This is a genomic window from Novosphingobium sp. GW835-FHT14H07, assembly GCF_058793515.1.
Map to the genome: position 1 here is coordinate 1 of NZ_JBXAFX010000004.1, position 55257 is coordinate 55257.

Below are 55257 nucleotides of genomic sequence, written 5' to 3' on the forward strand. Positions count from 1 at the left end.
ACTTCCTCGATGCTCTTGGCCAGGCGCACGCCGCCCTTGGCATCGGCAGGCAGTTCCTTGAACTTGCCCTTGCCGCGACCGCCGGCATGGATCTGCGCCTTGACCACATAGAGCGGACCCGGAAGCTGCTTGGCCGCAGCAACCGCTTCCTCAACCGTCAGCGCCGCAATCCCAGCCGGAATGCCGACACCAAACTTCGCAAGCAGTTCCTTCGCCTGGTACTCATGGACGTTCATGCGTTATCCCCGTTTCGAACAGGCGCGCCGCACTGGCGCAAAGGTATACGCCGCCATTGGCGCTTGACTCGGAATGCCTTAAGCACAGAGCGGGGAGCTTGAAAAGGAGCGTAAATGCGAGACTCGAAGCTATTTTTGATAACGTCTCGCAATTGCACATTGTTAGGTTCCCCGCTGTGCACGGAGGCGCAGAATGATCGACTATGACCGCCTCCACCAGATCGTTCGCGCCGCCGGTGAAATGGCGCTGGGCCTGTGGCCGGGCCATGGCCACGCCCCCCAGGTGTGGGAAAAGACGCCGGGCAGCCCGGTTTGCGATGCAGACCTTGCGGTCGATGCCTTCCTGAAGCGTGAACTGGGCGCGCTGCTGCCTTCGGCCGGCTGGCTCTCCGAGGAAACGGTGGATCATCCCGAACGATTGGAGCGCGGTCTGTGCTGGCTCGTCGATCCCGTGGACGGCACGCGCGACTTTGTGCGCGGGCGACCGGGCTGGTCGGTTTCGGTAGCGCTGGTGAGCGAGGGGCGGCCGCTGATCGGGGCGCTGAGCGCGCCTGCCCGGGGCGAATACTGGTCAGCAGTCGCGGGCCAAGGTGCAGAGCGGAATGGCAGCAAGCTTCAAGCCAGCACGCGCACCGTGCTGGCGGGATCGCGCGTGCCCGCCGACAGCCTGCCCAAGGCCGACGCCGATCTCGTGACCGTCGACAAGCCCAACTCTATCGCACTGCGCATCGCCATGGTCGGTGCCAACGAGGCGGATCTTCTGGCGACGCTGCGCTGGGGCTTCGAATGGGACATCGCCGCCGCCACGCTGATCGCCCGCGAGGCGGGAGCGGTGGTATCCGATGCGTTCGGAAAGCCGCTCGACTACAACAAGCGCGATCCGCGCGCGTTCGGGCTGCTGGTAACCGCCCCGGCGATCCATGCCGCTGCGGTTGAGCGGCTGGCGGAGCGTGCGGCGAAGTTGGCTTAATCGAAATCTTCTGTATCGATTGTCGGCAAAATCGCGCCGGCATAGCGATGGCCGGAGACCGTCTGCTGGTTGATCAGCGCGTCGACCTCGGCAGCGACGACAGCGGGGATTTCCCAGTCCCACCGCGCAATGTTCTCTTCGAGATGTGCAATCTTGCCGGTGCCTGGAATGGCAACGACATGTTCGCCACGTGAGAGGACCCAGGCGAGCGACAACTGCGCAGGAGTGACCCCTTCCCTCGCCGCAATTGTGTTGAACGAATCCACCAGCGCAAGATTCTTGTCCCAGTTCTCGCCAATGAAACGCGGCATGGCCTTGCGAATATCGCCATCGGGCAGCGCTTGCGGATCGCGCAGGCCATTGGCGAGCACGCCGCGTGCCACGGGCGAGAAGGCGACGAAAGCGGTACCGAGATCCTTGCACGCCTTGAGCACGGCGATTTCCGCCTGGCGCGTCCATGGCGAATATTCGGTCTGCATCGCGGCGATGGGGTGGACCGAAGCAGCACGGCGGAGGGTCTCGGCCGACATCTCGGACAAACCGATGCCACCGATCTTTCCCTCCTTGACAAGGTCGGCCATCGCCCCGACCGATTCCTCGATCGGCACGTTCCTGTCGCGCCGGTGCATGTAGTAGAGATCGATGTGATCGGTCTGCAGCAGCCTGAGCGAGATCTCGAGTTCGCTGCGGATCGTATCGGGATGGCAATCAACGCCGCGCTTCTCGCCGGTGGCAAAAATGCCCATCTTCGAGGCGAGGAACACCTTGTCGCGACGGCCCTTCAGCGCGTTACCGACCTGCGTTTCATTGTGTCCCAAGCCATAGAGGCGGGCAGTGTCGAAATGGTCGTAGCCTATGTCGACCGCGTGCTGGAGCAGGCGGATGCCCTCTTCTTCGCTTGGGCGGCCAGCGTAGGCCCAGCTTAGCGACATGCAGCCGAGACCGATCGGGTTGGTCTCGCGTCCGTTGATCTTGCGGCGCTGAATGGGCATCGAACTGGTCTCCTTTGTCAGAGCCGATGCCAGTCTCGGCCCGCGCCGGTCAACGCCCAATCGTATGTTCCGCATGGCAAACGGCGCCGCCCGGGTGGGCGACGCCGCTGACATGTGCTTCAGTGCTTACTGGCCCGAGCGTGCCGCGTTCACATCGTCCTGACTGATGGGGACGATCTTGATCTCGACGCGGCGGTTGGCCTGACGGCCCTGCTCGGAATCATTCGAGGCGATCGGCTGCGATTCGCCGAAGCCCTGGCTGCGAATGCGGGCGTAACCCACGCCCCGCGAGATCAGGTAATCGGCAACGGCGCGGGCACGGCGTTCCGAAAGGGCCTGATTGTAGGCGTCCGAACCAGTCGAATCGGTGTGACCATACACGTCGATCAACGAGTTCGGATACTGGACCAGCGACTGGGCGACGCGATCGAGCGTTGTGGCAAAGCCGGGCTTCACGGTCGAGCTGTCGACGTCGAATGTCACGCCATTGGGCAGATTGACGAGAATGGCGTTGCCGCCATCGGTCTCGGTCACGTCAACGCCGGTGCCTGCGGTCTGTTCGCGCAGCTCCTTGATCTGCTTGTCCTTCTGGTAACCGATAACGCCACCGGCCACGCCACCGATGCCGGCGCCGACGATGCGTCCGGTCTTGCCGCCGATCAGCCCACCGAGCAGGGCGCCACCAAGCGCGCCGCCGATGCCGCCGATGGCCGTACGCGAAACCTTCTTTTCGCCGGTGTTGGGATCGGTGACGCAGGCCGACAGACTGACCAGCGAAACCGCGCACAGGCTCGACATAAGAACACGACGGATTTTCATTTCCTGTCCCCTTTTACCAGCATCCGGACACGAGCTTAGCGCCGCAATGCCGCTTTGACAGGGAGAAATACGCCCACTTCGACTGAACGGTTCCCGAACGGGAACTTGAGTTTCGCAATCATCAGGAACAATCCTCGCGCTATTCGCCTTTCCCCCTAAATCTGTTAGGGGCCTTTGCGTGACACCTTTTCCCTGGTCTGACGTCCTCGTGATCCTGGGCCTCGTTGTGCTCAATGGCCTGTTTTCCATGTCGGAACTGGCGATTGTCTCTGCACGACCTGCCCGCCTGAAAGTCGCCGCCGAAGAGGGCAGCAAGGGCGCGAAAGTTGCTTTGGCGCTGGCGGCTGACCCCGGCAAATTTTTATCGACAGTGCAGATCGGCATCACGCTGGTGGGCATCATCGCAGGTGCTTATTCGGGGTCGAGCCTTGGCGGACCGACAGCCGAGCGGCTTCAGGCCTGGGGATTCCCGGCGCAGTATGCCGACGACGCTGGCTTCGTCATCGTCATCGCCATCACCACGTACCTCAGCCTCGTTGTCGGCGAACTGGTGCCAAAGCAACTGGCGTTGCGCGCGGCGGAACCGATTGCCAAACTGGCGGCGCCGTCCATGGCGCTGATGTCGAAGATCACCGCGCCGTTCGTCTGGCTGCTGGACAATTCCTCCAGCGCGATCATCCGCCTGCTTGGCCTGAAGCAGGGCAGCGAGCAGGAAGTGACCGCCGAGGAACTCCACATGATCTTCGCCGAGGCCACGCGCTCGGGCGTGATCGAGGAGGACGAGCGGGCCATCATGACCGGGATCATGCGCCTTGCCGAACGGCCGGTGCGAGAAGTGATGACGCCGCGTACCGAGCTTCACTGGATCGAACGCAAGGCGAGCGAAGCCGAACTGCGCGAAGCGATCGACGATAGTCCCCACTCGCTGCTGCTGGTTGCGGACGGATCTGTCGATCGCATCGTCGGGGTGGTGAAGGTGCGCGACGTGTTCTCGACGCTGCTGCGCGGGCGCAAGGTGCAACTCGGGCGGCTGATGAAGAAGCCGGCGATCGTGCCTGACCAGCTCGACACGATGGATGCACTCGGCATGATCCAGCAAGCTGAAGTGGCGATCGCACTGGTCCATGACGAGTATGGCCACCTCGAAGGCATCGTCACGCCGGCAGACCTGCTGGCAGCGATTGCCGGGAACTTCGTCGGCCACGCCGATGCCGGCGACGAGCCCATGGTGGTCGAGCGCGAGGACGGATCGCTGCTGATCTCGGGCGCCCTGCCCGCCGATGCCCTGGCCGACCGGCTCGGGCTTGACCTGCCTGATGACCGCGAGTTTGCAACCACAGCCGGCTACTGCCTGTCAGTGCTCAAGAAGCTGCCCAACGAGGGCGAGCACTTCCACGACCAGGGATGGCGGTTCGAGGTGGTCGACATGGATGGCCGCAAGATCGACAAGCTGCTGGTGTGCCGGACCAAGGCCATGCCTGCGGTAGCGCCCGATGGCGACGGTTGAAGCTTACGTCGGATGCTTCGACAAGCTCAGCATGAGCGGGCTTATTTGAGACCATCGCGCCACACCTTCGACGTCCGCTCGTCCTGAGCCTGTCGAAGGATGCCAACGAAAAAAGGGGCGCCGCTGCGGACGCCCCTTTCTTGATCGGCTAACGCCTAAAATCAGCGTGGCAGTTCGCTAACGCCCATCAGCGCCTGATCGACGGCGCGGGCGCACTGGCGGCCTTCGCGGATCGCCCAGACGACGAGGCTCTGACCGCGGCGCATGTCACCGCAGGCAAAGACGTTGTCGACGCTGGTCTTGTAGTCGACCACGTTGCCCTTGACGTTGCCACGCGGGTCGAGTTCGACGCCGGCCTGTTCGAGCAGGCCCTGCTTGCGCGGGCCGACGAAGCCCATGGCGAGCAGGATCAGGTCGGCCTTGAGCACGAACTCGCTGCCCGGCACTTCCTGCATCTGGCCATTGACCCATTCGACGCGGACGCATTCGAGTCCCGAGACGTCGTTCTCACCGACGACGCGCTTGGTCAGCACGGCGAACTCGCGCTCGCAGCCTTCCTCGTGGCTCGACGAAGTGCGCAGCTTGAGCGGCCAGTTCGGCCAGCTGAGCGCCTTGTCTTCCTTCTCGGGCGGCTTGGGCATGATTTCGAGCTGGGTGACCGAAGCGGCACCCTGGCGGTTCGAGGTTCCGACGCAGTCCGAACCGGTGTCACCGCCGCCGATCACGACGACGTGCTTGCCGGTGGCGGTGAGTGAGCCGCGCGGGGCAGCGCGCAGTTCGTCATCCCCGGCATTGCGCTTGTTCTGCTGGGTCAGGAATTCCATCGCCATGCGCACGCTGGGAAGTTCGGCGCCGGGGATGTTGAGGCCGCGGGGGTCTTCCGCGCCGCCTGCGAGCACCACGGCATCGAAGTTTTCCTGCAGGCTTGCGAAGGATACGGTCACGCCCACTTCCACGCTGGTGCGGAACTGGACGCCTTCGGCCTCCATCTGCATCGCGCGGCGGTTGATGTGGGTCTTTTCCATCTTGAAGTCAGGGATGCCGTAGCGCAGCAACCCGCCAACACGGTCGTTCTTTTCGAACACCGTCACCGAGTGGCCGGCGCGGGCCAGCTGCTGGGCCGCGGCCATGCCTGCCGGGCCGGAACCGACGACAGCGACAGACTTGCCGGTCTTCTTGGCAGGCACCTGCGGCTCGATCCAGCCTTCCTTCCATCCGCGATCGACGATGGCGCATTCGATCGACTTGATGGTCACCGGCTGGTCCACGATGTTCAGCGTGCACGCCGCCTCGCACGGGGCGGGGCAGATGCGGCCGGTGAACTCGGGGAAGTTGTTGGTCGAGTGGAGATTGGTCAGCGCTTCGCGCCAGTCGTTCTCGTAGACCAGGTGGTTCCAGTCGGGGATCTGGTTGTTCACCGGACAGCCGTTGTGGCAGTACGGTATGCCGCAGTTCATGCAGCGCGATGCCTGGCCCTTGAGGCCGGCATCATCGTGCGGGATCACGAACTCGCGATAGTGCTTCAGGCGTTCGGCAGGCGCATCGTACTTGCGGTCCTGACGATCGATCTCGAGAAAGCCGGTTGCCTTACCCATTGTAATCTAACCCTTACTCAGCCGCGACCGAGGCGGCTTCGAGGCGCTCGGCCTCCATCTGACGGAGCGCCCGCGCATAGTCGCGCGGCATGACCTTGACGAACTTCGCGAGCGATTCACCCCAGTTGTCGAGGATCTCGCGAGCGCGCTTGCTGCCGGTGTAGAGATGGTGGCGTTCCACCAGCACCCGCAGGCGTTCGGCATCGTGACGCAGCATGTCGCCCATGCCGTAGTCGTAGACATCGATCCCGCGCTGCTGCGGACGGCCTGCACCATCGTCTTCGTCGCGCTCTGCCGAGATCGGCAGGACATCGACCATCGCGCCGTTGACGAGCTGTGCGAAGTTGCCGTCGACGTCGTAGACGTAAGCGACGCCGCCCGACATGCCTGCCGCAAAGTTGCGTCCGGTCTTGCCGAGGACGACGACGACGCCGCCGGTCATGTATTCGCAGCCGTGATCGCCAGTGCCTTCGACTACCGCGAGGGCGCCCGAGTTGCGCACCGCGAAGCGCTCACCGCCGACGCCGTTGAAGTAGGCCTCACCGGCGATCGCACCATAGAGCACGGTGTTGCCGACGATGATGTTCTCGGTCGGGTCACGATCGACATGGCTCGGCTGGCGGACGATCACGCGGCCGCCCGACAGGCCCTTGCCGACATAGTCGTTGGCATCGCCGACGAGATCGAGCGTCACGCCATGCGCGAGGAACGCGCCGAACGACTGCCCTGCCACACCCTTGAACGAGATGTGGATGGTGTTGTCCGGCAGGCCCTTGTGCCCGTACTTCTTGGCCACTTCGCCCGAGAGCATCGCGCCGACCGTGCGGTTGACGTTGATGACCTTGCGTTCGAGGCGGACCGGTTCACCCTTGTCCAAGGCCGGAGCGCTGGCAGCGATCAGGTCCTTGTCGAGCGCGGCTTCGAGACCGTGATCCTGCGTCTCGCTCCAGTTCAGAGTCGTGCCTTCGACCGGCTCCACCTTGTGCAGCAGCTTCGACAGATCGACGCCCTGTGCCTTCCAGTGCGACACGGCCTTCTTCACGTCGAGGCGGTCCACGCGGCCGACCATCTCGGCAACCGTGCGGAAGCCCATTTCGGCCATGATCGCGCGCAGCTCTTCGGCGACGAAGAAGAAGTAGTTGATCACGTGTTCAGGCTGGCCGGTGAACCGCGCACGCAGGACCGGGTCCTGGGTGGCGACGCCGACCGGGCAAGTGTTGAGATGGCACTTGCGCATCATGATGCAGCCCGCCGCGATCAGCGGCGCGGTGGCAAAGCCGAACTCGTCAGCGCCGAGCAGCGCGGCAACCGCGACGTCACGGCCCGTGCGCAGGCCACCATCAGCCTGCACGCAGATGCGGCTGCGCAGATTGTTGAGCAGCAGGGTCTGCTGGGTTTCGGCAAGGCCGATTTCCCATGGGCTGCCGGCGTGCGTCAGGGAGGTCAGCGGCGAAGCACCGGTGCCGCCTTCGTAGCCCGAGATCGTCACGTGGTCGGCGCGTGCCTTGGACACGCCCGCTGCCACGGTGCCGACGCCCACTTCGGACACCAGCTTGACCGAGATGCGCGCGCCGGTGTTCACGTTCTTGAGATCGTGAATGAGCTGCGCGAGATCTTCGATCGAGTAGATGTCGTGGTGCGGCGGCGGCGAGATCAGGCCGACGCCCGGGGTCGAGTGACGGGTCTTTCCGATGGTCTTGTCGACCTTGTCACCCGGCAGCTGGCCGCCTTCACCGGGCTTTGCGCCCTGCGCCATCTTGATCTGCACGTCGTCGGCATTGACGAGGTATTCCGCGGTGACACCGAAGCGGCCCGATGCGACCTGCTTGATCGCCGAGCGCATCGAATCGCCATTGGCGAGCGGCTTGAAGCGCGCGGGGTCCTCACCACCTTCGCCGGTGTTCGACTTGCCGCCGATGCGGTTCATCGCCACGGCGAGCGTGGTGTGCGCCTCCCACGAGATCGAGCCGTAGCTCATCGCGCCGGTGGCGAAGCGCTTGACGATTTCGGCAGCTGGTTCAACTTCTTCAAGCGGGACCGGCTGATCAGCCTTCTTCAACTCCATCAACCCGCGGATGGTGAGCATCCGTTCAGACTGGTCGTTGATCGACTCTGCGAACTCACGATACTTTTCAGGCGTGTTGCCACGAACCGCGTGCTGCAGGTTGGCGATGTTCGATGCCGTCCAGGCATGCTCTTCGCCGCGCAGGCGCAGCTGGTACATGCCACCCACATCGAGCATCTTCTTGTAGATCGGATTGTCGCCATAGGCCGTGGCGTGACGGCGCACGGTCTCTTCCGCGATTTCCTTGAGGCCAACGCCTTCGATCGTCGTGGCGGTGCCGGTGAAATAGGCATTCACGAAATCGGTCGACAGGCCGACGGCGTCGAAGATCTGGGCACCGCAGTAGGACTGGTAGGTCGAGATGCCCATCTTGGACATGACCTTGAGGATGCCCTTGCCGATAGCCTTGATATAGTTCTTCTTGACGTCCTTGGCCTCGAGCGGAAGCTCCTTGGCAACGCGGATCTGCTCCAGCGTTTCGAACGCCAGATAGGGGTTGATCGCTTCGGCGCCGTAGCCCGCAAGCACGCAGAAGTGGTGAACTTCGCGCGCTTCGCCCGTTTCGACGACGAGACCGGTCTGCATGCGGAGCCCCTGACGGACGAGGTGCTGGTGCACTGCAGCCGTTGCCAGCGCGGCCGGCATCGGAATGCGCGATTCACACTGGGCGCGGTCAGACAGGATCAGGATGTTCTTGTCGGCGAGAACGGCTTCGGTGGCCGCCCAGCACATTTCCTTGATCGCCATTTCGAGGCCATCGGCCCCGCTGGCGGCATCCCATGTCGTGTCGATGGTACCGGTGCGGAAGGCACCGTCGAGCGCGGCTTCGACCGAGCGGATCTTGGCGACGTCCTCGTTCGTCAGGATCGGCTGGTCGACTTCGAGGCGCTTGTGGGTGCCGGCATCGCGGCCAAGCAGGTTCGGGCGCGGCCCGATCATGCTGACCAGCGACATGACCAGTTCCTCGCGGATCGGGTCGATCGGCGGGTTGGTCACCTGCGCGAAGTTCTGCTTGAAGTAATCAAACAGCAGGCGCGAGCGGTTCGAAAGCACTGCGATCGGCGTGTCGGTGCCCATCGATCCGATCGGATCATCACCAGCAATGCCCATCGGTTCGAGGAACTTGGTGACGTCTTCCTGCGTGTAGCCGAAAGCCTGCTGGCGATCGAGCAGCGAGGTGGTTTCCACCGGCAGCGCCGCCAGCTCGGGCTCGATCACGTCGAGCTCCTTGAGCTTGTACTGCGCCTGGTCGAGCCATTCTTCGTAAGGCTCGGCATTGGCCAGCTCGGCCTTGATTTCCTCGTCCTCGATGATCTTGCCCTGCTCCATGTCGATCAGGAGCATGCGGCCGGGCTGGAGGCGCCACTTGCGGACGATGTCCTCCTCGCGGAAGGGCAGCACACCGCTTTCCGAAGCCATGCAGATCAGGTCATCACGGGTGATCGAGAAGCGTGCGGGGCGCAGGCCGTTGCGATCGAGCGTGGCGCCGATCTGGCGTCCGTCGGTGAACGCGACGGCTGCGGGACCATCCCACGGTTCCATGAGCGCGGCGTGGTATTCGTAGAACGCGCGACGCTTGGAATCCATCAGCGGGTTGCCGGCCCACGCCTCGGGCACGAGCATCATCACGGCGTGGGCAAGGCTGTAGCCACCGGCGAGCAGCAGTTCGAGCGCGTTGTCGAGGCTGGCGGTGTCAGACTGGCCGTGCGGGATCAGCGGCCACATCTTGTCGAGATCCGGGCCGAGCAGCTCGGATTCCATGGTGCGGCGGCGCGCGTTCATCCAGTTCACGTTGCCGCGAACGGTGTTGATCTCACCGTTATGGGCGATGAAGCGGAACGGGTGTGCCAGCTTCCAGCTCGGGAAGGTGTTGGTGCTGAAGCGCTGGTGCACGAGGCCCAAGGCCGAAACGCAGTCCGGATCGCGCAGATCGTCATAGAACGAGCCGACCTGCGTTGCCAGCAGCAGGCCCTTGTAGACAATCGTGCGGGTCGAGAAGCTCGGCATGTAGAGCTGCGTGACGCCGGGAAGATTGTGCTTCTCGGCCATGGCGCTGAGCGGGTTCTGCGTCTGCTTGCGGATGGCGAGCAGCTTGCGCTCGAAAGCGTCCTGATCCGGCGTGTTGGCACCGCGCTTGATGAAGCACTGGCGGATCACCGGCATCGATTCGACGACGGCCTTGCCGAGGCCGTCCTGCGTGGTCGGCACGTCGCGCCAGCCGATCAGTTCCTGGCCTTCCTTGGCGATGAACTTCTCGAAGAATTCGGTCACGAACAGGCGCGCAGCTTCTTCCTGGGGCAGGAAGCACATGGCCACGGCATAATCGCCCGGCTGCGGCAGGTCCTTGCCTTCGGAAGCGGCCCACTTGCGGAACAACTGGTCGGGGATCTGGATCAGGATGCCAGCGCCATCGCCCAGCAGCGGATCGGCGCCGACGGCACCGCGATGGTCAAGATTGTGCAGAATTTCCAGCGCCTGGTCCACAATCGCATGGCTTTTCTGGCCTTTGATGTGGGCAATAAAGCCCACGCCACAGGCGTCATGCTCATTACGCGGATCGTACAGGCCCTGAAGCGGCGGAAATCCCATCTCGATGATCGTCCTACATCCAATAAGGCAATGGCCAAAAAGGCAGCGGCGCGCGAATCACCCTCGCGGAAAAGCGACGAAAATTGCGCGAAGTGCCCCCATGACTGCAGGAAAGTTATTTTGCAACCGCGCAAGGGCATCAAGTGCGCGGTTAATGCCGTAAATACGGTTGCGACATGGCAGAAAGTGCGGCTCCGCCGCGTCTTCCTGCCCGAAAGTGCCGCGAGGGACGTGGAAAACTAGCCCTGCGCGGTCATCCGCTGAAGCGTTGCCAGAGCGGCGCGAAGTGCCCGGTCGGCCTCTTCGGGATCAGCCAGCCCGCCGGGCGCATCTGGTGACGCATCGGGCAGGACTTCTGCCGGAGTCGAGGGCGCTGCCTGTCCAGGTGCTGCCAAGGGCGAACCCTGGACCGGCAGGATCGAGGGCCGTTCGAACCGGCGCAATCCACCCTGCAGCGCGGAAACCTGCCCGGGAAACACCACGGTCGGTTCAACGTCTGCGGGGGCGGGCTCGTCCTCCAGGGCAAGGCCATCGTCGATGCGGGGCGAGTGCTGGCGGAGCGAGGCGGGCCCCATGTCGAGCAGCGAAGGATAGCGCTCTTCCGCGACCTCGGGCTCGGCCGGATCATCGGTGGCGGGTGCGGATGTTTCCGGTGCAGACGCAGCCGGTGCGCGCAGGAAGCGGGCGAGCTGCGCGACTCCCTCCTGCTCGTCATCTTCGTCAAGCGGCGGCGTCAGTTCAACGGCAAGCGGACGCAGCCGGACGACTCGCAGATCGTCGCGGACTTCATCAACCCGTTCGGGCTGAGGGGCTGCCACGGTTTCGACGGGAACAGGGTTTTCCGGCACCACTGGAGCCGCATAGGCGGAGGCCTCAAGCGGCGCGGCATCCCGCACGGGGGGTGCATGGCGGGCAATCGCGACGGCAAGACGTTCGACAAGCTGGACCATGCCCAGACCATCAAGCGGCGCGCGCTCGATCGGGGTCACCTGCGCGGCAGGGGCCTGAAGCAGGGGCTTGGGTGCCAGAACAGAGGCAGCAGGGACCTGCTCTGTCGGCCGAGCGGAATCGTGTTCGACATCGCGAGCCGCAACAGACGGCGCTTCAACTTCCTGCGTGAAGGCGGCCGGAGGCGCAAAGGCTGCGAACTGCTCTTCATCCGAATCGGCAGGGGCGGAAAACGGCCCGGCCCCGAGCGAGCCCTCGGCCGCGCCTGCAGCGGCTTCGAGCAGACCTTCCAGGGCGAGCGGATCTTCATCGCGGGCGACCGGGGGATAGGCTGGGGAAGCATTCTCCCACGGCAGATATCCGGGGAGCGGCGCATCCTCGGCCGGAACCTGCGGCTGACCTTCGTCGGCCAGCGACAATGCGCGCCGACGCAACGGCGCCACCAGATCTTCGGCGGGCGCGTCAAGCGGCTCACCAAGGTCCTCGGCAGGGTTCAAGACACGGCGGGGTTCGTCGGAACGATCAGCAGTCTCGTCACTGCGCTGCCTGCGGGCAGCGGACATGTCACGGCGGCGCACCGGCGCGGCCTCTCTGGGTGCGAGCTTGCGCCCTGCCACAAAGCCGATGATTGCGCCCAGCAGCAGCAGGCCAAGCGCCAGCAGCACGCGCGCGGTAAAGGCGAGTGGTGGAGCGGCCGCAGGGACGATTGCGGGAATCCCCAGCGCGACGACCGGACCTTCGAGCAGGGAGGGTGCCACGGCAAAGCTGCCGAGGCCGAAGAACGCTGCGAACCACAGGGATGTCACGACCGGAAACATCGGATGCGCGGTGATGGGCTTTGGCTTGCGCTTTGTCGCGGTCACGTGGGCGTCGTCCTGTCTGTTTCGGTCATCCTGCCGCCACCGGCGTCGCAGCTCAGGCCGCGACTGATGGCAGTTCGTGATTCGGTAACAGGGCTTGGTAAACAGGTAGATAACGTCTGACGTTGCCAGCCCAGTCGTGGCGTTCACGGACGAACGCCTTGGCAACGTCGCGCCGGGTGTGCCATCCGTCGCGGGATCCGAGCAGATCGGCAAGGGCCGTGGCAAGGCCGGCCGGATCGTCGGGCGGGAACAGGGTGCCGGTCCTGCCGTGCTCGATCAGTTCGCGATGCCCGCCGACGTCCGAGGCGCTGACCAGCTTGCCTTGCGCCATGGCTTCAAGCGGCTTCAAGGGGGTGACGAGATCGGTCAGCCGCATCGCCTTGCGCGGATAGCAGACCACGTCGACCAAGGAGTAATAGCGATCCACCTCGTGATGCGGCACGCGGCCCACAAAGCGGATGGCGTCTGCTACCGCCGAGGCCTGCGCCTGCGCGCGCAAGTCCGCTTCGGCAGGGCCCCCGCCAACCATCAGCAGGCGCGCGTTAGGCACGCGAGCGACGATGGCCGGCATTGCCGCAATCAGGTCGTCGAGGCCTTCGTAAGGGTAGAAGCTGCCAAGGAAGCCGATCACTGGCCCCTCTCCCAGCTCCAGTTCGTTTGCCAGCCCGGCATCGCGCGGCAGCGGTTCGCCGAACAGGTCGAGGTCGACGCCGTTGGGCATGATCGACAGCTTTTCCGGCGCAAAGCCGCGGGCGATCAGATCGGCCCTCAGGCCTTCGCAGATCGTCACGACGCGGTCCGCGCCACTGACGACATCGTTTTCCAGCACCCGCGTCAGCCAGTACTTGGCCGAGCCTTCGCGCCCCGTTCCATTGCCGACGGCGGCGTCCTCCCAGAACGCACGGATCTCATAGACGACCGGGATGCCGAGCTTGCGCCCGGCCCGGAGTGCCGCAAGGCCGCACAGCGCCGGCGAATGGGCGTGAAGCACATCTGGCCGCCATTCGCGCGCGATGGCGACGATGCGCTCGGCCAGCATTGCAACTTCGGACCATTCGCGCACCAGCGGAAGGCCGCCCGCCGTGCCGCCAGCGCGGTAAAAGGTCAGGCCATCGACGACTTCGGGATCGCTCGGCATAGGCGCCGTGTGGCGCTGCCCCGTCACGGCGCGCACCTCCAGCCCCATCGCTGCCTGCGCCTTGAGGATGGCGCGGGTGCGGAAGGTGTAGCCGCTGTGCATCGGCAGCGAATGATCGAGAACGTGGAGCACGCGTGTCATGGTCAACGCTCTGCCATGGAAGGCTTAACGCCGCGTCAACCTCGATCGGCTAGCGCAAGTCCTGCAATGATCGACAAGTTCACGATAATCCTGCCGCACGTGCTGATGGCGATCGCCATCTGGCGCCTGCTGCATCGTGACGATCTCAACGACGACCCTTCCCTGCCGAGCCGCAAGACACCATTCCGCAAAGGCCGCGAGCAGGCGCCGGGCGGTGGCGATGCTTGACCTGTTCCTGCTGTCCTGCGTGCTCGGCTTCATCGGCGCGGGCTTTCGCAAGCCGTTCATCTTCGTGCTGGCCTACAGCTACATCGACATCGTCGCGCCGCAGAAGGTCAGTTGGGGCATCCTCAGCCACATCCCGGTATCTCTGATCGCGTTCCTCTGCGCGTTCGTCTCGTGGTTCGTGGCCGAGGACAAGAACGGCATCCGCATCTCGCTGCGCCAGTTCCTGCTGCTGACCCTGCTGGTCTACTGCGGGCTGACGACGCAGGCCGCCGACTTCCCGGTAGAAGCGGCGGAGAAGTGGGCGTGGGTGTGGAAGGCGCTGCTGTGGGCGCTGTTCCTGCCCCTCACCCTGCGCACCCGCCTGAGAATCGAGGCGATCACGCTGATCCTGGCTCTGTCGATCGGAGTGATCGTGATCGGCGGCGGGATCAAGACTGCGGCAGGCGGCGGGGGCTACGGCGAATTGCGCCTGCTGGTGAACGACAATACCGGGCTCTACGAAGGTTCGATCATCTCGGCCGTCGCCATCGCGGTAATCCCGCTGGCGCTTTGGCTGTCGCGCTATGGCACGATCTTTCCGCCCGACTGGCGGGTGAAGATCTTTGCCTGGGCGCTGTGCTTTGCCTGCGCGCTGATGCCGATCGGCACGGGCGCGCGCACCGGCCTGGTCTGCGTCGTCGTTCTGGCGGCCATGATCCTGCGCACGGCCAAGCGACGCATGCTGATCGTCTCGGTCATGGCGGCCGGTGCCCTGATCGCGGTCCCGCTCCTGCCAAAGGAGTTCACGGACCGGATGAGCACGATCAGGAACCACCAGTCCGACCAATCCGCCTCGACGCGCGTGGCGGTATGGAAGTGGACGATCGAGTTCGCCAAGCGCCATCCCTTCGGCGGCGGGTTCGAGGCCTATCGCCAGAACAAGCTGACGTACGATACCGTCAAGGCCGACTACGCCGGCGACAACAATGCCGCGCTCGAATACCAGCCGATCGTCGAGCAAGGGCGCGCCTACCATTCGAGCTATTTCGAGATGCTGGGCGAGCAGGGCTACCCCGGCCTGGCGCTATGGCTGTCGCTGCACCTTCTGGGCGTATGGCAGATGGAATTGCTGCGACGACGCTATCGCAAGGAGACCTCCGAAGAGTTCCGCTGGGTCGCGCCGCTTGCCGAAGCGTTGCAGCAGGCGCAGGTCATCTACCTGGTCGGCTCGACTTTCGTCGGCATCGCGTTCCAGCCGTTCTGCTACATGCTGGTCGGGCTGCAATGCGGTCTGTGGGCCTATATCAAACGGGTGCGGACGGCACAGCCGCAGCCTTTCCGCAAGGCAGCGCAGCAGCCTGCGCCGCGCCCCGCCACGGCTTAACCACACACTTAAACCCGCTTGCTCCGCGTCCGGCTTGTCGCCATTGTGCCTGCCGAGAGACATCAGCAGGAGAGCGCATCGCCATGACGACATTCCTTCCGCCCGAGGAAATCAAGGCTCGGATCGGCCAGGTGGTCGGCACGTCGAACTGGATCGAGATCACGCAGGAGCGAGTGAACAAGTTTGCCGAGGCGACCGGCGATTTCCAGTTCATCCACGTTGACCCGGAAAAGGCGAAGCTGACCCCGTTCGGTGGCCCCATTGCGCACGGCTTCCTGACGCTGTCGCTGATTCCGCTGCTGACGATGGAAAGCGATTGCCCGCGGCCCGAACATATCAAGATGGGCGTCAACTACGGCGGCAACCGCACGCGCTTCCTTGCGCCGGTGCGCGTCGGCAAGCGTGTGCGCGGCGTCTTCAAGCTGCTCGAGATGGACGAGAAGCGTCCCGGTCAGTGGCAGCAGACCATGGAGATCACCATCGAGATCGAGGGCGAGGCCAAGCCCGCGCTGCAGTGCGAGTGGATCACGCAGTTCTTTGTCTGAGGCCGGCCAGGCTGGCGGAGATTGCGCGCACCAGATGAAATAGCAGGTGCCGCGCAATTGCCGGGGCCTTGGCCAGACCAAGCCCGGGGCGCGCCTTGCAAGCCTGCCACAGCATCCCCAGCCGAGCATCCAGGCGGCTTGCCAGGCCGTGCTCAAGAAGCACCCGCGCCCGCAGTCCGGCATCGTCCACTGCGGCAAGTTCGCGCCGTATGATCTGGCCGACGAGGCGGTGGATCCTGAGCGCGCGCGTGTCAGTCAGGCTCCCCTCATGACGTCGATAGAGATAGAGGTCCTCATCCAGGGTGACAAAACGGAACCTGCGCGCTGCCCGCAGCCAGAAGTCGTAGTCCTCGACGCCGAACAGCGCAGTGTCATACCCCCCAAGCACTTCGGTCACTTTGGCCCGATAGAGAAACGCCGCGCCGATGCGGTTGCCGAACAGTATCTCGGAAGCTGGCCCGACCTTCTGGAAGCCAATGATGCGGCCCTGCCCGTCGATCACGCTGTAGTTGGCGTGGGCAATGGCCGCATCGGGGTTGGCATCAAGCGTCTGGACCAGGCGTTCCAGCATGTGGGGACGCGCGATGTTGTCGTCCGATGTCCAGGTATGCAATGGCCCGCGTGCAGCAGCGAAACCCGTGTTGAGAGCGCCCGGCAGGCCCTTGTTGGGCCGATTGGTGATGATGCGGATGCGCTCGTCGGCTGCGGCATGGCGCGCGAGGATAGCGGGCGTGCTGTCGGTGGAACCGTCGTCGACGCAGATCAGCTCGAAATCCGCAAAGGTCTGGTCGAGGACCGATTGTATCGCTTCATCGAGGAAGGCAGCGCCATTGTGCACCGGCAGCACGATGCTGACGCGGGGCGATGCTCCGCGTCCCGGTCCGCCGATAGAATGCGCTCCCTTGTCCACAAGGCCACCTCTGCCATTTCAAGGCATCCGCGATCTTGCCGGAAAGTTGCGCAATATTGCAGAGAAGTGGAAAGCCGACCTGTGCCGGATTGGCACGGTCGGCTTCGGGATTTGACGCTTCTTGCCGTTATTCAGGCGACGACGCTGAGCTTGCGGCCTTTCGCCTTCTTCTCGAACTGGGCGATCCACTGTTCGACCACCGGGGCGATCGACGAGCGCCAGCGCGAGCCGTTGAAGATGCCGTAATGGCCGACTTCGGGGGCGAGCAGATATTGCTTCATGTCCTCGGGCAGGTTCGGCGTGACCTTGAGAGCAGCCTTGGTCTGGCCGATGCCCGAAATGTCGTCGCGCTCGCCCTCGATGCACAGGATTGCGGTGTCGGTGATCGCGCCAAGGTCCACGGCCTGGCCACGGTGAATGAACTCGCCCTTGGGCAGCGCGTGGCGCTGGAACACGACATCCACCGTCTGCAGGTAGAACTCGGCGGGAAGATCGCAGACCGCGCGATATTCGTCGTAGAAGGCCTTGGTCGCTTCGGCGCTCTCGTCGGCCCCGGCGTTCATGTGCTGGAACAGCTTGTAGTGGCTCATCATGTGACTGCCGAGGTTCATCGACATGAAGCTGGCGAGCTGCACGAAGCCCGGATAGACGCGGCGTCCCTCGCCCGGATAGTTGGTTGGCACGGTGGTGATCACGTTGTGCTTGAACCAGACATAGGGCTTGGTGATCGCATGGTCGTTGACCGCAGTCGGGCTTTCGCGCGTGTCGATCGGCCCGCCCATCATCGTCAGGGTTACCGGGCGGCAGGGGTGCTTGCTGGCGCCCATGATCGCGGTGGCGGCGAAGGCCGGGACCGATGGCTGGCATACCGCCATCATGTGCGCGCCTTCACCGATATGCTCGAGGAAGCCGGTCAGGTAATCGATGTAATCGTCGAGGTCGAACGTGCCTTCGGCCAGCGGCACATACTTCGCATCGGCCCAGTCGGTGATGTAGACCACGCAGCGTTCGAGCATGCGTTCGACCGTGCCGCGCAGCAGCGTGGCGTAGTGCCCGCTCATCGGTGCGACGATCAGCAGGCGCGGCGCATTCTTGGGCAGGCCATCGTGGGTGAACATCTTGAGGTCACCGAACGGGCGCGTAACGACCGTTGTTTCCTTGACCGCATGGGCCGTGCCGTCGACATGGACGACCTTGATGCCGAACGCGGGCTTGCCGCGCGGCGCTGCTGCATGCGCGAACACATCGAGCGCGTTGGCGAGGGTCTGCGAGGGGCCGACGCCCGCCCACGGGTTGCGTGGATCGGTCAGCGCATCGGCCATCATCGAGGCCCAGGCGCTGCCCGCGTTCATCAGCGAGCGCTGGATTTCATAAGCCTTGTAGAGCACTGCGAACACCTTCTGATTATGGCCTGCCCAAAGAGCGGGAGTCGTTTGTATACAGATTGCCGCGATTCGATTGTTTGTGCAACGCAACAAATATCCGGTCATGTTGCGGGTTCCCTAACCGCCCCCTTTCGGTAATCCCCGCCATCGGCTAGGCACGCGGCCATGGACGAGGAAACCAAGAGCCCGCCGACCGCTGCCGAGCCCGCCCCCAAGGCCAAGACCCTCGGGCCGCTGCGCATGATCTGGCGCGAGGCGCTGAAGTATCCCCGCCAACTGGCATTTGCAGCACTGGCGCTGCTGACGACCTCGGCAGCCACACTCGCCATTCCATCGGGCTTCCGCCTGATCATCGACAAAGGCTTTGCCGCTGGCGCCAATGTCGATGACCTGGGACGCTGGTTCCAGTATCTGCTGCTGATCGTGCTGGTTCTGGCGATCGGCACGGCTTGCCGCTTCTACTTTGTTTCCTGGCTGGGTGAGCGCGTGGTCGCCGACATCCGCCTGCGCGTGCAGCAGAATCTCTTGCGCCTGCCGCCGTCCTTCTTCGAGACCAACAGCCCGAAGGAAATCTCCTCGCGGATGACTTCGGACACCGCCATCATCGAACAAGTGGTAGGCACGACGGTTTCGGTCGCGTTGCGCAACACGATCACGGCCATCGGCGGCCTCGGTTACCTGTTCTACCTGGCGCCGAAACTGACGGCGATCCTCATGGTCGGCATCCCGCTGGTCGTCGGCCCGATCGTGTTCTTCGGGCGGCGCGTCCGCAATGTCTCCCGGTCGAGCCAGGATCGCGTGGCGGGCATCGGCGTGATCGTGGCCGAAGTCCTCGGCGCAATGAAGATCGTGCAGGCCTTTGGACAGGAGAAGCGCGAGCTCGAGCGCTTCGGCGAGCGCGTCGAGGCGACCTTCCAGACCGCGCTTCGCCGCATAAGCCTGCGCGCGGTGATGACCGCGATCGTCATCCTGCTGGTGTTCGGCGGGATCACCATGCTGGTGTGGGAAGGCGCCGTCGGCGTCGCGCAGGGGACAATCAGCGGCGGCACGATCTTTGCCATCGTCATTACGGCAGGCCTTGTTGCCGGTGCCGCAGGGGCCTTGTCGGAAGTCTATGGCGATCTGCTGCGCGGGGCTGGCGCTGCCGGACGGCTCAATGAACTGCTGCGCGAGGAACCGGAGATCTCGGCCCCCGCCCGCCCAACGGCCCTGCCCGTACCGCCGCGCGGACAGATCGCGTTCCAGAACGTGACCTTCCGCTATCCGTCGCGGCCCGAAGTCCTCGCCCTCGACGACTTCTCGTTGACGGTCGAGCCGGGTGAAACCGTCGCCATCGTCGGCCCGTCAGGCGCTGGCAAGTCGACCCTGTTCCTCCTCGCCCAGCGCTTCTACGATCCGCACGGCGGCATGATCCGCATCGATGGCGTACCGCTGACCAGCGCCGACCCTGCCGAAATCCGCGCGCGCACCGCGCTCGTCCCGCAGGACGCTACGCTGTTCGCGGCTTCGGCGCGCGACAACCTGCGCTATGGCAACTGGCAGGCCAGCGACGAGGCCATCTGGGAAGCGGCCCGCGCGGCGAATGCCGAACAGTTCCTGCGCGATTTGCCGCAGGGCCTCGACACGTTCCTGGGCGAGGACGGCGCCCGCCTCTCTGGTGGCCAGCGCCAGCGCATCGCCATCGCCCGCGCCGTGCTGCGCAATTCGCCGATCCTGCTTCTTGATGAAGCGACCTCCGCGCTCGACGCCGAAAGCGAGCGGCTGGTCCAGGAAGCGCTCGACCGGCTGATGCAGGACCGCACGACGCTGGTCATCGCCCACCGTCTCGCCACGATCCGCGCGGCGGACCGCATCGTGGTCATGGATGCCGGCAAGATCGTGGAACAGGGCACCCATGCCAGCCTGACGGCGGCGGACGGGCTCTATGCGCGGCTCGCCCGCCTGCAGTTCGAAGGGCTTGCCGCCTAACACCTTGACTTGATGCTGCACTGCGGCAAACGCTTGGGACATCATGGACACGATCGTCACCGCCATCCTGCTCGGCATCGTCGAGGGCCTCACCGAGTTCCTGCCGGTCTCCTCGACCGGGCACCTCATCCTCGCCACCGAGCTGTTCGGCTATGACGCGCACCAGTGGGCGATGTTCAACGTCGTCATCCAGCTGGGGGCGATCCTTGCGGTGGTGGTGCAGTACTCGCGCACGTTCTGGGCCGTGGGCATGGGCCTGCTCAAGCTGAACCCCATGTCGCTGCGGTTCCTGCGCAATCTGCTGGCGGCGTTCGTTCCCTCTGCAATTCTCGGCCTTGCCCTGAAAGACTACATTGACGTGCTGCTGGGCAGCCCCTCCGTCGTCTGCTGGGCTCTCATCGTGGGCGGGGTGGCGATCCTGCTGATCGAACGCAGCGCGAAGACTGGCGAACTGACCGGCATTGGCGAACTGCCGCTGCGTCAGGCCCTCGGCGTGGGCGCCGCGCAGTGCCTGGCCATGGTTCCCGGAGTCAGCCGGTCCGGCGCGACGATCATGGGCGCGCTCGCCATGGGCATCGAACGCCGTACTGCGGCCGAATTCAGCTTCTTCCTCGCCATCCCGACAATGCTCGGCGCCACCACGCTCGAACTGCTTGACAACCGCGATGCCCTGATGACCGGCACCATGGGTGTGGGCTGGACCGAGATTGCCATCGGTTTCGCCGTATCCTTCGTGGTCGCGCTCGCGGTTATCAGGATGTTCGTGGCATATGTCAGCAAGTCCGGCTTCAGGCCCTTTGCGTGGTACCGCATCGTGGCTGGCGCCATTGCACTCGTCTGGCTCGGGATGCGCTGACACCGACAAGGCCCGAAACGCCCCACCGCTTTTGCGGAACCAAGTTCATCGTCGGGATTTTAACCGACAACTGAACTTCAAAGGGGTACTTACCATGGGCCTTATCATTCTTCTCGTCGTCGGCGGCATTCTTGGCTGGCTTGCCAGCATCGTGATGCGCACCGACGCGCAGCAGGGCATCTTCCTGAACATCGTCGTCGGCATTGTCGGCGCGCTGCTGGGCGGCTTCCTTCTCGCTCCGCTGATCGGCGGCGGTTCGATCACCGACGGCATTTCGGCCGGCACGCTGATCGTCTCGTTCCTCGGCGCCCTGATCCTGCTGGCGATCGTGAACCTCGTTCGTCGCGGCTCGGTTCGCTAATCCGCGAAATTCCAACTTTCAACCTGAAGGCGGTCACTTTGGCCGCCTTCTCCATACCTGAAGGGGACTGACATGAAGGCAATTTTCAAGGGCGCGATGATGGCGTCTGTCGTGGCGATGGGCCTTGGCCTTTCGGCTTGCGACAGCGCGCAGGAAAACGCCGCCGAAGATCAGGCTGGCGCCGTGCGTGAATCGTCGGAAGCCGCCGCTGACACCATGGAAGACAAGGCCGACGCCATGGGCGGCGCTTCGGAAGACGCCATGGAAGCCAAGGCTGATGCCGTCCGCAATGCCGGCGAAGCCAAGGCCGACGCCATGGAAGACAAGGCCGACACGATGGACAAGACCCCGGGTTGATCCCGCTCTTTTCCGCCTAACGGCCAAGGAAGCCCGGCGCACCCTGGAAGGCGCCGGGCTTTTTGCTGTCTGCTAGACGGCGTGCGACCTAGACAGGCGTCGCGCCCGAACCGCGCCCGCCGCGCAAGTGATACTCGAGCGTGCCTCTATGGAGGACGTCATCGACGTCGATCACCGCGGTGTTGGCATAAGTGAACCCGGCGCCGAGGCCGCGATAGAGCCGGTCGAAGTCGCGCTCCACGGTCTGGTGATAGAGGTCCGCGAAGCTCTCGATCACGAAGTAGGTCGGCTGCAGATCATCGATCACGTAATCGGTGCGCATGACGCGGTCGACATTGAGCATGATCCGGTTGGGCGATTGCCCTTCAAGCGCGAATACGGCTTCTGCCGGTCCCGAAAGAATGCCGGCGCCGTAGACCTTCGGCATGCCGTCCTCCATCACCAGCCCGAATTCCACCGTATACCAATAGAGCGCACCGAGCGACTTGAGCCGGTTGTGGCGCATCGCTTTCCATCCGGCGCGGCCGTACTCCTGCATGTAATCGGCATATGTCGGGTCGGTCAGCATCGGGACGTGGCCGAACACGTCGTGGAAGACATCGGGCTCCTGGATATAATCGAAAGCCTCGCGCGTGCGGATGAAGTTGCCTGCCGGGAAGCGCCGGTTAGCCAGGTGCCAGAAGAACACGTGATCCGGGATCAGCATCGGCACCGGCACCACGCTCCAGCCGGTCAGCGCGCCGAGTTCCTCGGACAGGCGGCCGAAGTCCGGCACGCCACCCCGGCTGAGGTCCAGCCGCTCCAGTCCGCGCAGGAACGCACTGCAAGCCCGCCCCGGCAGCACCTCCATCTGACGGGCATAGAGTTCGTCCCAGATTGCGTGCTCCTCGGAAGCATAGCGCCGCTGGGCGGGCTCCAGCCAATCCTCCCCGACTCGCGCTGGACGTTTGAGCGGCGCGGTGTAGACCCCTTTCGGCAGATCGGGCAGTCGCGAAAAATCCGTGGGAAGGTTGGCAGTGCTCATCGTCTCTCAATCTGGTTTCGTCTGCAACTATTAGCACGGTAGCTCCCATCCGGCAAATATCGCTGACAGTCTCTCCTCGCTTGACTTTGCCCTGATTCTCCCCCAACGGCCCCACCCTGTGACGGCGGCGTGGAAACGCGCCGCCACATTCGTTTTCAGATTCGCGCGCGAAAGTTCAGGATAGAGCCATGGCAAAGCCCACCACCGTCAAGATCCGTCTGGTCTCGACCGCTGACACCGGCTTCTTCTACGTGACCAAGAAGAATCCCCGCAACACGACCGAGAAGATGACCTTCCGCAAGTATGATCCGGTCGTGCGCAAGCACGTCGAGTTCAAGGAAGCGAAGATCAAGTAATCAGCGCATCTGCGCTTTACCCGTGAAGCCCGTCCCGCCATTTTCGGAACCGGGACGGTTCACGGCGAGTTCAACGCCGACACTGCAAGGAACGGCGATGAACAACACAATCTTCTCGACTCGCAAAATGGGCCGTCCTTTGGCGGCCCTTTCGCTTGCCTTCGCTGCGGCCACGCCCGCAACGCTTCTCGCGCCGACTGTGGCGCAGGCACAGGCCTCGGACATCGACCGCGCGGTCTCTGCGCTGCGCGGCATTTCGACGCTGCGCGCAAACTTCACGCAGACCGACCGTTCGGGCCAGAGCGTTTCGGGCGTGCTGACGATGAAGCAGCCCGGCAAGATCCGCTTCCAGTACCAGAAGGGCGTGCCGCTGCTGATCGTGGGTGACGGCAGGGCGCTCACCATGATCGACTACGAGGTCCGCCAGGTTCAGCGCTGGCCGATCAAGAACAGCCCCTTGGGCGCACTGCTCGATCCCAACAAGGACGTCGCGCGCTTCGCCAAGCAGCTGCCAACCGGCGATCCGGGCGTGATCAGCCTGCAAGTGCGCGATCCCAAGCACCCCGAATACGGCACGATCACCATGATCTTTGTCCGTAACGGCAATGCACCGGGTGGCCTGCAGCTCGATTCGTGGGTTGCGCTCGATTCGCAGAACAAGCGCACCACGGTGCGCCTTTCGGGCCACCAGTACGGCGTGGCGGTGAACGACAGCACCTTCCGCTGGACCGACCCGCGCCGCCCCGTGACGCGCTGAGCCGACTCACTTGTAAAACCTGCTCCCCCGCGAAGGCGGGGGGCCTTCATCGGCTTGCGCGGACGTTTCGTAACCCCAACAAGGTCCCCGCCTGCGCGGGGACGCGTTTGCATCCTGACAGAAGCCGGCACCACCCGTCGCCCCAGATCGTCGCCTTACCCATCAACCGTTCACCCCCTGCGACAAGCTGCGACAAACCTGCAGCCCCCGTTCATCGGGGCGCAAGCGAAACGGGCCTAGAACGATTTTCGACGAGGCGGTCGAGGCGGGTTTCCCCCCTGTTGCCCGGTCTCCTGGAGACCGCAGCGTCAAGCGTGACGAACGCAAATGGAACCCTCGGACCAATGCCCCCGGTCCGAGGGTTTTGTTTCTTGGCTCAATGAAGCATTCCGCGATGTAATTCGCTTGCTGACACAGCCTGTCGCTGCATATTTGTCGTATGAACCTGTTGCGGTCGATATACATCAACCTGCGGTATCGGTGGCACATACAATATCTGCTTCCGCTTGCGCTGTTAGCGCCCTTGGTCTTGCTGTTCCCGAGCAACCCGTTGGGGATAGATAGTAGAAAGGGCGATCCTGTAATGGCGCAGATCACCAGCATTGGCGTCGGTCAGCACAGATATCTGGGTCGAACCGCGGGCATAGCTGTTTCTGCCAAGACGCAAGCAGGTGCGGTTGGCTCAATCGTTGCCGCGCCCGCCGAAGTCAACGGCTGCGACATCGGGGACATAATTCCGGCAGAACAGGAGGGCATTGCGCTTCATCTGAAGCCCAGACCGTGCACCCATCAATGAATTGTCGGCATTGGGCCTCATCTTGGGCATAATCAGGGCAGACGCCGAACTCGTCGATTATCAGGATTACCATTGAGGTCATGACGATGATGCATAACCCTCCCCATCCCGGAGAACTGCTTCGCGATGAAGTGATCGAAGCGCTGAATCTATCCGTCACGAAAGCCGCCAGCCGCCTCGCGATGTCGCGCGTCGCCCTCTCGCGCGTGCTGAACGGCAAGACCGGGATCAGCCCCGATCTAGCCCTGCGGCTGGAGCAGGCAGGCGCCAGCACGGCGCGGGCATGGCTGGCAATGCAGGCAAGCTACGATCTTTGGCGTGCGCGGCAGCATGTGCAGCCGGTCGTGCGGCGGTTACAAGAAGCGGCTTGAATCCCATGCCTATCGCTTCCCAAGCCCAAAAACCAAAAACGCCTGCTGATCTTTCAGCTGAAACCCTCGCGTTCATAAAGAGCGCTTGCGAGCAGGTCTTTGGCAGCGAAATTGGTGTGCGGCATTATGGGACGGATTTCCGTTGGCAGATTCACGTCGAAGTTCGATCTTGTAAGGGTCTAGAACGCGAAACCCTTATCGGACTCTTGGCGACGCGGGCAGATCATATGCCCCATGTTGAGATAACCGAGCGCTCCACGAAGCCAAAAGGCGATGCGAAAATCGCGTATAGGCAAGGTGTATTCCTCTGAAGCTGCTGCCGAAACACGGCATGGTTTCGGCTTAGGACCGCGCAGAGAAGACCAGTTCCCCACATCCCATCTAGCAATCGCCCCCCCGCAACCCTAAAGCAGCGCCATGATCTCGGTTGCCACATGGAACATCAACTCGGTGCGCTTGCGCGCCGATCAGGTCGAACGCTTTCTCCTGCAGGAATCGCCCGACGTACTGTGCCTCCAGGAGATCAAGACGCCGGAAAGCCTGTTCCCGCACGAGGTGTTCGAGAAGCTCGGCTACACCCACCGCGCGGTCCATGGGCAGAAGGGCTATCACGGCGTCGCCACGGTCAGCCGCATCCCCTTCCGCGATTTCAGCAAGCATGACTGGCAGGACAATGGCGAGGCGCGGCATATCGGCGTCGAGCTGCTGGGGCCGGGCAACGGCCTGATCATCGAGAACGTCTATATCCCCGCAGGCGGCGACGTGGCAGACCGCGAGGTGAACCCCAAATTCGGCCAGAAGCTCGACTTCCTCGAGCGCATGACCCGCTGGGCCGAGAAGATCGAGCGGCCGACGCTGATCACCGGCGATTTCAACATCGCGCCGCTGGAATGCGACGTCTACGACCACAAGGCGCTGCTCAAGGTCGTCAGTCACACGCCAATCGAGGTAGAGACGCTGCAGCGCTTTGCCGATGCGCATGGCTGGGTCGATCTTGGCCGCAAGCACATCCCCGCGCCGGAACGCAACTATTCGTGGTGGTCCTACCGCTCGTACTGGCGTGCCAAGGACCAGGGCCGCCGGCTTGACCACATGTGGGCCTCGCCCGAGGCTGCCGCGCAGACGCGCTCGCACCGCTTCGTCGAAGAGACGCGCAAGTGGGAGCAGCCTTCGGATCACATCCCGCTGATCACCGAGCTGGATCTGTGAGCGAAAGCCGGAATGTAGCAAAAGCGCTCGACGCGCTGCGCCACGGCTGGGCGATCCGCGTGACCGGCGCGGACGGCGCGCTCGACCTGCTGCCTGCCGAAACCGCTTTCGCCCAACCCGGCATCTATGCCGCGCGCCTGCTCATTTCCGCCGCCCGCGCGGCGACGCTGAAGCTCGCCAACCAGCGCGACGCCGCCGTGCCGGAAGCGCCGGTTATGATCCATGGCGCCGAACCATTCAGCCTTGGCTCTGCACGCAATCTGGCCGATCCGGCGCAGGACCTTGGCAGCCCGTTGCGCGGGCCCTTCAAGGCCGATCCGATCGAGGCGCATGATGCGGCCGTTGCCGCCATGGAACTGGCCCGTCTGGCAGGGATCCTGCCCGCTTTCCTGATCTCGACGGGCGTCGAAATCGCGGCGGAGGTATCGACGGCCGATCTTGCGGCGTTCAAGGACCCGCTCAACCTCACCATTCAGGCCCGCGCCCGCCTGCCCGTCCACGCCTGTGAGCATGCTGAAATCGTGGCATTTCGCGCGCGGGATGACTTGCGCGAGCATGTGGCGCTGGTGATCGGTACGCAAACCAGCGAGCGTGAGCCGGTGGTGCGGCTGCACAGCGAATGCCTGACCGGCGACATTCTCGGCAGCCTCAAGTGCGATTGCGGCCCGCAGCTTGATGCCGCCCTTGCCCGCATGGCCGAGGAAGCCAATGCGGGCGGCTGGGGCGTGCTGCTCTACCTGCGGCAGGAAGGCCGCGGCATTGGCCTGATCAACAAGCTCCGCGCCTATGAGCTGCAGGACCAGGGCTTCGACACGGTCGACGCCAACGAACGCCTCGGCCTGCCGAGCGAGGCGCGCGACTTCCCGGTGGCGGCGCGGATGCTCGACTTGCTCGGCGTGCGTTCGATCCGCCTGCTGACCAACAATCCGCAGAAAGTGGCGACATTGCAGGCACTTGGAGTGGAGGTGACGGAGCGTCTGGCACACCAGCTCCCCGCCAACCCCCACAACCAGCGCTATCTCGATACGAAGCGAGATCGGACCGGTCATCTGCTGCGTTAGAAAGCGCGCCACGCGATCAGCAGCACCGCAGCCGCGATAATCACCGCGAACAGGAGGGCATGGCCCATGTCCTTGACGGTGAACTTGTCCACGTTTTCAGAGCGAAAGAGCCGGTAGCCACGCTCGGCAGCGGGGTTGCTGGCGACGAGAGCGACGTCCAGCGCGCTGGCTTCGGAGCGGAACCAGTTGACCATGAGTTGCCGCTCGTCCGGCGTGACGTCGGGGTAGGCGGCGAGGAGCGCCTCGACGTGGGCGCGGCGAGAGTCGACTGCTTTCGCAATCGTGGAAGTGTTTGACATTGTGGGATTCCTGACATGCGTTTGAACTGCGCCCGAGGGGCGCGGGGCTCAGGTCAGGAAAGTGGCGGTGCCCTGGGTGCTGGCAGCAGCGCGAGCGGCTGCGGTGCAGGCGGCGCGGTTTGCGGGGGCCAGAAGCCTTCGTGCTGGACGAGCGGCACCGGGGCCAGCCTTGGCGCAAGGACGACCGGCGGCGGTGGCGCCATCGGCACGACAGCGCGTTGAATCTGCGCGGCTTTGCGCGGTGCCACCGCCATGTCCACCGTTGCCGCACTGAAGGCCGAGCCGTGACGCACGGTCACGGGTGCCTCGAAGGGGACAAGCGCGTGGGTCAGGACAGTGAGGGCAAGTAGGAGCGCCCAGAGCCGTCCGCCCAGCTTCAGGAGGGGTGCGCTCAGCATTCCAACTCCAGTTAGACTCTTAAGGGCAGAGGGGCAACTCCACCCCAACTCGGCGCGACTCTAGCGGGACTCGAAGCGGCTGAGGCCCGCCCCAAGTGTGTTCGCCCCGAGCGCCAGCTTGTCGCCCGACCAGTCCGCGACGAAGGCAGACGAACGACTCACCCCCGGCGCGAACCGCGCATCATTTCCAACAATGGCGAGGCCGGTCGCAGGGTGTGCCTTGCCCTCGGCGGCGATGGCGATGAAGGCGCTGTAGTTTTCCTTGTCGAGTCCTTGGACGAAGACATTGTCGGCAATGCGCCCGGTCGCGCCTGCGGGCAGGTCGATCATGTAATTGGTTGTTTTTCCGGCGGTATCGTCAAAGCTCGACTGCGTGACTTCGACGCGGCCGGCGCGGCTTTTCACATAGTGCCCGCCGCGCCCCGCTTCGAAGCGGCTGCGGCGGATGGTGACGCTGCCATAATCGCCGAAATAGACAGAGTGGGCGCAGGAGAGGCCGCGATCGCACCGGCCAAGACGCGAAAAGGTTGATTTTTCAATGAGAACTGCGCCGGCGGGGTCGTCGGCGGAGAGGATGCCCTGCTCGCTGTCGCGGAACCATGACTGGCGCACGGTGAGGTTGCCGCGTTCCAGCCGGATGCCCGAGCCATTGGCATCGGGCACGCGGATGTTCTGGAAGATCAGGCCTTCGACCGTGGTCGAGCGTCCGCGCGCGACGATGACCGCCTTGCCCTCGCATGCCGCGCCGTCGAACACCGTCTGCCCCGGCACTTGCGCGACGAAGCCGATGTCGCCCGCCTGCTGCACCGCGCAATCGCGATAGACGCCGGGTTCGATGCGGATCGTGCCGGTGCCTTCGCCGATGGCGTTCACCGCCTGCTGGAGCGCGGCATAGCTGCGGCCGGTCTCGACCACCGTGTATGGCGAGCGCTGGCCCTGCGCGAGCAGCGCGGTGGCCGGAATCGTTGCAATCACCGCGATCCCGAGGAGGAAGACGGCAAGGCGCTGGCCACGGTGGCGGCGCTCTCTGGAGGCGAACGGGTTCATCATGCGCATATCTGTTCCCCGGCGATTTCGAATGCCGGGGTAGCGCGGAATGATTGACAGGCCCTTGCGTTCCCGCAGGAACCGGGGACCTGCCCGAAGTTACAGGATCAATCCTTCCTGCCCCAGCGCCACTTCCAACCGCCGCGCGTGCGCCTGGCGGAGACCGAGAACACGATTGCCGTGGCGACGATGAAAAGTGCGAAGCCCAGCGTGCGCAATCGGCCGTCGCCACTGTCATCCAGCAGCTTCACCAGCGGCAGCAGAGCGATATAGCCACCGATCAGGGCCCAGCCCTGCCAACGCAGCGGCAAGCCCGCGCCATAGCCAAAGCGCTTGGGCGCGAACCATGCGCCGTCGTCGGTGGCGGGCGGTTGGGACTTAGGCGGCCGGGTGGTGTAGCGGGCATCAACCATCGCTGTTCTCCGTGTCGATTTTCGGCGGCCGCCCGCGCTTGACCGGCTCGGCCGCGGCGAGCTTCACGCCGCGCCGGGTCAGGGCCTCGCGCAGCAGCACTTCGATCTGGGCATTGGCCGAGCGCAAGTCGGCCGAGGCCGTGCGCTCGATCGCGGCGAAGAGCGCCGGATCGATGCGCAACGGAAAGGCCTTCTTTGGACTCGGCGCCATTCCGAACGCCTTACTGGTAGAGCGTGCCGGTGTTGACGACCGGCTGGGTATCGCGCTCGCCACAGAGCACGACCATCAGGTTCGAGACCATCGCTGCGCGGCGTTCGTCGTCCAGCTCGACCACGTTCTTTTCCGAAAGCTGGGTCAGCGCCATTTCCACCATCGACACGGCGCCTTCGACCAGCTTCTTGCGCGCCGAGATTACCGCTTCGGCCTGCTGGCGACGAAGCATGGCTCCTGCAATTTCAGGTGCATAGGCAAGGTGGGTAAGACCGCATTCGTCAACCGTGATGCCTGCAAGCACCAGTCGCGCGTTGAGTTCGGTGCGCAGTTCGGCGTTGATCTGATCGTGATGGCCGCGCAGCGTGACTTCGTGGTGCTCGATATCGTCATACGGGTAGCGCGAGCCGATCGAGCGCACCGCGCTTTCGATCTGCACGAAGACGAAAGCCTTGTAGTCATCGACGTCGAACAGGGCCTGCGCAGTATCGGATACGCGCCAGACGACGTTTGCGGCAATCTCGATCGGATTGCCGCGCAGGTCGTTGACCTTGAGCTTTTCCGAGACGACGTTGTTGGCGCGTACCGAGATCTTGGTCTTGGTCATCCACGGCCAGACCCAGCGCAGCCCGTGGTTGCGGTCCGTGCCACGATAGGAACCGAACAGGTTGATCGCGGCGGCCTGATTGGGCTGGATCATGTAGAAGCCCGAGGCCATGAACACGATGGCGACCGGCAGCGCGGCAATCGTGGCAATGAAGCCCGGCACGGCATCTTCCGACGGATTGCCGCTGGCAAACCCGAGGACCCGTGCAGCGGTGAGGATCACCAGCACGACCATGAGGATCAACATGAGATAGCCGCTGATCGACCAGGCCCCGGTTTCGGTGCTGGCGGAATGCGTCTTCGACTCGGACATCGGAGATTCCCCTTAAATCTGATATCACATTAATATCAGATTCGGTTGCAGGTGCAAATGGTTTTGGATTCCTGAGGGGCGTAGCGTTGCTTGCCCACCCCCGGCCCCTCCCGCAGGCGGGAGGGGGAAGAAATGACCTGTGCATCCCCTCTCCCGCAGGCAGGAGGCGCTTCTGTTTCCCCCTCCCGCAGGCGGGAGGGGTTGGGGGTGGGTCGGTTTAAACACCCCCCTTGCAATCCGGACCGAATCACTCCACATTAGCGGAGCGGACCGGGCCCCTCTGGCGCGGCGTTCTGGCCATACTGGCAGTTCGCTTCGTGATGTCGGACCGCATCGGGTAATGCCGATGCCATGCGGGTCCGGGTCTCTTCCCCCTCCCTTTCGGACTTTGGCCTCGCAGGCTTCGGCATTCCCGATCGTAGCAATTGCTCGACTAGGGAGCTTTGACATGTCCGATCGTTACTTCCGCCTCATGGAGCGCCACCAGAAGCTGGACGAGGCGCTGCGCATCGCGCGCGACCCGCTTGATGCGCTGCGGCTGCGCAGCCTCAAGAACGCCGTGAAGGCGCGGCTTGCGGCGCTGTTCCTGCGCCGTCCCGAAGCCGCTGGTTTTCCGGCGTCCTTGGCAACAGTCTGACACAGAGGAACGCCCCCGCGGCCCGAGCATTGCCGAGGCAATTGCGGGACGTGCGGGGGCACAAGGAGTCTGACTGATGGAGTTCCTTTTCGCAGACTGGCTGGGCACGCCTGCGTGGTTCTGGCTGGCCTTCCTCGGCCTTGTCGTGGCGCTGACCGCGTTTGACCTTGGCGTCCTCCACAAGGAGGACAAGGCCATGGGCATCGGTGAATCGCTGAAGCTGACGGCGTTCTACATCACCATTGCGCTGCTGTTCGGCGCGTGGGTCTGGGCCGAGAAGGGCGCGGACCTGGGGATGAAGTATTACACCGGCTTCTTCATCGAGAAGGCACTGTCGATCGACAATGTCTTCGTGATCAGCCTGATCTTCACGTTCTTCGCCATTCCGCCCAAGTACCAGTACCGTGCCCTGCTGTGGGGCATCGTCGCCGTGATATTCCTGCGCGGCGCGATGATCGCAGGCGGCGCCGCGCTGGTCGAACAGGCCTACTGGGTTCTGTACATCTTTGCCGCGTTCCTGGTGTTCACCGGCATCAAGATGTTCTTCGCCAACGACCATGACCCGGACATCGGCAACAATCCCGCGGTGCGCTGGATCAGCCGCCACATGCGCGTGACCAAGGAGCTGCAAGACCAGCACTTCTTCGTGAAGGTGCCGGACGAGAAGACCGGCAAGATGGTCAACGCCGCTACGCCGCTGTTCCTGGCACTGGTGGTCATCAACCTTGCCGACCTTGTGTTCGCGGTGGATTCGGTCCCGGCGATCTTTGCGATCACGACCGATACCTTCATCGTCTATACCTCGAACATCATGGCGATCCTCGGCCTGCGCGCGCTCTATTTTGCGCTGGCTGCGATGATCGACCGCTTCGCCTACCTCAAATACGCGCTGGCCGCCGTGCTGGTGTTCATCGGCTCGAAGATCTTCGTCGCCGACTTCCTGCTGGGCGGCGACAAGTTCCCGCCGGTGCTCAGCCTTGGCGTCACTTTCGCGCTGATTGCAGGCGGCGTGGCCTATTCGCTGTGGAAGACGCGGGGGCAGCCCCTGCACGATCCGGCCGAGCCGATTGCCTCGGGCACGATCAACTGAGCATGCCCCCTCCCCTGACCGGGAGGGGGTTTTGCTTTCAGCTTACCACTGCCGGATCACTTCGAGGAAACGATCGCCATAGGCATCAAGCTTGCGCGAGCCGACACCGCCGATCTGGCCGAGTTCGGTGAGGCTGCCCGGGCGCGTGGCTGCCATCTCGCGCAGGACGGAATCGTGGAAGATGACGTAAGGGGGCACGCCATTTTCGCGCGCGAGATCGCGGCGAAGATTGCGCAGGGCATCGAACAGGGGATCGCCCACAGGGTTCAGTGCCGCCCCTGCACCGCTGCGGCGGCGACCTGAGCGGCCTTCCTTCTTCGGCACGAGAACGAGGGGCACGTCCGCTTCGCCCTTCAGGATGGCGCGGGCATCGCCGCCAAGCGCGAGGCCGCCGTGTTCCGTGGCCACCAGGGCACCTCTTGCCTGCAGGGCGCGGGCGAGCGGGCGCAGCAGCGGGGCTTCATCGCTGGTTACGATGCCGAACACGGAAAGCTGGTCGTGCCCGCGCTGGGTCACGCGATCGTCGGCAACACCCGTGAGGACTTTCTCGACGTAGCCGAAGCCAAACGACTGCCCGGTGCGGTAGACGGCGGAGAGCAGCTTGCGGGCAACCTCGGTGGCGTCGGTGACGCGCGGGGCTTCCAGGCAGTTGTCGCAATTGCCGCATGACGGCGGCGGGTTCTCGCCGAAGTGGCGGAGCAGCAGGGCGCGGCGACAGTGCGGGGTTTCGACCAAGGACGCGAGCGCATCGATCCGCGTGCGTTCGCCGGCGCGGCGGTGCTCTTCGACTTCGGCGAGGCGCTGGCGGGCGCGCATGAAGTCTTCCGCGCCCCACAGCATGACTGCCACGGAAGGATCGCCATCGCGCCCGGCACGGCCGGTTTCCTGGTAATAGCTTTCGATCGATTTCGGGCATGCGGCGTGGGCAACGAAGCGCACGTCGGGCTTGTCGATACCCATGCCGAAGGCGACCGTGGCGACCATGACCATGTCTTCGGAGGCGACGAAGCGCGCCTGATTGTCGGCGCGGACCTGCGGATCGAGCCCGGCGTGATAGGGCAGGACGGGGCGGCCGCTGGCCTGCAACTGCTGGCTGAGCTTTTCCACCTGCGCGCGGGTGGGGGCATAGACGATGCCGGGGCCGGGGTTTTCGGCGATGACCGTCATCAGCTGGCGCAAGGGATTGTCGCGCGCCGTGATGGCGTAGCGGATGTTGGGCCGGTCAAATCCGGCAACGATCAGGCCCTCTTCCGGGATGCCGAGCTGGGAGAGGATGTCGGCGCGGGTGTGGCGGTCGGCAGTGGCAGTGAGTGCCAGGCGCGGCACGTCCGGGAAGGCGTCCATCAGCGGACGCAGGAGGCGGTAATCGGGGCGGAAGTCGTGGCCCCACTCGGAGACGCAGTGCGCCTCATCGATGGCGAACATGGCGACGCGGCCACGGGTGAGCATCTCGAGGAAGTGCGGCTGGCTGGCCCGTTCGGGGGCAACGTAGAGCAGATCGAGATCGCCCGACAGGAACCGGTCGATGGTCTGGCCCCGGTCCATGTCGACGCTGGTCAACGTGGCGGCGCGGATTCCGTTGGCGGTGGCACTGCGCAGCTGGTCATGCATCAGCGCGATCAGCGGCGAGACGACCACGCAGGTGCCCGGCAGCATGACGGCTGGCAGCTGATAGGTCAGCGACTTGCCCGCACCGGTAGGCATGACGGCGAGTGTCGAGCGACCCGCCAGCACGCGCTCGACCACGTCCGCTTGCACGCCGCGAAAGGCGTTAAAGCCGAATACGGCGTGGAGACGGTCGAGGATTTCGGATTCCGGGAATGCGGTGTCGGCGATGTTCACGCCAGCGCTATGGCAGATCGGGCGCAGTCATTCCACGCCGGATGCGCCCAGGTTACTCGCCGACGATCACATGCAGGCGGCTTATGCGGCTCGTCACGATCTTCCAGCCGCCTGCCTCCTTGCGGTAGGTTTCGTGGTAGTGGCCCATGCCGTGGAGGAAAAGCTTGCCGTCGGCGTCCCAGATCTGGTCCTCCATGGCGATCACGCCACGCGCTTCGCTTTCGGAGAGCAGTTCGATTTCGTGGCAGTGGCCGTGGTGGACGGTGCGCAAGGGGGCGACGGCGGCCTCGACGAAGGCGGCGATCGCGTCGCCGCCCGAATGCGTCCAGTTCTCGGCGTCCTCGGCCGGTTCGATCGAGAGCGAGCAGGAGGCATCGAACACGGCGTCATCGGCGAAGACTGAGCGCAGGCCGGCGTAGTCCTTGGTGTCCATGCAGCGGAAATAGCGCGCCTTGAGCTGCTTGATTTCCTCGATGGCGATCAGGCGGGTGACGGGATCGATGACGGACATGCAGGGCCTCTCCGGTATTTTGCGACAGGAGAAGCGAGATTGCGCGCCTGCGCCACTCTTACTTGTGCGAGACTTCGGCGGCCGAAAGATCGAACAGCCATTGCGGGGGCTGCCCAGTGCGCGCCCAGTCTATGCCCCAGGCGAACGTGGCATAGAGCGCAGCGAAGGTTAGCAGGGCCATCGTGAACCAGTATCCCGGGCCATAGGCGGTGACGCGCTGCGGATCATCACGGCAATACCAGATGCGGAACACGCTGGACGGCTTCCACGAGCGCTGCACCTGCCGACCGACCATGGCATGGACGCGGGTGCCCTCGGCTGTTTCGAAGACGACCTCGTCCTCGATCCAGCGCTTGCCCTCGCCATCGCGGATGTCGAACCCGCGCAGGGTGCCGATTGACTGCTGTATGTGAACGAAGTCGTCCAGCTGCTCGAGATCGCTGTATCCGCCGCGCCAGACATGGGCGACGGCGACCTGCGAGCCAGTGAGCAGCGTGACGCCGCGGTAGAGGCACCAGCACAGGCCGAGCACGAGTGCGGCAACGCCCGCCATGAGGAGATCGACGGCTTCCATGCCGCCGATGCTTAGCGCGACGGCGTTAATGGACCGTTGGCGAAGTCAGCGCCTTCAGCTTGGGCGTGACCAGCGGGACGGTCAGCATCGTGCTCATCACCGCCATCAGCAGCAAGGCGGTGAAGGTCTCGTTGGTGACGATGCCCTTGTCGAGCAGGACGTTGACGAAGATGATCATGATCAGCGCTTTGGTCTGCAGCAGCCAGCCGATGATCGAGGCCTCGCCCCTGGCCCAGCCGAGCAGGCGTCCGGCGATGCGCACGCCGACAAGCTTGCCCGCGACCGAGGCGACGAGGAACAAGAAGGCGGCGCCAAACACGGCAAGGCCGCCGACGTCCCACTTGGTGCGCAGACCCGTCGAGAGGAAGAACACCGGCATGACGGCAAGCAGCAGGAACTGGCGGAAGCCATCGAGCCGCTCGCGCGTGAACCACTGCGCATCGAGCACGGCACCGGCAAGAAACGCGCCGACCATGAAGTGCAGGCCGGACCAGTCCGCCGCAAAGCCGACCATGGCAAGCCAGATCAGCGAGACGTACCAGCGATCGTTTTCCGACAGACGGCGGAACAGGGCCCGCACGGCCCACGAGGCAACGGCGAAGGCCGCAAGGAAGATGCCCTGACGCCCGACGCGCTCCCAATCGACCAGGATCAGCGCGAGGACGCCCCAGATGGCCACGTCATCAAGGCTGGCATAGCGCAGGATGCGCTGGCCCAAGGGTTCGCGGAACAGCCCAAGCTTTTCCATCAGCAGGACGAGGATCGGCAGGGCAGTGACGGCGCAGGCCATGCCGATGCCGAGGACGACTTGCGCATAGCTGCCCTTGGGGCCGATCCAGCCCGGCGTCTGCAGGAGCCATGCGGCAGCAGCCGCGCCGAACAGCAGCGGCGTGATCAGTGCGCCCGCAGCGGTGATCGCGGTTTCGCGGCGATTGGCCCAGGCATCGGTCAGGTCAAGCTCAAGCCCTGCCGCGAAGACGAACATCATCACCGCCCACCAGGCGATGCCGTTCAGCGAGCCGATGACCTGCGGATTGAAGACGAAGGCGTAGTATTCGGGAAAGGCTGCGCCGAGCACGCCAGGGCCAAGCAGGATGCCCCCGATGATCTGCACGACGACGAGCGGCGCCCAGTAGTCGGTTCGCAGCAGGCGCCAGACCAGATAGGGTACGGCGAGGATGATCGTCAGCGCGATCAGGAACACTTCCGTCGTGCCCATCGCGGGCGCAATTGCCGTCACCGTCTATCCCCCGAGTTGCCGTCGTCTATGCAAGGATGCGGCGGCTTGTCCAACTGATCTCAAGAGCCATATCCTGCATGGAGGAGTTGGCCCATGACCTTTGACCTCGGCAAGGCCCTGTTGCGCAAGGAAGAATACGAATCCGCAAGGCTAACGGAGTTCGAATTCGCCGAAATGGTGCGGGCGTTGAAGGCGCTGGCCGCTGAACTCGCCGTGCCGGTGGAACCGATGCTGGGCGTGCTTGCCGAACGCGGGCTCGGCCGAGCGCTCAGTCACCTTGCCCAACTGGCCGGGCGCGATGTCGAGGCCGACTACCTGCGCTGCCGGGCGAATGCGCGGGCAAAGCTGATCGAGGAGCGTGGCGATCCCTCTCCGGTAAGACTCGGCTGACAGGAATCTTACCGCTTAACCATTGCGCGGTTCCGGCAAGGTGCGCTGCGGTCGGTTAAGCGAGAGTTTGCCGAGGCCTGACAGCTTTTCCGCATGGCGGGTTGGTCCGCCGCGAGAGGAGAATGGCCATGGGCTTCGAAATGCGCGACAGCTTCGTTCGCCGCGAGGAATGCAAGGCGGCGTGGGAAAGCGAAGTGGAGTTCGCCGAGATGGCGCGCGTGCTCAAGACATTGGCGGCCGAACTGGGACAGGACACCGACGCCGCGCTGGGAGAACTCGCCGCGCATGGCTTGGGCGCGGCGCTGGGTGTTCTGTCAGGACAAGCCGAAGGTTCGGACGTGGAGGCCGACTACCTGAGGCGGCGGGCAATGGCGCGGGTGGCGGCAAGCCGCTTGCAGTAACCCGTCCGGCACGCCCGCTTTCGCCAGCGTGCGTGCCGGACCAGGCTTAGCGCTCTATCCTGAGCGCCGTGCAATAGGCCTTGAGCAGCGGTTCGATCTGGTGGCCCCAGTTGAGTTCGGTCTCAACGCGCCGACGGCCGAATGCGCCCATCTGCGCGCGGCGCGCCGGATCCTCGATCAGTTCGATGATCTTCTCGGCCATGTCTACCGGATCGTTGGCGCGCGCATAAAGTGAGGCTTCCTGCGCCGAAAAGCGCCCTTCGGTCACGTCGAACTGCACCATGGCCTTTTCGAGGCTCATGTATTCCATGATCTTGTTCATGGTCGACTTGTCGTTCATCGCATTGACGCGATCCGGATTCACGCCGACGTCCATGGTCGAAAGCACTTCGAACAGGTCCTGGTCAGGCGCGCGACCGGTGAAGGTGATGAAGTCCGACAGACCCTTTTCGGCGACCAGCGCCTTGAGCTTGGCAAGGCTAGGCCCGCCACCGACGAGACAGAACTGGACGTCTTCGCGCCCCATGCCGCGCACGATGTGGTCAACCGCATCGATCAGCAGGTCGATGCCTTCCTGATCGCCCATGACGCCAACGTAACCGACCAGATACTTGCGCCCGTTCTTCCAGCTTTCCACCGGCGGCACGCGCTTCAGGCGGCTGAGATCGGGGCCGGAGCGAACCACGAAGACCTTGTCTGGATCCATGCCGCCCCGCTCTATCGCGATCTTGCGGTAGGAGTGGTTGGTGGCCATCGATACGTCGGCAGACTTGAAGGTCAGCCGCTCGAACAGGACCATAAGCTTCCAGAAGAAGCCGCGCTTGTCGAACTTGGCTTCGTAAAGCTCCGGATTGATGTCGTGATGGTCGAAGATGTACTTCACGCCGAACAGCTTGAAGGGCAACGCGACAAGGAAGATCAGGTCTGGCGGGTTGCAGCCCTGGATCACGTCTATCCCGCGCTTGAAGAAGATCTTCCACGCGAGCACCGTTTCCCAGAACAGCGCCGCACCATATTCGAGCAGGAAACCCAGTGCGCCGCTGGCCTCCAGCGGCAGCGGATGGCGATGGATCTCGATGCCATCGATCACTTCGAACCGCTTTTCGAAGCCCTTGCCGGTCGGGCAGATGATCGACACCAGCGCCCCTGCCGCCTTGAGCGTGCGGGCCTCCTGCCAGACGCGCCGATCGAACGGCAGCGGCAGGTTCTCCACGACGATGAGGACCTTCTTGCCTTTGAGCGGCAAGCCCGGGATTTCGGTCGGAAACTCGAAATCGGACGGTGCAGCTACCGCATTCATGCAATCGCGCTCACGTCCACGATTCGACGGTCGCCAAGGTCGAGATCCTTGATGAGCCGGTTTGTGGCAACCACGACGCCATAATCGCGCGTTTCCGCCGTCGCCTTGTCGACCAGCAGGCCATCGATCGATGGCAGGATCGCATAGGCATAGCCCAGGTTCTGGCCGACCAGGCTTTCGGGCTTCAACTGCGGATCGTAGACATCGAGGGCGTAGCCGGCATCGAGCAGCTTGCGCGCCATGTCCACGGCCGGGCTTTCACGCAGGTCGTCGGTATCGGCCTTGAACGACAGGCCGACCAGCAGCACCCGCGATCCCGGCTCAAGCCCCTGCGTGACCTGCAGGAACTGATGGTGCTTGTGCGCATCGTTGCTGCGCAGCAGGGAATCGACGAGGTGGGTCTGAGCACCGGTATCGGCCGCAATATGCTGCAGTGCGCGCACGTCCTTGGGCAGGCACGAGCCGCCGAAGGGACCGCCAGGGCGGGTGTAATAGGCCGAGATGTTCAGCTTGGTGTCCGAGACGAAGATCTGATGGACCTGACGCGCCGAAATCCCGAGATTCTGACAGACCCGGCCGACCTCGTTGGCAAAGGCAACCTTGACCGCGTGCCAGGTGTTGTCGACGAACTTGGTGATCTCGGCCTCGCGGATGCCGACATGGAAGATCGGTGCCTCGATGCCTTCATGCAGGGCGACCATCTTGTGCGAAGGCTCGCCGTCGATCGTTCCCAGCACGATCTTGGGCGGATTGAAGTAATCCTCGATCGCAGTCGCTTCACGCAGGAATTCGGGATTGTAGACCAGTTCGATCAGCGTGTCGCAGGCCTCGCCGATCAGCGAGCGGAAGATCGGCAGGATCATCTGCTCGGTGGTGCCCGGTCGCATGGTCGAACGATAGACGACTGTCAGCGGCGTGGTGCGATCGGGCTTGATGGCCGAGGCGATGGCCCGGGTGACCTGCACGATGAAGCTCATGTTGTGAGCGCCATCGACGCCGCTCGGCGTGCCGACGCAGACGATGGCGATATCGCAATCGTCAAGCTTGTCGCCGATCTCGGTCACGGCTTCGAGCCGACCTTCGGCGCGCGCCTTGCCGATGAGATCGTCCAGTCCCGGTTCGTAGACCGGCGAGCGGCCCGAATTGAGCGTTTCGACCTTGCCGGGATTCACGTCGATCCCGATGACGTGGTGCCCCTGGCTGGCGATGCAGCCTGCTGCCGTGCATCCGACATAACCGAGTCCGAGAATCGCAATTTTCAACGTAATCTCCCGAAAGGAACAGGAATATGTCGGTGAGGTGAAGGGACCGGCAAGCCGCGGTCTATCGACGCCGAACCCCGCAGTTGACGGAAGCAGGACCCTGCCCCGTGCCAGCCACGCAAGCGAAGCCTAGCGTCAACTCCAAAATGGTGCAATGCAATATGAAATTCGCCGGCCCGGCGCTCGGGCAGGGGCGTAGCCTGGATTCCGACATCCCGAATTGACCGGAGTGCAGGACGTCTGGAATGGTGGCCTGCATGATGAGAAACTCGAAATGGCGCCTGCCGGCAGGGGCGCTGGCCTTGGCAGCGATGCTGGCCGTGCCGATGCCGGCCGCGCTGCTCCTTGCGCAGGCAGGTCCGCCGTGGCCCGTCCGTGTGCGGGACGACATGATCCGGCTCGGCAGCATCGAATGGCGCCTGCGCACCGCTGCCCGCGCGAGCTGCCCGCGCACCGCTCCCGACATCGGCGTCACGATCGACGACCGCCGCGCCTATGACCGGCGGGACTGGCCCCTGCTGGAGCGAACCGTGGGCCTGCGGGAAAACCCGGTGCTGGTCGGAGTGGTCAAGGATGGTCCGGCAGACCATGCGGGATTGCGCGCTGGCGACGAGCTCCTGGCCATAGGAGACGTGGCTGTCGATACCATCGCCAAGCGTCGGCAGGCGGGATCGCTGGTGGCTGAAGCGCTGCTTGAGGAAGTGGCCGCAAGCAAGCCGGGTGCCCCCATCGCGCTGACGGTGCGCCGGGCTGGCAGCGTGAAGAACGTCATGGTGGACCCGGCGCTTCATTGCGCAGCACGGCTGGTGCTCGTCACCGACCGCGGGGTCGATGCGCATAGCGATTCGCACAATGTCGCGATCTCGAGCGGGCTGATCGCCATGGCCCGCAGTGACGATGAGATCGCGCTGGCGGCGGGCCATGAACTGGCACACATCACCCTGCAGCATCGCAAGGGCGGGGGCATCTCGGAACGGCGCCGGATGGAAGACGCTGCGGACTCGCTCGGCCTGCGGTTGATGCATTGCGCAGGGTATGACGCGGCGCGCGGCCTTGGCCTGTTCCGCCGTCTCGGCAAAGGGGACTGGCTGGGATTCCTCCGCGCACCAACGCACCGCAGCTTTGCCAAGCGTGTGGCGCGGCTCGAGGGCGAATTGCCCGGGCTCGCCTGTCCGGTCAGCACGGCCGAAGGGCATGGAGATCAGGGGTGATACGTCAGAACGCGCGGTCGTGAACGAGCACGCGCGCGGTGTTGACGATGATCTTGATGTCGCGCCAGATCGTCCAGCCATCGAGATACTCGAGGTCAGCCTGGAGACGGTCGGCCAGATCATTCTCGGTATCGGTAGCCCCGCGGAAACCGCGCACCTGCGCCAGGCCGGTGAGGCCGGGCTTGAGCGAATGGCGCAGCCAATAGCGGTGATCCACTTCCCAGAACAGCTTGTCGCCCGCGAGCGATCCGATGGCATGAGGCCTCGGTCCGACGATCGACATCTCGCCACGCAGCACGTTGAAGAGCTGCGGCAGTTCGTCGATGCTCGTCCGCCGGATGAAGCGACCGATGCGGGTGATGCGGTCATCGTCCTTGCTGGCCGAGCGGTTGCCTGATGCATCCAGCTTTTCGACCCGCATCGAGCGGAACTTGAAGATCGGGAAGAAGCGATTGCCGCGCCCGGTCCGCTTCTGCACGAAGAAGATCGGGCCCTGGTCTTCCAGCTTGATCAGCAGCGCCACGAGCAGCAGCAACGGGGCAAGCGCCAGCACCGCCCCGCCGGCCAAGGTCATGTCGAGAGCGCGCTTCACGGCACGGGCGCGCAAGCCAAGCGGCCCGCTGGCGACGATCAGCGCGCCATAGTCCCGTTCACGGCGAGCGCCGATGACGCCCAGCTTGCGCACCTCCGGATCGACAATCTCGCCGGACACATTGGCGCTCTTGAACACGAGGGCCCATGACGTGCGCCGATCCGGCGGGCAGGTCACCAGCACGCGATCCATGTTGAGCATGTAGAGGCCAAGCCGATCCATCATGTGCGGATCGCCCAGATCCGGCGCGAGATGATGCTCCCGCGCATCGATATGGAAGGCGTGCGGAATGCGCAGCGCTGCGCCACCGTCGTCGATCAGCAGGGTGTTGATGGCAACTTCGCCGCAGCGTGCCTGGATCAGCGGGCGAACCAGGGCGCGGACCCAGAGCAGCAGCGCGAGACTGAAGGCGAGGCCAAGGATGGCCGAGACGCGGGAGAAATCTTCCGTGCTCTTGGTTGCAAAGCCGACAAACAGCAAAACGGCTTCGGCGCCCAGAAGCGACCACGCAGAGCGCAGGCGGGCGAAGTTCGGGCGGCGCAGCGACTTGATCGTGTAGACCTGCAGGCTCAGCGCGATCGTCCAGTAGATCGGCAACATCACCTGGCTGTGCAGGAGCGATGCCGCATCGGCAAAGTTGCCAAGATAGAGCCAGCTTGCAGCGCCGAAGCCACCGAGGATTGCCAGGCCATCAGCCAGCAGGAGCGCAACGTAGAGTTGCAGCCTGCGCTGCTCCAGGGACGGCGCCAGCGGAAGCGTTATCCGCTTCCGGCTCTGCGACTCGCGCATCTCGTCTGCCGAAATGTGCACTGTCATCGCGTTAGCTGCCCCTTCAGTCCGCTTGCCGGCATCAACAGGATGATGCCTTGGTCAGGCGGGCGATTGATCGAATCCCTGTAGCGACCAATGCTTATCTTTATTGCACTGCGCAGAAATACCTAGAGCTGCCTCTATGGCAAGCACCTAAGTGTCCCGATGTGACGCAGGCCACACTACAGGACGGAAAACCGCCACGCTTCATCGTGACGCAGCACGAGCGATCTCTGCCAGCCCCTGCGCAAGGGCGAGTTCCCCGTTCCGGTTATCGGCGATTAGTGTGCGGTGCAGCAAAACCAGTCTTTCGCACAGGCGGACAAGGCGCGGCCCGCGCCAGCGCTTGAGCTGCTGGGTGAGGTCAGCGCGGTCACGGAAAAACACCCGACGCGCATCGCTTTCCTGTTGCATGAAAGCATTTACGTCTCCGCGTTCCCCAAGCCGACCAGCGAGTTGGACCAGCTGCCCGGCGCGGCGTTCAAGTGCGAGGACCAGCCCGACCGGGTTCATGCCCTGTTCGCGCATGCGGGATAGCTCGGCGGGAATGCGCCGCACCTCACCCCCAAGAACGGCGTTGACCAATGGCATCATGCCGTCGTCCTCGCTGACGGCGCAGACTTCGTCGAGGTCGGCCGCCGTCGCTGTTCGCGGCGCCTGCGGGCTGGCATCGAGATAGAGAGCGATCTTTTCAAGCTCGCTTCGGGCCATGCGCGTATCGAGCGCGGTCGCGCGCGCGACTCGCTCCGACAGCTCGTCCGTCATGCGCACACCCATCGCATCGGCCGAACTCCGGATCGCACTGGCGACCGATTTGAGGTCTGGCGGATGGAACATGCCGACCAGCGCATCGGCGCGACTTTCCAGCAATTTCGCAATGCGCGACTTGTCCGTGGCCGAACTGGCGACGATCAGGACAGGCCAGCCGTCAACGGGGCTTTGCAGCAGGGTTTCGACGGCGTCGTGCGCATCGTCGCCGGTCGCCCGGACATGAATGATCCGCCTGTCGCCGAACAGCGAAACCGAGCGCGCCTCGTCGGCGAGGCGCACCGGGTCGCGCTTGAGTTCGGCCCCGCTCAAATCGACCTTCTCGGCCTCGCCCAACATGCCTGCGATCTTTGCGGCGGCATCGCTGGCACCGGATTCATCCGGTCCGCAGAAATAGAAGATGCGGCAGTCTTTTGCCGCGCGCGCCGCACTTGCCGAAAAGTTTTTCTGGGTAACCTTCACGCCCGTCTCAGGAGGGCTTGCGCAGGCGGACCGAGACGCGTGTGACGATCTGATCGGCCACTTCCTGTGACAGGTTTTCAAGCGCCGTCTGTTCGGCCGCGATCACCGCGTATTCGCTGTTGACCACATCGAACCCGGCGTCCGATCCCGCGGTCGCATCAAGGACGACCTCACCGTTCTGCGTGTCAACCAGCTGGTAGCGGGCGCGCAGGGTGCGGCGTTCGCGCGTGATGGCGTCGTTGGAAAGCTGGCCAAGCCCCTCCACGCGATCGTCCAGCCGGACATCAAGACGATAGCGCGCGCCAGTCCCTGCCGCGCCAGCGCCCAATCGGTCGACCAGCGCATTGCGAACGAGCCAGCCGGACTGCCCCTCGATCGGCGAGATGGTGACGTCGGCAAGCGCGCGGGCCACCTCGCCTTTGCCGCCGCCTGCGTACATTGGCTGCAGGCCGCAGCCCGAGAGCAGCGCAAGCGGCGCGAGGATCCGGACGAGGCGCTTAGGCGACAAGATTCACCAGACGGTCAGGCACGACGATCACCTTCTTCACTTCCGCCCCTTCAAGTGCACGCTGCACTTTCTCGGAAGCGAGGGCAAGGCGTTCGAGGTCTTCCTTCGGCGTCCCCTTGGCCACAGTCAGGGTATCGCGAAGCTTGCCCTTGACCTGGATGGCAACGGTGACTTCATCATCGACCAGCAATGCCGGATCGACTTCGGGCCAGGCCTCGTCGGCGATCAAGCCGGTACCGAAGCGCGCATGCGCTTCTTCGGCAAGATGCGGCATCATCGGTGCGACGAGCAGCAGGACCTTCCTGATCGCGGCGGAGCGGCTGGCCGAAGGCGCAGCCTTTTCAATCGCGCCGGTCAGTTCGTAGATCCTCGCCACGGCCTTGTTGAAGCCCAGTGCTTCGATGTCGGAAGCAACCGCGTAGACGGTCTGGTGCGCCTTGCGGTCAAGCGCCTTGTCTTCGCCCGCCGCAGCAGCGTCGTACTGGCCGAACAGGCGCCACAAGCGCTGAACGAAGCGTGCGCAACCCTCGATCCCGGCTTCGGACCACGGCAGGTCGCGCTCGGGCGGGGAATCCGACAGCATGAACCAGCGGATCGCGTCCGCACCGTACTTTGCGACGATCTCGTCCGGGTCCACGACGTTCTTCTTGGACTTGGACATCTTGATGACCCGGCCGACCTCGACCGGCGCACCGTCAGCTTTCAGAGTTGCGCCATCACTGCTGCGTTCAACTTCGGTGGGCGAGTAGAACACCGGCTGACCATTCTCGGGATTCCGGCGCTCGTATGTCTCGTGCGTGACCATGCCTTGGGTGAACAGGCTGCCGAACGGCTCCGTCACCTCGATCTTGCCGATGCGGGCAAGCGCACGGGTCCAGAAGCGCGCGTAAAGCAAGTGCAGGATCGCATGCTCGATCCCGCCGATGTACTGCTCCACCGGCATCCAGCGCTTGATCTCGTCGGGATCGAACGGGCGATCTTCCGGCTGGCTGGCAAAGCGCAGGAAGTACCACGACGAATCGACGAAAGTGTCGAGCGTATCGGTCTCGCGCCGGGCGGCATGGCCGCATTGCGGGCAATCGACATGCTTCCACGTCGGATGCCGGTCAAGCGGGTTGCCGGGAACGTCGAAGCTGACGTCCTCGGGCAAGGTCACGGGCAGCTGCTTCTTGGGCACCGGCACAACGCCACACACCTCGCAGTGCACGAACGGGATCGGCGTTCCCCAATAGCGCTGGCGCGAGACGCCCCAGTCGCGCAGGCGCCACACCGTCTTGCCTTCGCCCCATCCTTCGCTCTGTGCGCGGCCGATGACGGCAGCCTTGGCCTCGGCGACGTTCATGCCGTTGAGGAAGTCGGAGTTGACCAGAACGCCGTCTCCGGCCTCGGCTTCACCGGCAAAAGGCTTGTCGGCATCTGCCGGATCGGAGGCAACCACGCGCAGGATCGGCAGGCTGTATTTGGTGGCGAAATCAAAGTCGCGCTGATCGTGCCCTGGCACAGCCATGATCGCACCGGTGCCGTATTCCATCAGCACGAAGTTGGCGATGTAGACCGGCAGGTACTTGCCCGTCAGCGGGTGCTTCGCGCCGATGCCAGTGTCGAAGCCCAGCTTCTCGGCCGTTTCCAGTTCGGCGGCGGTGGTGCCGCCCTTCTTGCACAGCGCGATGAAATTGGCCGCTTCGCAGTTTACCGCCGCGACGCCCTGCGCGATCGGATGGTCCGCAGCGACGGCAACGAAGCTTGCGCCGAAGATAGTGTCGGGGCGGGTGGTGTAGACCTCCACGCTCTCGCCATTGGAAAGGTCGAAGCGGAACTGCAGGCCCTGGCTCTTGCCGATCCAGTTCTCCTGCATCACGCGGACCTTCTCGGGCCACTTGTCGAGCGTCGAGAGGCCTTCGAGCAATTCGTCGGCAAAGTCGGTGATCTTGAGGAACCACTGGTTGAGCTTGCGCTTCTCGACCAGAGCGCCCGAACGCCAGCCGCGTCCGTCGATCACCTGCTCGTTGGCCAGCACGGTCATGTCGACCGGGTCCCAGTTGACCGTCGATTCCTTCCGGTAGACCAGGCCGGCTGCGTAGAGGTCGAGGAAGAGCGACTGTTCGTGGCCGTAATACTCCGGCTCGCAGGTCGCGATCTCGCGGCTCCAGTCGAGCGCGAAGCCGAGGCGCTTCAGCTGCGCCTTCATGTTGGCGATGTTGTCGCGCGTCCAGCCACCGGGGTGGACGCCCTTTTCCATCGCCGCGTTTTCCGCCGGCATGCCGAAGGCGTCCCACCCCATCGGGTGCAGCACCTCGAATCCGCGCATCCGCTTGTAGCGCGCCAGTACGTCGCCCATCGTGTAATTGCGCACGTGGCCGATGTGGATGCGGCCCGAGGGATAGGGAAACATCTCCAGCACGTAGCTGCGAGGCTTGGTGCTGGAATCGTCGGCGCGGAACGACTGGCGGCTGTCCCACACCTGCTGCCAGCGGGTGTCGGCGATTGCGGGATCGAAGCGCTCGGGAGCAGAGTTGGCGGGAGCAGTGTTCTCGGTCATGCGCGCTCCTCTAGGGAGCGCTGGCGCGACACGCAAGATTCGCCTCTCGGCAGATCAGGCCGGCCCTTTGCTCTGGACCGGAGCCTTATCCTGTGATTGCGGCGCGGCGCAGATCGCGCGCCTTGCTCAGGATGATGTCTTCAAGCTTCTGCACGGTGGCGGCCTGGACAGGGGCATCAATCCACTGGCCGTTCTGCGAGACCTGACGGCTGGCGGCAACGCGCAGCGCATCGGCGCGCAAGTCCTGGTCGACGATCGAGACAGTCACCTTGACGCGCTCGCCCGGGTTCTTGGGGTTGGCATACCAGTCGGTCACGATCACGCCGCCGTTGCTGTCAGTCTGCAGCAAAGGCATGAACGAAAGCGCATCGAGCGTTGCGCGCCACAGGTAGGCGTTGACGCCGATCGTGGTCACCTGGCTGGCGGCGAGATCCGCCCGCGGGCGTTCCTTCTTGCCGCAGCCGGTGACAGCCAGGGCCATGGTCCCGATCATCAGCCCACGAAGAATCAGCTTGCGGGTGCTCTGCGCGGTCTTGACGGTCATGGTCACTACGAAACAGTCCTTGCTTGCGGGCAAGCCGTTTCCGGGCATTGCCGCAGGTTTGCGCGCATGTGAACGCGCGTGATCGGAAGAGCCTCTATCACCGGCGCGCGCCATGCGGCAAGCACGATGAACGAGGCACGAAATTGCGTGGCCAAATGGTCAAGCCCCGCGTGAACCGTGACTGAACATCACATGTCCTGCACAGCGGCAAAGCGCAGTCGCTTGCCAGGCACCTGTGGATATTGCGCCACACCTCACAAGGAAGAGTCTTTCGCCGCTACTTCTATCTGGTGTGGGACTGGAAACCTTCACGCATTAGAGGTATTGCGTAGAACAGTCCGAGTGGTGCGCGGAGTCGTTATGACGGCAAGCCGCTCTCGGTAGCATAATGGGGCGGATTACAGCCCGGGTTGGGGTAGAACGGACGTATCATGGTCGGCAACGGCAACAGGGCTGCAGGTAAGGGTGCGATGCGCCGCCGCCTGCGCGCGCCTGTGACGCTCGGGCTGGCGGTCGTGGTGGGTCTTGCCCTTTCGCCAACGGTCACCTCCGCCTTCTCCAGCGGTTTCGACATGGCGCCCGTCAGCCTTGCGGCGCGTGGTGGCATCGGTTCGTTCACGCCGGCATCGGTAGACGAACGCCTTGCTTCGCAGATCACCGTGCGCGCGCTCAAGAACGGCAAGCTGTTCCGCTTCACGCCTACCGGCACCGATACCCGGCCGACTCGTTCGGTTACCGTTGCGGTCCGTGTCGATGCGCTGAATTCGTCGAACTTCGCGGTCCGCACCGCAATGGCCGATACGGCACAGCCGGGGGCTTCGCCGGTCCGCATCGCGCCGATGGCGTTCAACCTCGGCATGGCCCGTGGCTACGCCAGCTTCGCATCGCCAGCTGCCGCACCTTCGCCTTTGCATGACCTGCAGCGGATCGAAATGCCCGATCTGGCCAAGTTCAAGGCTACCGGCGCGGCGTCGACGCCCAGCCGCTTTGCGCCCCGGATCGAAGCCGAAGGCCGCGATCAGGCTGGCCGCGCGCCGCGCACTCTTGAGGGCCAGGGCGATTACCAACTGGACCTTGGCGGCAGCTATCGCCTGACCAAGAACCTGAACGTCACCGCGGGCGTACGTTACTCGCCCGAGCGTGATCGCCTGCGTCCGCTGACCGATGGCAAGCAGGACAATCAGGCCGTCTATGTCGGAACCCAGTTCCGCTTCTGATCTCGGTCAGCATCCGACAATATTGGCTTCATTGCTGCAGCAATTCTGTGCTGTGTTTCCTCGTTCTTTTGCAGCATTTACGTATTCGGCAACTTGTCGCATCTCCGTCATGAACCTACCCTACCCGCGAGAGGGAACAACGGAGGGTAAAGCATGTCGCGAGTTGCAGTGGTTACCGGCGGTACGCGCGGAATCGGTCAGGCGATCTGCCTGGCACTAAAGGCGCAAGGGCGCACGGTTGTCGCCAACTATGCAGGAAACGAGGAAAAGGCCCGCGCCTTCACCGCGGAAACCGGAATTCCCGCCTACCGCTTTGACGTGGGCGATCATGAAGCCACGATCAACGGCTGCGCACAGATCGCCGCCGAAGTCGGTGAGATCGACATCGTCGTCAACAATGCCGGCATCACGCGCGATGGCGTGCTCCACAAGATGAGCTTCGATGACTGGAACGAGGTGATGCGCATCAACCTCGGCGGATGCTTCAACATGGCCAAAGCCACATTCCCCGGCATGCGCGAGCGCGGCTGGGGCCGCATCGTCAACATCGGTTCGATCAACGGCCAGGCCGGGCAGTACGGCCAGGTCAACTATGCCGCTGCGAAGTCCGGCATCCACGGTTTCACCAAGGCTCTGGCGCAGGAAGGCGCAAAGTACGGCGTGACCGTCAACGCAATCGCGCCGGGCTACATCGACACCGACATGGTTGCCGCCGTGCCGGCGCCGGTGCTGGAAAAGATCGTTGCCAAGATCCCGGTGGGCCGTCTCGGCCACGCAGAGGAAATTGCTCGTGGCGTCGCCTTCCTCACGGCGGACGAGGGCGGTTTCGTCACTGGCTCGACCATGTCGCTCAACGGCGGCCAGCACATGTACTGATGCGCAAAGGCCCCGCCTCACGCAGAGGGCGGGGCCTTTGCCTGCTTACTCGACGGTTATGGCAGTCACCTTCCAGCCGCCGTCTTCCGACGCCATTTGCAGCGTTTCGGTCACGTCCCCCGCCTTCGCGTAACGCGCCTTGAAGGTCACGGTCCAATAGCCATTGGGCGGTGCAGGCGTGAAATCGACCTTCTCGAGCCTGCGTGTGATCGGCTGGCCGACACGGCCCCTCACGCCCTCGGAGGCCTTCGCCCACCAGTCCACGGTGTTGAGCAACTGGAACGATTTGTGCGTTGTCTGCCAGCTTGCGGCCCAGTCATCGCGGTCCACCAAGGCAAGGAACGCCTCGGCGGAGCGCACCGCCGCCTGCTCGCTGGCAGGAGTTGACAGGACGGCGGGCGACGAAGTGGTGACCGTGACTGCTGGCGACTGGTCGGTGCCGGAAAGCGCGGTCAGGGCTAGCAAGGCAAGGCTGATGGTCATGGCAGATCCTCCGATGATCCAGCCGAGGCGGCGCGATGTGCTGTCGGCCCGGTCTGGTTGGCCCATCGGATATGTCCCGGCGCGCTCGGTGGCTGCCCCGATTCCGTTGTCCACAAACGATTTGTGTGCAGGCCCTTCGATCTCGTGCAGCAGGCGCGCAGCCTCGCGGCTGCTGGCCGTGCCCATCTTGCGCCGCGCCTCGCGCAGGCGTTCGTGGATCGTATGCACCGACAAACCGAGGTGCCGGGCGATCGACTTCGCGTCATGCCCGCCCAGCAACAGGCGCAGGGTCTCCCTTTCCTTCTCGCTCAGTGCTTCGTAGCCGGTTGCCATCATGCAGGGGCTAGAAGCGAAGCCGGTTGCCGGCCACCCCCAATAATTCGTATCCCTGATGCATGACCAACCCGTACCACCCGCCGGTAAAGCGCTCGGTCGAGATTGCCGGACACAAGACTTCGATCAGCCTTGAGCCGATGTTCTGGGAAATGTTGCGCGAAGCCGCTGCCGCCGAGGGCATGCCGATCAATGCACTGGTCGCGCGGATCGATGCCGAGAGGATCAGGGTGGAAGTGGCGCCAGGGCTCGCCGGCGCTATCAGGCTGTGGCTCGTGGCGCGTCTGCGCGGTCAGCTTGCGGACGGCATGGGCGCATCCTGAGCGGGAACCGTGGCCTCCGGCAGGGCAGGCTGCGCGCGCGCATCGAGCATCTCTGCCGCAGCATCCAGCGCCCTGGCGTCATCGCGTGATACACCACCGGGCTTCTCGTCCTCGCTTGTACCACACGCGCTGACAAGGCCGACCAGTGCAGCGAAAGCGAGTGTGCGGAATGTGTCGCGGAGCTTCGCCATGGCCAATATTGCGGGCGGCGTGTGAGCGCGCCGCCCGCTTCTGTACTTACTGCGCCGGGGTCTGCGGATCTTCGCCTTCATCAGCCGCAGCCTGTGCCGCAGCTGCCACCGCTGCCGCATTGTTGGCAGTGTCGCGCACGGCGTTGGCTTCGGCATCCGCTGCTGCCGAAGCATCAACCACTGGTGCCATCGGAGCGGCGGCGGCCGAAGGCTCCATCGCCGGCAGTTCGTCTGCGGGCATTTCCACCGTGTCCTCGGCAGCTGCTTCGGATGCATCGTCGGACTTGCCGCATGCCGAAAGGGCAAGGGCTGCTGAGGCGACGATCGCGAGGCTTGCGTACTTTTTCATCGAATTCCCTCTCTGGGCTGTTTCTGGGCTGTTCGCGGACGGAACTCCGCCCGGCGGGGAGCCGAACGAGGCTGTTCTATAAGTGGCCAGTGGCTAAGGCAAATGCATCCTTGCCCTTGACGGGAGGAACCGTAACAATTGATATAACGCAATCGTTATATCCGTTGACACGTATAAAGGTTTCTTTATATGCCCTTCCGCATGGCCATCCACGACGCCATTCGCGCGCTTGACGACCCGACGCGCCTGCGCATCCTGCGCCTCCTCGCCAGCATGGAGCTGGCGGTGGGCGAAGTGGCGCAAGTGCTGGGGCAAAGCCAGCCGCGCGTGTCGCGCCATATCAAGATCCTGTGCGATTCGGGCCTGGCAGAGCGTCGCAAGGAAGGCGCCTGGGTGTTCCTGCGCAGCTCGATCTCGGAAAGCGCGGACAGCCCGCTGGCCGCAGCGCTCGCGCGGCTGCTTGCCGTGGCCGAGCACGAGGACACCGCATTCGGCCGTCGCTGCGCCGAAGACCGCCAGCATCTCGACGCGATCCGCGCCTCTCGCGAATCCCATGCGCTCGACTGGTTCTCACGTCATGCCGAAGAGTGGGACGAGTTGCGCTCGCTCCACATCGAGGACGGCCCGGTCGAAGCCGCGCTGACCGAGATGCTGACAGGCCTTGCCGGACCAGTCGGTCTTGGCCGCATGCTCGATGTCGGCACTGGCACCGGCCGCATCGCCGAACTGCTGGCACCGCATGCCAGCCACGTCGTCGCCTTCGACAAGAGCCCCGACATGCTGCGCATTGCCCGCGCCAGGCTCCAGCACTTGCGGGCTGACAGCGTCGAGCTGGTGCAGGGCGATTTCGCGCAGATCCCATTCGCCGCGCGCAGCTTCGACACGGTGCTGTTCCACCAGGTTCTGCACTATGCCCAGGCACCCGAAGCCGTCCTGGCTGGCGCTGCCCGCGTCACCGCGCCGGGCGGTCGCATCGCCATCGTCGATTTCGCCGCGCACGATCGCGAAGATCTGCGCCAGACCCACGCCCACGCGCGCCTCGGCTTCTCCGATGCCCAGATCGAGGCGATGCTGCGCGACGCCGGTTTCGTGCCCCACGAAACCCGCGCGCTCGCGGGTCATGAACTCGTCGTCAAGCTGTGGACCGGCACGCGCCGGGAAGACAGCGTGGCGCAACTTGAACCACGGCAAAGCCGGAAAGCCCCATGAACGCCAGCTACGATCAACTTCGCGAAGCCCGCACTGCCCTCGACACCCCGCTCTTCGCCGGGCTGCCGGGCGACATCAACGTATCGTTCGAATTCTTCCCGCCGAAGACGGACGCGCTGATGGCGCAGCTTTGGGACGTGGTCGAAACGCTGGGGCCGCTGCAGCCGAAGTTCGTCTCGGTCACCTACGGCGCGGGCGGCTCCACCCGGGACCGCACCCACGGCACTGTCGCCCGCATCATCAGGGAAGCCCGCCTTCCCGCCGCCGCGCACCTGACCTGCGTCGATGCCAGCAAGGCCGAGATACGCGAAGTCGCCGAAAGCTACTGGGAAGCGGGCGTGCGCCACATCGTGGCCCTGCGTGGCGACATGGGCGCACCCGGCGTGCCGTTCACGCCGCACTCGGACGGCTATGCCAACGCTGCCGAACTGGTGGCCGGCCTGAAGCAGATCGCTCCGTTCGAGATTTCGGTGGCCGCCTATCCGGAATCCCACCCGGATTCGCCGAGCAGCCAAGCCGACATCGACAACCTCAAGCGCAAGCTTGATGCCGGTGCCACCCGCGCGATCAGCCAGTTCTTCTTCGAGCCCGAAACCTTCTTCCGCTTCCGCGACAAGCTGGCAGCAGCGGGCATCGACGCACCGGTGCTGCCCGGTATCCTCCCCGTCTCCAACGTCGCCCAGACGCGCAAGTTTGCCGCGGCCTGTGGCGCCGCGATCCCGGCCTGGATGGATGGACTGTTCGAAGGGCTGGACACCCATCCCGCCTCGCGCCAGCTCGTCGCCGCGACCATCGCTGCCGAATTCTGCCGTCGCCTCTATGCCGGCGGCGTGCGCGATTTCCACTTCTATACCCTCAACCGCGCCGAACTGTCCTACGCGATCTGCCACCTGCTTGGCCTTCGCCCCAAGGCTCCGGCGCTGGAGAAAGCCGCGTGACCTTGCTTCCTTCCGCCGCCCGCACCGCTTTTCTTGAGCAGGCTGCCAAGCGTATCCTGATCACCGATGGTGCGTTCGGCACCGAGATCCAGAACTTCAAGCTGTCCGAAGCCGACTATGCCGGGACGCTGGGCCTGGCCAAGGACCAGAAGGGCAACAACGACATCCTGGCGCTGACCAAGCCCGAGGTGCCGGAATCGATCCACCGCGCCTATTTCGAGGCCGGGGCCGACATTGCCGAGACCAACACCTTCAGCGCCAACCGCATCAGCCAGGCTGACTATGCCGCCGAACATCTGGTGCGCGAGATCAACGTGGAATCGGCAAGGCTCGCCCGCCGCGTAGCCGATGAATTCACCGCGAAGGATGGCCGCCCTCGCTTTGTCGCCGGTGCCATTGGACCAACCAACAAGACCCTCTCCCTCTCGCCTGACGTCAACGACCCCGGCTTCCGCGAGATCGACTGGGACCACTTGGTCGACGTCTATGCCGAGCAGGTCCATGCCCTTGTCGAAGGCGGCGCGGACTTCATCCTGATCGAGACGGTGTTTGATACCCTCAACGCCAAGGCCGGCGTCATGTCGGTGCGCCAGGTCGAGAAGGAACTCGGTCGGGAGATCCCGATCATGATGTCGATGACGCTGACCGACCTTTCGGGCCGCAACCTTTCGGGCCACACGGTCGAGGCATTCTGGTACGCGATCCGCCATGCCAAGCCGCTCACCATCGGCCTCAACTGCTCGTTCGGCGCCACCCAGCTGCGCCCGCACGTGAAGGCGCTGTCGGAAATCGCCGACACGCTGATCATGGTCTATCCCAACGCCGGCCTGCCGAACGAGCTCGGCGAATATGACGAGATGCCGCAGACCACGGCGGGCCTCGTCAAGGAATGGGCCGACCATGGACAGGTCAACGTGCTGGGCGGGTGCTGCGGCTCCACTCCGGCTCACATCGCGGCGATGGCGCAGGCGGTGCAAGCCCTGCCGCCCCGCAAGATAGCCGTGCCTGCCACCGTTACCCGCCTCGCCGGGCTTGAACCTTTTGTAATGGCTGCCTGATTTCCATGACCGATACATTTACCGGCTCGCGCTTCGTCAACGTCGGCGAGCGCACCAACGTTACCGGCTCGGCCGCGTTCAAGAAGCTGATCCTTGCCGGCGACTACGCCAAGGCCGTCGAAGTCGCGCGGCAGCAGGTCGAGAACGGCGCGCAGGTGATCGACGTCAACATGGACGAGGGCCTGCTCGACGCTGTCGAGGCCATGACCACGTTCCTCAAGCTGATCGCTGCGGAGCCCGACATCGCGCGCGTGCCGGTGATGATCGACAGCTCGAAGTGGGAAGTCATCGAAGCCGGTCTCAAGTGCGTTTCAGGCAAGCCGATCGTCAATTCGATCAGCATGAAGGAGGGCGAGGACGCCTTCCTCCACCACGCCCGCCTGTGCATGGATTATGGCGCCGCCGTCGTCGTCATGGCCTTCGACGAGAGGGGCCAGGCCGACACGAAGGACCGCAAGGTCGAGATCTGCGAACGCGCCTACAAGCTGCTGACCGGCATCGGCTTTCCGCCTGAAGACATCATTTTCGATCCCAACGTCTTTGCCGTCGCTACCGGCATCGAGGAGCATGACAACTACGGGCTCGACTTCATCGAAGCCACGCGCGAGATCAAGGCGCGCTGCCCGCACGTCCACATCTCGGGCGGCTTGTCCAACCTCTCGTTCAGCTTCCGCGGCAACGAGACGGTGCGCCGCGCCATGCACTCGGTGTTCCTCTACCACGCCATTCCGGCTGGCATGGACATGGCCATCGTCAACGCCGGCCAGCTCGACATCTACGACCAGATCGACCCCGTCTTACGCGAGGCTTGCGAGGACGTGGTGCTCAACCGCGCGCCTGCCGCAGGCGGTGACCAGACCGCGACCGAGCGCCTGATCGAGCTTGCCGAAAGCTACAAGGGC

The 55257-nt window shown here is 64.2% G+C and carries 58 protein-coding genes (1 of these 58 only partly in view); 28 read left to right on the forward strand and 30 right to left on the reverse strand.

Translation table 11 applies throughout. The annotated features are described in order from the left end of the window. On the reverse strand, nt 1-236 hold a 236-nt coding region (locus AC1Q5P_RS04960), incomplete at its 3' end, for an ATP-grasp domain-containing protein (protein ID WP_492518309.1). Nucleotides 237-429: 193 nt separating this feature from the next. On the opposite strand from AC1Q5P_RS04960, the gene AC1Q5P_RS04965 reads away from it, so the two are divergent. After that, a complete protein-coding gene (locus AC1Q5P_RS04965) occupies nt 430-1206 on the forward strand; it encodes a 3'(2'),5'-bisphosphate nucleotidase CysQ (RefSeq protein ID WP_039337177.1) in 777 nt (258 codons plus the stop codon). Here AC1Q5P_RS04965 and AC1Q5P_RS04970 read toward each other — a convergent pair. Then, the gene (locus AC1Q5P_RS04970; RefSeq protein WP_492518310.1) at nt 1203-2198 is read right to left on the reverse strand and encodes an aldo/keto reductase; all 996 of its coding nucleotides are present in this window, start codon (nt 2196-2198) and stop codon (nt 1203-1205) included. The genes AC1Q5P_RS04965 and AC1Q5P_RS04970 overlap by 4 nt on opposite strands. A 126-nt stretch (nt 2199-2324) precedes the next feature. After that, nucleotides 2325-3017: a YiaD family glycine zipper/OmpA-like lipoprotein gene (locus tag AC1Q5P_RS04975; protein WP_193827497.1), complete on the reverse strand. Its 693-nt coding sequence runs from the start codon at nt 3015-3017 to the stop codon at nt 2325-2327. A 178-nt stretch (nt 3018-3195) separates the two neighbouring features. Between AC1Q5P_RS04975 and AC1Q5P_RS04980 the strand changes: the two genes are divergently transcribed. After that, nucleotides 3196-4524 (forward strand): hemolysin family protein, encoded by a 1329-nt coding sequence (locus AC1Q5P_RS04980; RefSeq protein WP_039337184.1) that lies wholly within the window; start codon nt 3196-3198, stop codon nt 4522-4524. A 161-nt stretch (nt 4525-4685) separates the two neighbouring features. Here the strand turns inward: AC1Q5P_RS04980 and AC1Q5P_RS04985 are convergent, their stop codons facing one another. Together AC1Q5P_RS04985 and gltB are read right to left on the reverse strand one after the other, a co-directional pair. Continuing rightward, nucleotides 4686-6119, reverse strand: coding sequence for a glutamate synthase subunit beta (locus AC1Q5P_RS04985; protein ID WP_193827496.1), 1434 nt, complete (start codon nt 6117-6119; stop codon nt 4686-4688). Between the two features lie 13 nt (nt 6120-6132). After that, nucleotides 6133-10713, reverse strand: a complete 4581-nt coding sequence (gltB, locus tag AC1Q5P_RS04990; protein WP_492518486.1) for a glutamate synthase large subunit — start codon at nt 10711-10713, stop codon at nt 6133-6135. Between gltB and AC1Q5P_RS04995 the strand changes: the two genes are divergently transcribed. Next, complete coding sequence (locus AC1Q5P_RS04995) at nt 10630-11016, forward strand: hypothetical protein (RefSeq protein ID WP_236727191.1); 387 nt, start codon at nt 10630-10632, stop codon at nt 11014-11016. The genes gltB and AC1Q5P_RS04995 overlap by 84 nt on opposite strands. Here AC1Q5P_RS04995 and AC1Q5P_RS05000 read toward each other — a convergent pair. Further along, complete coding sequence (locus tag AC1Q5P_RS05000; RefSeq protein WP_492518311.1) at nt 11013-12584, reverse strand: hypothetical protein; 1572 nt, start codon at nt 12582-12584, stop codon at nt 11013-11015. The two genes, AC1Q5P_RS04995 and AC1Q5P_RS05000, sit on opposite strands and share 4 nt — an antisense overlap. Nucleotides 12585-12636: 52 nt before the next feature. Beyond that, nucleotides 12637-13863, reverse strand: a complete 1227-nt coding sequence (locus AC1Q5P_RS05005) for a TIGR04063 family PEP-CTERM/XrtA system glycosyltransferase (RefSeq protein WP_492518312.1) — start codon at nt 13861-13863, stop codon at nt 12637-12639. Nucleotides 13864-13929: 66 nt separating this feature from the next. On the opposite strand from AC1Q5P_RS05005, the gene AC1Q5P_RS05010 reads away from it, so the two are divergent. The 3 genes from AC1Q5P_RS05010 (at nt 13930) to AC1Q5P_RS05020 (ending at nt 15999) form a co-directional block, all read left to right on the forward strand. Then, nucleotides 13930-14091, forward strand: a complete 162-nt coding sequence (locus AC1Q5P_RS05010) for a hypothetical protein (RefSeq protein WP_156452022.1) — start codon at nt 13930-13932, stop codon at nt 14089-14091. Continuing rightward, nucleotides 14084-15454, forward strand: a complete 1371-nt coding sequence (locus AC1Q5P_RS05015; protein WP_492518487.1) for a putative O-glycosylation ligase, exosortase A system-associated — start codon at nt 14084-14086, stop codon at nt 15452-15454. The genes AC1Q5P_RS05010 and AC1Q5P_RS05015 overlap by 8 nt, the downstream gene beginning before the upstream one ends. A gap of 83 nt (nt 15455-15537) precedes the next feature. Next, the gene (locus AC1Q5P_RS05020; RefSeq protein ID WP_039337195.1) at nt 15538-15999 is read left to right on the forward strand and encodes a MaoC family dehydratase; all 462 of its coding nucleotides are present in this window, start codon (nt 15538-15540) and stop codon (nt 15997-15999) included. Here the strand turns inward: AC1Q5P_RS05020 and AC1Q5P_RS05025 are convergent. After that, nucleotides 15980-16909 (reverse strand): glycosyltransferase family 2 protein, encoded by a 930-nt coding sequence (locus AC1Q5P_RS05025; protein ID WP_492518313.1) that lies wholly within the window; start codon nt 16907-16909, stop codon nt 15980-15982. The two genes, AC1Q5P_RS05020 and AC1Q5P_RS05025, sit on opposite strands and share 20 nt — an antisense overlap. Nucleotides 16910-17040: 131 nt before the next feature. Continuing rightward, nucleotides 17041-18297: a polyhydroxyalkanoate depolymerase gene (locus AC1Q5P_RS05030; protein WP_082734547.1), complete on the reverse strand. Its 1257-nt coding sequence runs from the start codon at nt 18295-18297 to the stop codon at nt 17041-17043. A gap of 162 nt (nt 18298-18459) precedes the next feature. Between AC1Q5P_RS05030 and AC1Q5P_RS05035 the strand changes: the two genes are divergently transcribed. The 4 genes from AC1Q5P_RS05035 to AC1Q5P_RS05050 all read left to right on the forward strand — a co-directional run bounded on the left by AC1Q5P_RS05035 (nt 18460) and on the right by AC1Q5P_RS05050 (nt 21836). Further along, nucleotides 18460-20262: an ABC transporter transmembrane domain-containing protein gene (locus AC1Q5P_RS05035; RefSeq protein WP_039337197.1), complete on the forward strand. Its 1803-nt coding sequence runs from the start codon at nt 18460-18462 to the stop codon at nt 20260-20262. Between the two features lie 43 nt (nt 20263-20305). Then, on the forward strand, nt 20306-21118 hold the full coding sequence (locus AC1Q5P_RS05040; RefSeq protein WP_492518314.1) for an undecaprenyl-diphosphate phosphatase: 813 nt from the start codon (nt 20306-20308) through the stop codon (nt 21116-21118). Between the two features lie 94 nt (nt 21119-21212). After that, nucleotides 21213-21479: a GlsB/YeaQ/YmgE family stress response membrane protein gene (locus tag AC1Q5P_RS05045; protein WP_039337201.1), complete on the forward strand. Its 267-nt coding sequence runs from the start codon at nt 21213-21215 to the stop codon at nt 21477-21479. A 72-nt stretch (nt 21480-21551) separates the two neighbouring features. Then, nucleotides 21552-21836: a hypothetical protein gene (locus AC1Q5P_RS05050; protein WP_052242641.1), complete on the forward strand. Its 285-nt coding sequence runs from the start codon at nt 21552-21554 to the stop codon at nt 21834-21836. A gap of 88 nt (nt 21837-21924) precedes the next feature. Here the strand turns inward: AC1Q5P_RS05050 and phhA are convergent, their stop codons facing one another. Further along, a complete protein-coding gene (gene phhA, locus AC1Q5P_RS05055) occupies nt 21925-22860 on the reverse strand; it encodes a phenylalanine 4-monooxygenase (protein WP_039337203.1) in 936 nt (311 codons plus the stop codon). Nucleotides 22861-23048: 188 nt separating this feature from the next. Here phhA and rpmG point away from each other — a divergent pair, with 188 nt between their 5' ends. The 6 genes from rpmG to ribA all read left to right on the forward strand — a co-directional run bounded on the left by rpmG (nt 23049) and on the right by ribA (nt 27410). Then, entirely contained in the window at nt 23049-23216 is a 168-nt protein-coding gene (gene rpmG, locus AC1Q5P_RS05060) for a 50S ribosomal protein L33 (RefSeq protein WP_011446825.1), read from the forward strand. A gap of 97 nt (nt 23217-23313) precedes the next feature. Next, complete coding sequence (locus tag AC1Q5P_RS05065) at nt 23314-23973, forward strand: LolA family protein (protein ID WP_052242642.1); 660 nt, start codon at nt 23314-23316, stop codon at nt 23971-23973. Nucleotides 23974-24556: 583 nt separating this feature from the next. Continuing rightward, nucleotides 24557-24769 carry a hypothetical protein gene (locus AC1Q5P_RS05070; RefSeq protein ID WP_492477243.1) on the forward strand — a complete coding sequence of 71 codons (213 nt, stop codon included), beginning with the start codon at nt 24557-24559 and terminating at the stop codon, nt 24767-24769. 80 nt (nt 24770-24849) lie between these two features. Beyond that, entirely contained in the window at nt 24850-25140 is a 291-nt protein-coding gene (locus tag AC1Q5P_RS05075; protein WP_492518315.1) for a HigA family addiction module antitoxin, read from the forward strand. Between the two features lie 417 nt (nt 25141-25557). Continuing rightward, a complete protein-coding gene (locus AC1Q5P_RS05080) occupies nt 25558-26349 on the forward strand; it encodes an exodeoxyribonuclease III (protein ID WP_062343458.1) in 792 nt (263 codons plus the stop codon). Next, entirely contained in the window at nt 26346-27410 is a 1065-nt protein-coding gene (gene ribA, locus AC1Q5P_RS05085; RefSeq protein ID WP_062343459.1) for a GTP cyclohydrolase II, read from the forward strand. The genes AC1Q5P_RS05080 and ribA overlap by 4 nt, the downstream gene beginning before the upstream one ends. Here the strand turns inward: ribA and AC1Q5P_RS05090 are convergent. From AC1Q5P_RS05090 to AC1Q5P_RS05115, 6 genes are all read right to left on the reverse strand, one after another. Next, complete coding sequence (locus AC1Q5P_RS05090; RefSeq protein WP_492518316.1) at nt 27407-27709, reverse strand: hypothetical protein; 303 nt, start codon at nt 27707-27709, stop codon at nt 27407-27409. The two genes, ribA and AC1Q5P_RS05090, sit on opposite strands and share 4 nt — an antisense overlap. 53 nt (nt 27710-27762) lie before the next feature. Next, on the reverse strand, nt 27763-28107 hold the full coding sequence (locus tag AC1Q5P_RS05095) for a hypothetical protein (protein ID WP_039337211.1): 345 nt from the start codon (nt 28105-28107) through the stop codon (nt 27763-27765). Nucleotides 28108-28167: 60 nt separating this feature from the next. After that, nucleotides 28168-29163 carry a right-handed parallel beta-helix repeat-containing protein gene (locus tag AC1Q5P_RS05100; protein WP_082734471.1) on the reverse strand — a complete coding sequence of 332 codons (996 nt, stop codon included), beginning with the start codon at nt 29161-29163 and terminating at the stop codon, nt 28168-28170. Between the two features lie 98 nt (nt 29164-29261). After that, nucleotides 29262-29567, reverse strand: a complete 306-nt coding sequence (locus AC1Q5P_RS05105; protein WP_039337214.1) for a hypothetical protein — start codon at nt 29565-29567, stop codon at nt 29262-29264. After that, nucleotides 29560-29778, reverse strand: coding sequence for a type II toxin-antitoxin system antitoxin (locus tag AC1Q5P_RS05110; protein ID WP_039337216.1), 219 nt, complete (start codon nt 29776-29778; stop codon nt 29560-29562). Before AC1Q5P_RS05110 ends, AC1Q5P_RS05105 begins: the two co-directional genes overlap by 8 nt. Nucleotides 29779-29788: 10 nt before the next feature. Next, on the reverse strand, nt 29789-30697 hold the full coding sequence (locus AC1Q5P_RS05115) for an SPFH domain-containing protein (RefSeq protein WP_039337218.1): 909 nt from the start codon (nt 30695-30697) through the stop codon (nt 29789-29791). A gap of 448 nt (nt 30698-31145) precedes the next feature. Between AC1Q5P_RS05115 and AC1Q5P_RS05120 the strand changes: the two genes are divergently transcribed. Together AC1Q5P_RS05120 and AC1Q5P_RS05125 are read left to right on the forward strand one after the other, a co-directional pair. Continuing rightward, nucleotides 31146-31334: a DUF465 domain-containing protein gene (locus AC1Q5P_RS05120; protein WP_492518317.1), complete on the forward strand. Its 189-nt coding sequence runs from the start codon at nt 31146-31148 to the stop codon at nt 31332-31334. Between the two features lie 76 nt (nt 31335-31410). Then, on the forward strand, nt 31411-32424 hold the full coding sequence (locus AC1Q5P_RS05125; RefSeq protein WP_492518318.1) for a TerC family protein: 1014 nt from the start codon (nt 31411-31413) through the stop codon (nt 32422-32424). 42 nt (nt 32425-32466) lie between these two features. On the opposite strand, the gene recQ is transcribed toward AC1Q5P_RS05125, so the two are convergent. Genes recQ through AC1Q5P_RS05145 form a run of 4 tightly spaced genes read right to left on the reverse strand, consistent with a single transcriptional unit; the run spans nt 32467 to nt 36570 of the window. Next, nucleotides 32467-34266 (reverse strand): DNA helicase RecQ, encoded by a 1800-nt coding sequence (gene recQ, locus AC1Q5P_RS05130; protein WP_492518319.1) that lies wholly within the window; start codon nt 34264-34266, stop codon nt 32467-32469. Between the two features lie 52 nt (nt 34267-34318). Further along, nucleotides 34319-34777, reverse strand: a complete 459-nt coding sequence (locus AC1Q5P_RS05135) for a nuclear transport factor 2 family protein (RefSeq protein ID WP_492518320.1) — start codon at nt 34775-34777, stop codon at nt 34319-34321. Between the two features lie 58 nt (nt 34778-34835). Next, the gene (locus AC1Q5P_RS05140) at nt 34836-35351 is read right to left on the reverse strand and encodes a hypothetical protein (protein ID WP_492518321.1); all 516 of its coding nucleotides are present in this window, start codon (nt 35349-35351) and stop codon (nt 34836-34838) included. Nucleotides 35352-35376: 25 nt separating this feature from the next. Continuing rightward, nucleotides 35377-36570, reverse strand: coding sequence for a cation:proton antiporter (locus tag AC1Q5P_RS05145; protein ID WP_492518488.1), 1194 nt, complete (start codon nt 36568-36570; stop codon nt 35377-35379). A 114-nt stretch (nt 36571-36684) separates the two neighbouring features. Between AC1Q5P_RS05145 and AC1Q5P_RS05150 the strand changes: the two genes are divergently transcribed. Beyond that, nucleotides 36685-36981, forward strand: a complete 297-nt coding sequence (locus AC1Q5P_RS05150) for a hypothetical protein (protein ID WP_492478622.1) — start codon at nt 36685-36687, stop codon at nt 36979-36981. Nucleotides 36982-37103: 122 nt separating this feature from the next. Continuing rightward, nucleotides 37104-37382, forward strand: a complete 279-nt coding sequence (locus tag AC1Q5P_RS05155; protein WP_492518322.1) for a hypothetical protein — start codon at nt 37104-37106, stop codon at nt 37380-37382. Nucleotides 37383-37428: 46 nt separating this feature from the next. Here AC1Q5P_RS05155 and AC1Q5P_RS05160 read toward each other — a convergent pair whose 3' ends face one another. Next, a complete protein-coding gene (locus AC1Q5P_RS05160; protein WP_492518323.1) occupies nt 37429-38682 on the reverse strand; it encodes a glycosyltransferase family 4 protein in 1254 nt (417 codons plus the stop codon). After that, the gene (locus tag AC1Q5P_RS05165) at nt 38679-39944 is read right to left on the reverse strand and encodes a nucleotide sugar dehydrogenase (RefSeq protein WP_492518324.1); all 1266 of its coding nucleotides are present in this window, start codon (nt 39942-39944) and stop codon (nt 38679-38681) included. The genes AC1Q5P_RS05160 and AC1Q5P_RS05165 overlap by 4 nt, the downstream gene beginning before the upstream one ends. 260 nt (nt 39945-40204) lie before the next feature. Between AC1Q5P_RS05165 and AC1Q5P_RS05170 the strand changes: the two genes are divergently transcribed. Then, nucleotides 40205-41155, forward strand: coding sequence for a M48 family metalloprotease (locus tag AC1Q5P_RS05170; protein WP_492518325.1), 951 nt, complete (start codon nt 40205-40207; stop codon nt 41153-41155). A 4-nt stretch (nt 41156-41159) separates the two neighbouring features. Here AC1Q5P_RS05170 and AC1Q5P_RS05175 read toward each other — a convergent pair whose 3' ends face one another. The 5 genes from AC1Q5P_RS05175 to AC1Q5P_RS05195 all read right to left on the reverse strand — a co-directional run bounded on the left by AC1Q5P_RS05175 (nt 41160) and on the right by AC1Q5P_RS05195 (nt 47327). Further along, nucleotides 41160-42563 (reverse strand): sugar transferase, encoded by a 1404-nt coding sequence (locus tag AC1Q5P_RS05175; protein ID WP_492518326.1) that lies wholly within the window; start codon nt 42561-42563, stop codon nt 41160-41162. Nucleotides 42564-42764: 201 nt separating this feature from the next. Further along, complete coding sequence (holA, locus tag AC1Q5P_RS05180; RefSeq protein WP_492518327.1) at nt 42765-43787, reverse strand: DNA polymerase III subunit delta; 1023 nt, start codon at nt 43785-43787, stop codon at nt 42765-42767. 7 nt (nt 43788-43794) lie between these two features. Continuing rightward, on the reverse strand, nt 43795-44226 hold the full coding sequence (gene lptE / locus AC1Q5P_RS05185) for an LPS assembly lipoprotein LptE (protein ID WP_492518489.1): 432 nt from the start codon (nt 44224-44226) through the stop codon (nt 43795-43797). A gap of 58 nt (nt 44227-44284) precedes the next feature. Beyond that, nucleotides 44285-46834 carry a leucine--tRNA ligase gene (gene leuS / locus AC1Q5P_RS05190; protein WP_492518328.1) on the reverse strand — a complete coding sequence of 850 codons (2550 nt, stop codon included), beginning with the start codon at nt 46832-46834 and terminating at the stop codon, nt 44285-44287. An 85-nt stretch (nt 46835-46919) separates the two neighbouring features. Then, a complete protein-coding gene (locus tag AC1Q5P_RS05195) occupies nt 46920-47327 on the reverse strand; it encodes a DUF3576 domain-containing protein (RefSeq protein ID WP_492518490.1) in 408 nt (135 codons plus the stop codon). Between the two features lie 521 nt (nt 47328-47848). On the opposite strand from AC1Q5P_RS05195, the gene AC1Q5P_RS05200 reads away from it, so the two are divergent. Next, nucleotides 47849-48595 carry a hypothetical protein gene (locus tag AC1Q5P_RS05200; protein ID WP_492518329.1) on the forward strand — a complete coding sequence of 249 codons (747 nt, stop codon included), beginning with the start codon at nt 47849-47851 and terminating at the stop codon, nt 48593-48595. Between the two features lie 153 nt (nt 48596-48748). After that, entirely contained in the window at nt 48749-49471 is a 723-nt protein-coding gene (gene phbB, locus AC1Q5P_RS05205; protein WP_193828941.1) for an acetoacetyl-CoA reductase, read from the forward strand. Nucleotides 49472-49516: 45 nt separating this feature from the next. Here the strand turns inward: phbB and AC1Q5P_RS05210 are convergent, their stop codons facing one another. After that, nucleotides 49517-50287, reverse strand: a complete 771-nt coding sequence (locus AC1Q5P_RS05210; protein ID WP_492518330.1) for a DUF4019 domain-containing protein — start codon at nt 50285-50287, stop codon at nt 49517-49519. 62 nt (nt 50288-50349) lie between these two features. On the opposite strand from AC1Q5P_RS05210, the gene AC1Q5P_RS05215 reads away from it, so the two are divergent. Beyond that, nucleotides 50350-50610 (forward strand): ribbon-helix-helix domain-containing protein, encoded by a 261-nt coding sequence (locus AC1Q5P_RS05215; protein WP_492518331.1) that lies wholly within the window; start codon nt 50350-50352, stop codon nt 50608-50610. Here AC1Q5P_RS05215 and AC1Q5P_RS05220 read toward each other — a convergent pair. Both AC1Q5P_RS05220 and AC1Q5P_RS05225 read right to left on the reverse strand, forming a co-directional pair. After that, nucleotides 50580-50801 (reverse strand): hypothetical protein, encoded by a 222-nt coding sequence (locus tag AC1Q5P_RS05220; RefSeq protein WP_492518332.1) that lies wholly within the window; start codon nt 50799-50801, stop codon nt 50580-50582. The two genes, AC1Q5P_RS05215 and AC1Q5P_RS05220, sit on opposite strands and share 31 nt — an antisense overlap. A gap of 46 nt (nt 50802-50847) precedes the next feature. Next, entirely contained in the window at nt 50848-51150 is a 303-nt protein-coding gene (locus AC1Q5P_RS05225; protein WP_039335329.1) for a hypothetical protein, read from the reverse strand. A 201-nt stretch (nt 51151-51351) separates the two neighbouring features. Here AC1Q5P_RS05225 and AC1Q5P_RS05230 point away from each other — a divergent pair, with 201 nt between their 5' ends. The 4 genes in view from AC1Q5P_RS05230 to metH are tightly spaced (at most 5 nt apart) and all read left to right on the forward strand, a layout consistent with a single transcriptional unit that may run on beyond the window. Beyond that, the gene (locus AC1Q5P_RS05230) at nt 51352-52359 is read left to right on the forward strand and encodes an ArsR/SmtB family transcription factor (RefSeq protein ID WP_492518333.1); all 1008 of its coding nucleotides are present in this window, start codon (nt 51352-51354) and stop codon (nt 52357-52359) included. Next, nucleotides 52356-53297 carry a methylenetetrahydrofolate reductase [NAD(P)H] gene (metF, locus tag AC1Q5P_RS05235; RefSeq protein WP_492518334.1) on the forward strand — a complete coding sequence of 314 codons (942 nt, stop codon included), beginning with the start codon at nt 52356-52358 and terminating at the stop codon, nt 53295-53297. The genes AC1Q5P_RS05230 and metF overlap by 4 nt, the downstream gene beginning before the upstream one ends. Beyond that, the gene (locus AC1Q5P_RS05240; protein ID WP_492518335.1) at nt 53294-54355 is read left to right on the forward strand and encodes a homocysteine S-methyltransferase family protein; all 1062 of its coding nucleotides are present in this window, start codon (nt 53294-53296) and stop codon (nt 54353-54355) included. Before metF ends, AC1Q5P_RS05240 begins: the two co-directional genes overlap by 4 nt. Before the next feature lie 5 nt (nt 54356-54360). Then, a protein-coding gene (gene metH, locus AC1Q5P_RS05245) for a methionine synthase (RefSeq protein ID WP_492518336.1) crosses the window boundary here: on the forward strand, nt 54361-55257 show its 5' end (the start). Its footprint extends 1740 nt past the window's final position; the window shows 897 of its 2637 coding nt (coding positions 1-897); it begins with the start codon at nt 54361-54363; its stop codon lies off the right edge, out of view.

Coding starts and splice junctions, on each gene's coding strand:
- AC1Q5P_RS04965 (WP_039337177.1), top strand. CDS start 430: ATGATCGACTATGACCGCCTCCACCAGATCGTTCGCGCCGCCGGTGAA.
- AC1Q5P_RS04970 (WP_492518310.1), bottom strand. CDS start 2,198: ATGCCCATTCAGCGCCGCAAGATCAACGGACGCGAGACCAACCCGATC.
- AC1Q5P_RS04975 (WP_193827497.1), bottom strand. CDS start 3,017: ATGAAAATCCGTCGTGTTCTTATGTCGAGCCTGTGCGCGGTTTCGCTG.
- AC1Q5P_RS04985 (WP_193827496.1), bottom strand. CDS start 6,119: ATGGGTAAGGCAACCGGCTTTCTCGAGATCGATCGTCAGGACCGCAAG.
- AC1Q5P_RS04995 (WP_236727191.1), top strand. CDS start 10,630: ATGGTCAAGATTGTGCAGAATTTCCAGCGCCTGGTCCACAATCGCATG.
- AC1Q5P_RS05005 (WP_492518312.1), bottom strand. CDS start 13,863: ATGACACGCGTGCTCCACGTTCTCGATCATTCGCTGCCGATGCACAGC.
- AC1Q5P_RS05010 (WP_156452022.1), top strand. CDS start 13,930: ATGATCGACAAGTTCACGATAATCCTGCCGCACGTGCTGATGGCGATC.
- AC1Q5P_RS05015 (WP_492518487.1), top strand. CDS start 14,084: ATGCTTGACCTGTTCCTGCTGTCCTGCGTGCTCGGCTTCATCGGCGCG.
- AC1Q5P_RS05020 (WP_039337195.1), top strand. CDS start 15,538: ATGACGACATTCCTTCCGCCCGAGGAAATCAAGGCTCGGATCGGCCAG.
- AC1Q5P_RS05035 (WP_039337197.1), top strand. CDS start 18,460: ATGGACGAGGAAACCAAGAGCCCGCCGACCGCTGCCGAGCCCGCCCCC.
- AC1Q5P_RS05040 (WP_492518314.1), top strand. CDS start 20,306: ATGGACACGATCGTCACCGCCATCCTGCTCGGCATCGTCGAGGGCCTC.
- AC1Q5P_RS05045 (WP_039337201.1), top strand. CDS start 21,213: ATGGGCCTTATCATTCTTCTCGTCGTCGGCGGCATTCTTGGCTGGCTT.
- AC1Q5P_RS05050 (WP_052242641.1), top strand. CDS start 21,552: ATGAAGGCAATTTTCAAGGGCGCGATGATGGCGTCTGTCGTGGCGATG.
- phhA (WP_039337203.1), bottom strand. CDS start 22,860: ATGAGCACTGCCAACCTTCCCACGGATTTTTCGCGACTGCCCGATCTG.
- rpmG (WP_011446825.1), top strand. CDS start 23,049: ATGGCAAAGCCCACCACCGTCAAGATCCGTCTGGTCTCGACCGCTGAC.
- AC1Q5P_RS05065 (WP_052242642.1), top strand. CDS start 23,314: ATGAACAACACAATCTTCTCGACTCGCAAAATGGGCCGTCCTTTGGCG.
- AC1Q5P_RS05070 (WP_492477243.1), top strand. CDS start 24,557: ATGGCGCAGATCACCAGCATTGGCGTCGGTCAGCACAGATATCTGGGT.
- AC1Q5P_RS05075 (WP_492518315.1), top strand. CDS start 24,850: ATGACGATGATGCATAACCCTCCCCATCCCGGAGAACTGCTTCGCGAT.
- AC1Q5P_RS05080 (WP_062343458.1), top strand. CDS start 25,558: ATGATCTCGGTTGCCACATGGAACATCAACTCGGTGCGCTTGCGCGCC.
- AC1Q5P_RS05090 (WP_492518316.1), bottom strand. CDS start 27,709: ATGTCAAACACTTCCACGATTGCGAAAGCAGTCGACTCTCGCCGCGCC.
- AC1Q5P_RS05095 (WP_039337211.1), bottom strand. CDS start 28,107: ATGCTGAGCGCACCCCTCCTGAAGCTGGGCGGACGGCTCTGGGCGCTC.
- AC1Q5P_RS05100 (WP_082734471.1), bottom strand. CDS start 29,163: ATGCGCATGATGAACCCGTTCGCCTCCAGAGAGCGCCGCCACCGTGGC.
- AC1Q5P_RS05105 (WP_039337214.1), bottom strand. CDS start 29,567: ATGGTTGATGCCCGCTACACCACCCGGCCGCCTAAGTCCCAACCGCCC.
- AC1Q5P_RS05110 (WP_039337216.1), bottom strand. CDS start 29,778: ATGGCGCCGAGTCCAAAGAAGGCCTTTCCGTTGCGCATCGATCCGGCG.
- AC1Q5P_RS05115 (WP_039337218.1), bottom strand. CDS start 30,697: ATGTCCGAGTCGAAGACGCATTCCGCCAGCACCGAAACCGGGGCCTGG.
- AC1Q5P_RS05120 (WP_492518317.1), top strand. CDS start 31,146: ATGTCCGATCGTTACTTCCGCCTCATGGAGCGCCACCAGAAGCTGGAC.
- AC1Q5P_RS05125 (WP_492518318.1), top strand. CDS start 31,411: ATGGAGTTCCTTTTCGCAGACTGGCTGGGCACGCCTGCGTGGTTCTGG.
- AC1Q5P_RS05135 (WP_492518320.1), bottom strand. CDS start 34,777: ATGTCCGTCATCGATCCCGTCACCCGCCTGATCGCCATCGAGGAAATC.
- AC1Q5P_RS05140 (WP_492518321.1), bottom strand. CDS start 35,351: ATGGAAGCCGTCGATCTCCTCATGGCGGGCGTTGCCGCACTCGTGCTC.
- AC1Q5P_RS05145 (WP_492518488.1), bottom strand. CDS start 36,570: ATGGGCACGACGGAAGTGTTCCTGATCGCGCTGACGATCATCCTCGCC.
- AC1Q5P_RS05150 (WP_492478622.1), top strand. CDS start 36,685: ATGACCTTTGACCTCGGCAAGGCCCTGTTGCGCAAGGAAGAATACGAA.
- AC1Q5P_RS05155 (WP_492518322.1), top strand. CDS start 37,104: ATGGCCATGGGCTTCGAAATGCGCGACAGCTTCGTTCGCCGCGAGGAA.
- AC1Q5P_RS05160 (WP_492518323.1), bottom strand. CDS start 38,682: ATGAATGCGGTAGCTGCACCGTCCGATTTCGAGTTTCCGACCGAAATC.
- AC1Q5P_RS05170 (WP_492518325.1), top strand. CDS start 40,205: ATGAGAAACTCGAAATGGCGCCTGCCGGCAGGGGCGCTGGCCTTGGCA.
- AC1Q5P_RS05175 (WP_492518326.1), bottom strand. CDS start 42,563: ATGACAGTGCACATTTCGGCAGACGAGATGCGCGAGTCGCAGAGCCGG.
- lptE (WP_492518489.1), bottom strand. CDS start 44,226: ATGTACGCAGGCGGCGGCAAAGGCGAGGTGGCCCGCGCGCTTGCCGAC.
- leuS (WP_492518328.1), bottom strand. CDS start 46,834: ATGACCGAGAACACTGCTCCCGCCAACTCTGCTCCCGAGCGCTTCGAT.
- AC1Q5P_RS05195 (WP_492518490.1), bottom strand. CDS start 47,327: ATGATCGGGACCATGGCCCTGGCTGTCACCGGCTGCGGCAAGAAGGAA.
- AC1Q5P_RS05200 (WP_492518329.1), top strand. CDS start 47,849: ATGCGCCGCCGCCTGCGCGCGCCTGTGACGCTCGGGCTGGCGGTCGTG.
- phbB (WP_193828941.1), top strand. CDS start 48,749: ATGTCGCGAGTTGCAGTGGTTACCGGCGGTACGCGCGGAATCGGTCAG.
- AC1Q5P_RS05210 (WP_492518330.1), bottom strand. CDS start 50,287: ATGGCAACCGGCTACGAAGCACTGAGCGAGAAGGAAAGGGAGACCCTG.
- AC1Q5P_RS05215 (WP_492518331.1), top strand. CDS start 50,350: ATGACCAACCCGTACCACCCGCCGGTAAAGCGCTCGGTCGAGATTGCC.
- AC1Q5P_RS05220 (WP_492518332.1), bottom strand. CDS start 50,801: ATGGCGAAGCTCCGCGACACATTCCGCACACTCGCTTTCGCTGCACTG.
- AC1Q5P_RS05225 (WP_039335329.1), bottom strand. CDS start 51,150: ATGAAAAAGTACGCAAGCCTCGCGATCGTCGCCTCAGCAGCCCTTGCC.
- AC1Q5P_RS05230 (WP_492518333.1), top strand. CDS start 51,352: ATGGCCATCCACGACGCCATTCGCGCGCTTGACGACCCGACGCGCCTG.
- metF (WP_492518334.1), top strand. CDS start 52,356: ATGAACGCCAGCTACGATCAACTTCGCGAAGCCCGCACTGCCCTCGAC.